General features: G+C 64.8%; 52 protein-coding genes and 1 pseudogene (1 of these 53 cut by a window edge). 25 read left to right on the forward strand and 28 right to left on the reverse strand.

Annotated elements, in window-relative coordinates; genetic code table 11:
• A partial coding sequence (locus D3872_RS00490) for a heavy metal translocating P-type ATPase (RefSeq protein WP_229459088.1) occupies positions 1 to 1734 on the reverse strand: 1734 nt, incomplete at its 3' end.
• 198 nt (positions 1735 to 1932) lie between these two features.
• On the opposite strand from D3872_RS00490, the gene D3872_RS00495 reads away from it, so the two are divergent.
• On the forward strand, positions 1933 to 3315 hold the full coding sequence (locus tag D3872_RS00495; protein ID WP_119808958.1) for a multicopper oxidase family protein: 1383 nt from the start codon (positions 1933 to 1935) through the stop codon (positions 3313 to 3315).
• Between the two features lie 62 nt (positions 3316 to 3377).
• Here D3872_RS00495 and D3872_RS00500 read toward each other — a convergent pair whose 3' ends face one another.
• Positions 3378 to 5045, reverse strand: a complete 1668-nt coding sequence (locus tag D3872_RS00500) for a transposase (RefSeq protein ID WP_119808959.1) — start codon at positions 5043 to 5045, stop codon at positions 3378 to 3380.
• Positions 5046 to 5426: 381 nt separating this feature from the next.
• Here D3872_RS00500 and D3872_RS00505 point away from each other — a divergent pair, with 381 nt between their 5' ends.
• Complete coding sequence (locus tag D3872_RS00505; protein ID WP_119808960.1) at positions 5427 to 5711, forward strand: copper-binding protein; 285 nt, start codon at positions 5427 to 5429, stop codon at positions 5709 to 5711.
• A 15-nt stretch (positions 5712 to 5726) separates the two neighbouring features.
• On the opposite strand, the gene D3872_RS00510 is transcribed toward D3872_RS00505, so the two are convergent.
• A complete protein-coding gene (locus D3872_RS00510; RefSeq protein WP_119808961.1) occupies positions 5727 to 6230 on the reverse strand; it encodes a pyridoxamine 5'-phosphate oxidase family protein in 504 nt (167 codons plus the stop codon).
• Between the two features lie 205 nt (positions 6231 to 6435).
• On the opposite strand from D3872_RS00510, the gene D3872_RS00515 reads away from it, so the two are divergent.
• The 4 genes and pseudogenes from D3872_RS00515 to prsT all read left to right on the forward strand — a co-directional run.
• Positions 6436 to 7407: a DUF444 family protein gene (locus tag D3872_RS00515; RefSeq protein ID WP_119808962.1), complete on the forward strand. Its 972-nt coding sequence runs from the start codon at positions 6436 to 6438 to the stop codon at positions 7405 to 7407.
• A complete protein-coding gene (locus tag D3872_RS00520; RefSeq protein ID WP_229459089.1) occupies positions 7404 to 8609 on the forward strand; it encodes a SpoVR family protein in 1206 nt (401 codons plus the stop codon). Before D3872_RS00515 ends, D3872_RS00520 begins: the two co-directional genes overlap by 4 nt.
• Positions 8610 to 8804: 195 nt before the next feature.
• Entirely contained in the window at positions 8805 to 9650 is an 846-nt protein-coding gene (locus D3872_RS00525) for a tetratricopeptide repeat protein (protein WP_119808963.1), read from the forward strand.
• Between the two features lie 252 nt (positions 9651 to 9902).
• Positions 9903 to 11579, forward strand: a pseudogene (gene prsT, locus D3872_RS00530) (XrtA/PEP-CTERM system TPR-repeat protein PrsT); the annotation flags it as partial.
• A gap of 49 nt (positions 11580 to 11628) precedes the next feature.
• Here the strand turns inward: prsT and D3872_RS00535 are convergent.
• Together D3872_RS00535 and D3872_RS00540 are read right to left on the reverse strand one after the other, a co-directional pair.
• On the reverse strand, positions 11629 to 13272 hold the full coding sequence (locus tag D3872_RS00535) for an FAD-binding oxidoreductase (protein WP_119808965.1): 1644 nt from the start codon (positions 13270 to 13272) through the stop codon (positions 11629 to 11631).
• A gap of 8 nt (positions 13273 to 13280) precedes the next feature.
• Positions 13281 to 14024, reverse strand: coding sequence for an N-acyl amino acid synthase FeeM domain-containing protein (locus D3872_RS00540; protein WP_119808966.1), 744 nt, complete (start codon positions 14022 to 14024; stop codon positions 13281 to 13283).
• A gap of 307 nt (positions 14025 to 14331) precedes the next feature.
• Here D3872_RS00540 and D3872_RS00545 point away from each other — a divergent pair, with 307 nt between their 5' ends.
• The 5 genes from D3872_RS00545 to D3872_RS00565 all read left to right on the forward strand — a co-directional run bounded on the left by D3872_RS00545 (position 14332) and on the right by D3872_RS00565 (position 20017).
• Positions 14332 to 15312: a PEP-CTERM sorting domain-containing protein gene (locus D3872_RS00545; RefSeq protein WP_119808967.1), complete on the forward strand. Its 981-nt coding sequence runs from the start codon at positions 14332 to 14334 to the stop codon at positions 15310 to 15312.
• A 96-nt stretch (positions 15313 to 15408) separates the two neighbouring features.
• On the forward strand, positions 15409 to 16932 hold the full coding sequence (locus D3872_RS00550; protein ID WP_119808968.1) for an XrtA system polysaccharide chain length determinant: 1524 nt from the start codon (positions 15409 to 15411) through the stop codon (positions 16930 to 16932).
• Positions 16933 to 16957: 25 nt separating this feature from the next.
• On the forward strand, positions 16958 to 17731 hold the full coding sequence (locus D3872_RS00555; RefSeq protein WP_119808969.1) for an XrtA-associated tyrosine autokinase: 774 nt from the start codon (positions 16958 to 16960) through the stop codon (positions 17729 to 17731).
• 55 nt (positions 17732 to 17786) lie between these two features.
• Positions 17787 to 18971, forward strand: a complete 1185-nt coding sequence (locus D3872_RS00560) for a TIGR03088 family PEP-CTERM/XrtA system glycosyltransferase (protein ID WP_229459090.1) — start codon at positions 17787 to 17789, stop codon at positions 18969 to 18971.
• Between the two features lie 14 nt (positions 18972 to 18985).
• Positions 18986 to 20017: a glycosyltransferase family 4 protein gene (locus D3872_RS00565; protein ID WP_119808970.1), complete on the forward strand. Its 1032-nt coding sequence runs from the start codon at positions 18986 to 18988 to the stop codon at positions 20015 to 20017.
• Here D3872_RS00565 and D3872_RS00570 read toward each other — a convergent pair.
• A complete protein-coding gene (locus tag D3872_RS00570) occupies positions 19972 to 21096 on the reverse strand; it encodes a glycosyltransferase family 4 protein (protein WP_119808971.1) in 1125 nt (374 codons plus the stop codon). The two genes, D3872_RS00565 and D3872_RS00570, sit on opposite strands and share 46 nt — an antisense overlap.
• A gap of 192 nt (positions 21097 to 21288) precedes the next feature.
• On the opposite strand from D3872_RS00570, the gene D3872_RS00575 reads away from it, so the two are divergent.
• The 3 genes from D3872_RS00575 to D3872_RS00585 all read left to right on the forward strand — a co-directional run bounded on the left by D3872_RS00575 (position 21289) and on the right by D3872_RS00585 (position 23857).
• Positions 21289 to 22185: a polysaccharide deacetylase family protein gene (locus tag D3872_RS00575; RefSeq protein WP_119808972.1), complete on the forward strand. Its 897-nt coding sequence runs from the start codon at positions 21289 to 21291 to the stop codon at positions 22183 to 22185.
• Between the two features lie 104 nt (positions 22186 to 22289).
• Positions 22290 to 23132, forward strand: coding sequence for a hydrolase 2, exosortase A system-associated (locus D3872_RS00580; protein ID WP_119808973.1), 843 nt, complete (start codon positions 22290 to 22292; stop codon positions 23130 to 23132).
• On the forward strand, positions 23129 to 23857 hold the full coding sequence (locus D3872_RS00585; RefSeq protein ID WP_182915627.1) for a hydrolase 1, exosortase A system-associated: 729 nt from the start codon (positions 23129 to 23131) through the stop codon (positions 23855 to 23857). Before D3872_RS00580 ends, D3872_RS00585 begins: the two co-directional genes overlap by 4 nt.
• A gap of 5 nt (positions 23858 to 23862) precedes the next feature.
• Here D3872_RS00585 and prsR read toward each other — a convergent pair whose 3' ends face one another.
• Both prsR and D3872_RS00595 read right to left on the reverse strand, forming a co-directional pair.
• Positions 23863 to 25224 carry a PEP-CTERM-box response regulator transcription factor gene (gene prsR / locus D3872_RS00590; RefSeq protein WP_119808975.1) on the reverse strand — a complete coding sequence of 454 codons (1362 nt, stop codon included), beginning with the start codon at positions 25222 to 25224 and terminating at the stop codon, positions 23863 to 23865.
• 30 nt (positions 25225 to 25254) lie between these two features.
• Complete coding sequence (locus D3872_RS00595; RefSeq protein WP_119808976.1) at positions 25255 to 26646, reverse strand: TIGR03013 family XrtA/PEP-CTERM system glycosyltransferase; 1392 nt, start codon at positions 26644 to 26646, stop codon at positions 25255 to 25257.
• Between the two features lie 180 nt (positions 26647 to 26826).
• On the opposite strand from D3872_RS00595, the gene nadB reads away from it, so the two are divergent.
• The 4 genes from nadB (at position 26827) to D3872_RS00610 (ending at position 30222) form a co-directional block, all read left to right on the forward strand.
• Complete coding sequence (gene nadB / locus D3872_RS00600) at positions 26827 to 28428, forward strand: L-aspartate oxidase (protein WP_119808977.1); 1602 nt, start codon at positions 26827 to 26829, stop codon at positions 28426 to 28428.
• A gap of 28 nt (positions 28429 to 28456) precedes the next feature.
• Positions 28457 to 28612: a hypothetical protein gene (locus tag D3872_RS26190; RefSeq protein ID WP_229459091.1), complete on the forward strand. Its 156-nt coding sequence runs from the start codon at positions 28457 to 28459 to the stop codon at positions 28610 to 28612.
• 284 nt (positions 28613 to 28896) lie between these two features.
• Positions 28897 to 29361: an EamA family transporter gene (locus tag D3872_RS26195; RefSeq protein WP_229459092.1), complete on the forward strand. Its 465-nt coding sequence runs from the start codon at positions 28897 to 28899 to the stop codon at positions 29359 to 29361.
• Positions 29362 to 29373: 12 nt separating this feature from the next.
• Positions 29374 to 30222 (forward strand): NAD-dependent protein deacetylase, encoded by an 849-nt coding sequence (locus D3872_RS00610; protein ID WP_119808978.1) that lies wholly within the window; start codon positions 29374 to 29376, stop codon positions 30220 to 30222.
• A 132-nt stretch (positions 30223 to 30354) separates the two neighbouring features.
• Here D3872_RS00610 and nadC read toward each other — a convergent pair whose 3' ends face one another.
• The 4 genes from nadC to D3872_RS00630 form a co-directional block, all read right to left on the reverse strand.
• Positions 30355 to 31218 carry a carboxylating nicotinate-nucleotide diphosphorylase gene (gene nadC, locus D3872_RS00615; protein ID WP_119808979.1) on the reverse strand — a complete coding sequence of 288 codons (864 nt, stop codon included), beginning with the start codon at positions 31216 to 31218 and terminating at the stop codon, positions 30355 to 30357.
• Positions 31215 to 32348: a quinolinate synthase NadA gene (nadA, locus tag D3872_RS00620; protein ID WP_119808980.1), complete on the reverse strand. Its 1134-nt coding sequence runs from the start codon at positions 32346 to 32348 to the stop codon at positions 31215 to 31217. Before nadA ends, nadC begins: the two co-directional genes overlap by 4 nt.
• A gap of 38 nt (positions 32349 to 32386) precedes the next feature.
• The gene (locus tag D3872_RS00625) at positions 32387 to 33985 is read right to left on the reverse strand and encodes an ABC-F family ATPase (protein WP_119808981.1); all 1599 of its coding nucleotides are present in this window, start codon (positions 33983 to 33985) and stop codon (positions 32387 to 32389) included.
• Positions 33986 to 34079: 94 nt separating this feature from the next.
• On the reverse strand, positions 34080 to 35216 hold the full coding sequence (locus D3872_RS00630) for an ISAs1 family transposase (protein ID WP_119808982.1): 1137 nt from the start codon (positions 35214 to 35216) through the stop codon (positions 34080 to 34082).
• A 187-nt stretch (positions 35217 to 35403) separates the two neighbouring features.
• Between D3872_RS00630 and D3872_RS00635 the strand changes: the two genes are divergently transcribed.
• Positions 35404 to 36759 carry an MBL fold metallo-hydrolase gene (locus D3872_RS00635; RefSeq protein ID WP_119809017.1) on the forward strand — a complete coding sequence of 452 codons (1356 nt, stop codon included), beginning with the start codon at positions 35404 to 35406 and terminating at the stop codon, positions 36757 to 36759.
• Here the strand turns inward: D3872_RS00635 and D3872_RS00640 are convergent.
• The 9 genes from D3872_RS00640 to queE form a co-directional block, all read right to left on the reverse strand.
• On the reverse strand, positions 36746 to 37090 hold the full coding sequence (locus tag D3872_RS00640; protein ID WP_119808983.1) for a zinc ribbon domain-containing protein YjdM: 345 nt from the start codon (positions 37088 to 37090) through the stop codon (positions 36746 to 36748). The genes D3872_RS00635 and D3872_RS00640 overlap by 14 nt on opposite strands.
• Positions 37091 to 37142: 52 nt before the next feature.
• The gene (locus D3872_RS00645) at positions 37143 to 37493 is read right to left on the reverse strand and encodes a YkgJ family cysteine cluster protein (protein WP_229459094.1); all 351 of its coding nucleotides are present in this window, start codon (positions 37491 to 37493) and stop codon (positions 37143 to 37145) included.
• A 52-nt stretch (positions 37494 to 37545) separates the two neighbouring features.
• Positions 37546 to 38730, reverse strand: coding sequence for a DUF418 domain-containing protein (locus D3872_RS00650; RefSeq protein ID WP_119808985.1), 1185 nt, complete (start codon positions 38728 to 38730; stop codon positions 37546 to 37548).
• Positions 38730 to 40007, reverse strand: a complete 1278-nt coding sequence (locus D3872_RS00655; RefSeq protein WP_119808986.1) for an NAD(P)/FAD-dependent oxidoreductase — start codon at positions 40005 to 40007, stop codon at positions 38730 to 38732. Before D3872_RS00655 ends, D3872_RS00650 begins: the two co-directional genes overlap by 1 nt.
• Entirely contained in the window at positions 40000 to 40917 is a 918-nt protein-coding gene (ldcA, locus tag D3872_RS00660) for a muramoyltetrapeptide carboxypeptidase (protein WP_119808987.1), read from the reverse strand. The genes D3872_RS00655 and ldcA overlap by 8 nt, the downstream gene beginning before the upstream one ends.
• Positions 40914 to 41840, reverse strand: coding sequence for an alpha/beta fold hydrolase (locus D3872_RS00665; RefSeq protein WP_119808988.1), 927 nt, complete (start codon positions 41838 to 41840; stop codon positions 40914 to 40916). The genes ldcA and D3872_RS00665 overlap by 4 nt, the downstream gene beginning before the upstream one ends.
• A 110-nt stretch (positions 41841 to 41950) precedes the next feature.
• Positions 41951 to 42427 (reverse strand): tRNA adenosine(34) deaminase TadA, encoded by a 477-nt coding sequence (gene tadA / locus D3872_RS00670; protein ID WP_119808989.1) that lies wholly within the window; start codon positions 42425 to 42427, stop codon positions 41951 to 41953.
• Positions 42420 to 42866 (reverse strand): 6-carboxytetrahydropterin synthase QueD, encoded by a 447-nt coding sequence (gene queD, locus D3872_RS00675; RefSeq protein WP_119808990.1) that lies wholly within the window; start codon positions 42864 to 42866, stop codon positions 42420 to 42422. The genes tadA and queD overlap by 8 nt, the downstream gene beginning before the upstream one ends.
• 8 nt (positions 42867 to 42874) lie before the next feature.
• Entirely contained in the window at positions 42875 to 43510 is a 636-nt protein-coding gene (gene queE, locus D3872_RS00680; RefSeq protein WP_119809018.1) for a 7-carboxy-7-deazaguanine synthase, read from the reverse strand.
• A gap of 210 nt (positions 43511 to 43720) precedes the next feature.
• On the opposite strand from queE, the gene D3872_RS00685 reads away from it, so the two are divergent.
• On the forward strand, positions 43721 to 44701 hold the full coding sequence (locus D3872_RS00685) for a sensor domain-containing diguanylate cyclase (protein ID WP_229459095.1): 981 nt from the start codon (positions 43721 to 43723) through the stop codon (positions 44699 to 44701).
• Between the two features lies 1 nt (position 44702).
• Here the strand turns inward: D3872_RS00685 and D3872_RS00690 are convergent, their stop codons facing one another.
• A complete protein-coding gene (locus D3872_RS00690; RefSeq protein ID WP_119808992.1) occupies positions 44703 to 45266 on the reverse strand; it encodes a DUF4214 domain-containing protein in 564 nt (187 codons plus the stop codon).
• A 146-nt stretch (positions 45267 to 45412) separates the two neighbouring features.
• Between D3872_RS00690 and D3872_RS00695 the strand changes: the two genes are divergently transcribed.
• On the forward strand, positions 45413 to 48250 hold the full coding sequence (locus D3872_RS00695) for a M16 family metallopeptidase (protein WP_119808993.1): 2838 nt from the start codon (positions 45413 to 45415) through the stop codon (positions 48248 to 48250).
• A 59-nt stretch (positions 48251 to 48309) separates the two neighbouring features.
• Here the strand turns inward: D3872_RS00695 and D3872_RS00700 are convergent, their stop codons facing one another.
• From D3872_RS00700 to D3872_RS00710, 3 genes are all read right to left on the reverse strand, one after another.
• The gene (locus tag D3872_RS00700; RefSeq protein ID WP_119808994.1) at positions 48310 to 49230 is read right to left on the reverse strand and encodes a hypothetical protein; all 921 of its coding nucleotides are present in this window, start codon (positions 49228 to 49230) and stop codon (positions 48310 to 48312) included.
• A 539-nt stretch (positions 49231 to 49769) separates the two neighbouring features.
• Positions 49770 to 50030, reverse strand: coding sequence for a hypothetical protein (locus D3872_RS00705; RefSeq protein WP_119808995.1), 261 nt, complete (start codon positions 50028 to 50030; stop codon positions 49770 to 49772).
• Positions 50027 to 50833, reverse strand: coding sequence for a DNA/RNA non-specific endonuclease (locus D3872_RS00710; protein WP_119808996.1), 807 nt, complete (start codon positions 50831 to 50833; stop codon positions 50027 to 50029). The genes D3872_RS00705 and D3872_RS00710 overlap by 4 nt, the downstream gene beginning before the upstream one ends.
• A gap of 164 nt (positions 50834 to 50997) precedes the next feature.
• On the opposite strand from D3872_RS00710, the gene D3872_RS00715 reads away from it, so the two are divergent.
• Together D3872_RS00715 and D3872_RS00720 are read left to right on the forward strand one after the other, a co-directional pair.
• Positions 50998 to 51192 (forward strand): hypothetical protein, encoded by a 195-nt coding sequence (locus D3872_RS00715; protein ID WP_119808997.1) that lies wholly within the window; start codon positions 50998 to 51000, stop codon positions 51190 to 51192.
• 141 nt (positions 51193 to 51333) lie between these two features.
• Complete coding sequence (locus D3872_RS00720; RefSeq protein ID WP_119808998.1) at positions 51334 to 52386, forward strand: DUF5694 domain-containing protein; 1053 nt, start codon at positions 51334 to 51336, stop codon at positions 52384 to 52386.
• Between the two features lie 6 nt (positions 52387 to 52392).
• On the opposite strand, the gene D3872_RS00725 is transcribed toward D3872_RS00720, so the two are convergent.
• The 3 genes from D3872_RS00725 to D3872_RS00730 form a co-directional block, all read right to left on the reverse strand.
• Complete coding sequence (locus D3872_RS00725) at positions 52393 to 52821, reverse strand: VOC family protein (protein ID WP_119808999.1); 429 nt, start codon at positions 52819 to 52821, stop codon at positions 52393 to 52395.
• A 1115-nt stretch (positions 52822 to 53936) separates the two neighbouring features.
• The gene (locus D3872_RS25140; protein ID WP_147373751.1) at positions 53937 to 54347 is read right to left on the reverse strand and encodes a hypothetical protein; all 411 of its coding nucleotides are present in this window, start codon (positions 54345 to 54347) and stop codon (positions 53937 to 53939) included.
• A 92-nt stretch (positions 54348 to 54439) separates the two neighbouring features.
• The gene (locus D3872_RS00730; protein ID WP_119809000.1) at positions 54440 to 54697 is read right to left on the reverse strand and encodes a hypothetical protein; all 258 of its coding nucleotides are present in this window, start codon (positions 54695 to 54697) and stop codon (positions 54440 to 54442) included.
• A gap of 188 nt (positions 54698 to 54885) precedes the next feature.
• Between D3872_RS00730 and D3872_RS00735 the strand changes: the two genes are divergently transcribed.
• Together D3872_RS00735 and D3872_RS00740 are read left to right on the forward strand one after the other, a co-directional pair.
• On the forward strand, positions 54886 to 55752 hold the full coding sequence (locus D3872_RS00735; RefSeq protein ID WP_119809001.1) for a tyrosine-type recombinase/integrase: 867 nt from the start codon (positions 54886 to 54888) through the stop codon (positions 55750 to 55752).
• Between the two features lie 8 nt (positions 55753 to 55760).
• Positions 55761 to 56440, forward strand: partial view of an IS91 family transposase gene (locus tag D3872_RS00740; RefSeq protein ID WP_119809002.1) — the 5' portion only. Its footprint extends 502 nt past the window's final position; only the first 680 of its 1182 coding nucleotides appear in the window; the start codon lies at positions 55761 to 55763; the stop codon falls past the right edge of the window.

Genomic DNA, 56440 nt, shown 5'->3' on the forward strand with positions numbered 1-56440 from the left:
GATGTGGCGCGCGGCACCTTCATTATCGCCGGTCAGCATGACTGTCCTGATGCCCAGGCCGTGGAGGCGCGCGACGGCCTCGCGGCTCTCCGGCTTGACGGCGTCGCCGAAGGCCAGTAGCCCGACCAGCTTCGGTTCCGGCGTAAGTTGCGCGAGCCAGGAAACCGTCTGGCCGGCTGCTTCGTGTTCCTGCGCGGCGCGCGCCAGGTCGCCCGTTCCGACGCCGTGGCGTTCCATCAGCCGCCGGTTGCCCAGCGCATAACCGGCGCCGTCGACGGTGGCCGTCACGCCGTGGCCGGGAACGGCTTTGACATCGGTGGCGGCCAGCGGCACGCGCCCTGCCGCCTCGCCAACTGCGCGCGCCAGCGGATGCTCGCTGCCTTGCTGGATGGCGGCGGCCAGTGCCAGCATCGCATCGTGACTGCCATCCGCCGCGATGTGCGCCGCCAAGCGCGGTTTGCCCACGGTGAGCGTGCCGGTCTTGTCGAAGGCGACGACATCCACGCCGTGCAGCAGCTCGAGCGCCTGTGCATCCTTGATCAGGATGCCGTGGCGCGCCGCCACGCCGGTGCCGGCCATGATGGCGGTGGGCGTCGCGAGTCCCAGCGCGCATGGGCAGGCGATGACCAGCACCGCCACCGCGTTCAGCACGGCCGCACTCCAGTCGCCGTTGTACAGGGACCAGCCGGCGAAGGTGGCCAGCGCGATCGCCAGGATCACCGGCACGAATACCGCGCTGACCCGGTCCACCAGGCGCTGGATCGGCGCCTTGGCGGATTGCGCATCCTCGACCGCGCGGATGATGCGGGCCAGCGTGGATTCGGCGCCCAGCGCAGTGGCGCGCGCGACCACCATGCCGTCGCCGTTGACCGAACCGCCAATCAGCTGGCTGCCGGGCCCTTTGGTGACCGGCATGCTTTCGCCGGTGAGCATCGATTCGTCCGCGTGGCTCGCGCCTTCGATCACCACGCCGTCCATCGGCACACGCTCGCCAGGGCGCACCAGCACCTCGTCGCCCACGCGCAGCGCTTCGACCGGCACTTCGCGTACCTCGCCTCCCGCGCGCATCCGCGCGGTGGCCGGACGCAACGCCTGCAAGGCCCGGATCGCCTCCGTGGTCTGCCGCTTGGCGCGCGTTTCCAGCCACTTGCCAAGCCGGACGAGCGTGATGACCACGGCCGCGGCTTCGAAGTAAAGGTGGCCGCCCTGCCTTGGCTGCGCCAGCCACTGGAACATGCTCAGGCCGTACGCCGCCGAAGTGCCCAGTGCCACCAGCAGGTCCATATTGCCGGTCCTGGCCAACAGCGCCTTCCATGCGCCGCGGTAGAAGCGCGCGCCGATCCAGAACTGCACAGGCGTGGCTAGCGCGAACTGGACCCAGCCGGGGAGCATCAAATAGATGCCCACCAGCTCGGCGAGCATGGGCGCAAGCAGCGGCAGCGTCAGTGCGGCCGATACCGCTATCTCGAGGGGTTCTGTGGACGTGGCGGCGGGTGCCGGTGCGGCGGCGGCAACGGGCACCGCCTTGTAGCCGGCGCGCTCCACCGCCTGTACCAGTTGTGCGGTGTCGAGCGCGTTGTCCGACGTGACGAAGGCGCGCTCCATCGCCAGGTTGACGTTGGCGTCGCGCACGCCCGGCACGGCGCGCAGGGCCTTCTCGACACGGCCTGCACAGGATGCGCAGCTCATGCCTTCGATCGGCAGCGTCAGTTCGTTCGCGTTCGCTGTTGCCATGATGCTCCCCAGAATGTGTAATGCAGCCATCTTGAACCTTCCCATGATTGTAAGGTCAAGCGCGATTTTTCACATAAAGGGGCTTGACCTTCCCATCATGGCAAGGTCCATCGTCCATGCACGCTATACTTATTCACCGCGCCATCGAGGGACAACGCTGGCGCGCCGGCACACTAAACGCAGCAAAAGGAACAGCAGATGGTTTCACGCAGAGATTTCTTCCGCGGCGCGGGTGCCGCCGCCGTCAGCACCGCGATCGTCAGCCGCGTCGGCGCAGCCTCGCTGCCGGAAGCGGTAATCATGGACAAGGCCACCACCCAGGCGCCGCTGGCGCCGCCCAACGGCCGTCCGTACAACCCGGTAGTCACGCTCAATGGCTGGACGCTCCCGTGGCGCATGAAGGACGGCGTCAAGGAGTTCCACCTGGTGGCCGAACCGGTGGTGCGCGAAATCGCGCCCGGCATGAAGGCCAACCTGTGGGGTTACAACGGCCAGTCGCCGGGACCGACCATCGAGGTGGTCGAGGGCGACCGCGTGCGCATCTACGTCACCAACAAGCTGCCCGAGCACACCAGCATCCACTGGCACGGCCAGCGCCTGCCGAACGGCATGGATGGCGTGACCGGCCTGACCCAGCCTGCCATCCCGGTCGGCAAGACCTTCGTGTACGAATTCGAAGCGCGCCGTCCGGGCACCTTCATGTACCACCCGCACGCGGACGAGATGACGCAGATGGCGATGGGGATGATGGGCTTCTGGGTCACGCATCCGAAGGACCCGGCCTTCCAGCGCGTCGACCGCGATTTCTGCTTCCTGCTCAATTCCTACGACATCGAGCCGGGCAGCGCGACGCCGAAGGTCAACACGATGCTGGACTTTAACCTGTGGACCTTCAACAGCCGCGCCTTCCCCGGCATCGACCCGATGGTGGTGGGCCTGAACGACAAGGTCCGCATCCGGATCGGCAACCTGACCATGACCAACCACCCGATCCACATCCACGGCCATGAATTCACCGTGACCGGCACCGACGGCGGATGGACGCCGCCCGCCTCGCGCTGGCCGGAGGTGACGACCGATATCGCGGTGGGCCAGATGCGCGCGATCGAGTTCGTGGCCAACGAGCCGGGCGACTGGGCCTTCCACTGCCACAAGTCGCACCACACGATGAACGCGATGGGGCACGATGTGCCGACCATGATCGGCGTCGATCAGCGCGACATGGTCGGGAAGATCAACAAGCTGGTGCCCGACTACATGATCATGGGCGACAAGGGCATGGCAGACATGGCGGAGATGGAAATGCCGCTGCCGGACAACACGCTACCGATGATGACGGGCACCGGGCAGTTCGGCGCGATGGGCATGGGCGGCATGTTCACCACCGTAAAGGTGCGCAAGGGACTGGCGCGCGGCGACTACAAGGACCCGGGCTGGTACAAGCATCCGGCCGGCACCGTCGCCTACGAATGGAAAGGTGACGCCGCACCGCAGGCCGTGCGGGCACCGGACGCCGCGCCCGCGAAGCCAGGGGAAAAGGTACTGCAGGTCAGGAAGCCTGGCCAGCATCACGGCCACTAAGCCTGTCGGCATGAACGTTTATTTCAAGAATGGAGTCATCATGAAATTTTCTAACATATTCATCAGATTTGCTCCGAGAAACCTCGTCCTTCAGAGGGTGTCGCAAAACGTTTTTCTGCGATCACATCAGGCCCGGGCGATGTTGTGGTTGAGGACGCAAGCCCAAAAAACGCGGCATGCGGCCGAAAAAACGTATGCGCCCCTCTGAGAGCGTATGGAACGGCGTAAAAGTAGAAAAACAGCGCTCTCAGCAGGGCAACCGCTCTGGACAAGTCGTACGCGATGACATGTAAGGCAAATTCGCGCTTGACCGCCTGTAGCCCACGTCGGCGAAAGCGATCCAGGCCCTGCTGACCGCGCAGGCTGCTGAACACTGGTTCGACGATCGCCTTGCGCTGGCTGAAAATGTAGCGCGCCTGGCGATGCTGCATCACGAGACGAAGCGCGTCCCGTTGCTCATCCTCGGGGTAGCGCTTGATGCGCCGCCCCTGCGCGGCCTTCGTACAGTTCGCACGCAGGCGGCAAGCTGTGCAGCTTGATGCCGCATACACGCTCACTGCCCGCGTGCGCGGTGTTTCTCCGCATTTGGAAATGAGGACCAAGGTTTGGCCGGCAGGGCATCGGTAAGTGTCGGTATGCGCGTCGTAGGTGAATGCGCTCTTGTGGTACAGCCCCTCCTCTTTGGTCTTGGCAGGCCACTGGCCCTCCGGACACAACAAGCTGATATCGCGTGTGAGCGTCGCGTCAATCACTTCATCATCGAAGTAGCCGGCGTCGAGCAGCAATTCCCTGACATCTTCTCCAGTCACGCGTGCACTTTGATCGAGCATCGGTGCGATCACCTTCGTCTCGCTCGATGGATCGATTTCGAAGGCTGTGATGATTCTGTCTGGATTTGCCAGTACCGATGGTTTGTACGACGCCGCAAACCCGTGTCCACGTTTCAGGCGCTGTACCATGGCCTCCGGTTCGCTGCCGCTGATACGCAAGGTCTCGACATTCTTGCCATTGCTGCGGCGCGCAGTCTGGCGCTGCTCGAAGAGTTCCTGGCATCGCGCACTGCGTTCCTGTTCCTGCTGCGCCGCCCGATTCTCCGGTGTGCGTTCTACGGCCTGGTGCGCCGCTGTTGCGCGCGCCTTGACGGCCTCTTCCTTGAGCAGATTGTAGTGCGAGCAAGCCGCTTCAATAACGGTGCCGTCACCGGCCAACCGAGCGCTGCCAGAACCCGTCGCTTTCAAAATCGACCCGGTCAGCGATTCAAAGAAATCCCGGGTCAGCGACGCTTCATGCTGGACGATGAAGCGTCCGATGTTGGCATGGTCCGGCGCGATGCCGCCGGTCACCCACATGCATCCGAGATCGAGTCGCGCCAGCCGTTCCAATTCGCGCAGGGAATGCACCCCTTGCATCACGCCGTACAGGATCAGGCCGACCATCAGTTGCGGCGCATAGGGAGCGCGGCCAGTTGCAGCGTAGCGCCGCTCAAACGCTTGCCAGTCTTGTGCTCCGAGCAGACGGGCCACGGTAAATGGAGCATGCTGGCCAGAACGCTTCAGATGTTCTTCCAGACGCATCGTCCCCAGGAAAATGGCGTTGGCATCGCCCGTCACGAAACGCCGACCGCTATGGACCGCCGTTTGCAGAGCCGGCGCATCCGAACCTGCCGGCACGCCGCCAAACAAATCGTACTGCGGATCGTCGGGCGAAGGTAATTTGCGGGTGCTGCTCATTGTCGGTTCCTGGCGTTTCATTCTGAGCAATATTTTATCGCGCAGAGGGCTTTTGCGACACCCTCTTCAGGGCAGGGAGTGAAAGGAGCCGGGCGCGAAGCGCACGCAGCCGTCCACGTGAAATAATGTTTTGAACTTTGGTGTTGGGGCATGGTCAAACTCCCTAAGTGCTTCAGTATGCGATTACGCGCTGGGGCATCAGTCACCTGTACCGTTTTTTCCGATCCGCGGTCGCCTTTAGGCGAGGTCGAGAGATATCCTGCGGATTGAATAAGAAGCTGGGCTACCTTCAGTCCGGCTTCCGTCTGGGGCATCAGACGCCAGCAGTGGGAATCCCCTTCCGTTTACGACGGGGAGGATGTCAACGCAGCAGCACTTTTCATGTCCTTCGGCGCCAGCGTGGCCACCGAGACCGCGCCTACTCCCACCGCCACCGCAGCGGCGGCATTGGTGGCCGGCGAAGTCAAGAAAGTGGACAAGGAAGCGGGCAAGCTCACCGTCAAGCACGGCCCGCTGGCCAGCCTGGACATGCCAGCCATGACGATGGTGTTCCGCGTGAAGGAGCCAGCCATGCTCGACCAGGTCAAGCCGGGCGACAAGATCAACTTCGCCGCCGAGCGCGTCAACGGCCAAATCACCGTCACCCGCCTCGAAGCCGCGAAGTAAGGCGGACACGCCCGTTTACAGATCGATCTTGCCGTGCTCGACCGGGTCGACCTTTGGCGGCTCGCCAGTAAGGGCCGCCCTGGCCACGGCAAACAGCGACACCATCTTGTTCGCAGCCGTATCCCAATACTCCGCGCTGTGCGGCACCACGCGAATCAAGGCCACGTGCGGATCGTCCGGCCCGCTGGGGAGCCATGCCTCGACGAAGGGATTCCACAACTCATGCACCTTGACGGGGTCGACCACGCGCTCGGCGGTTCCGCTGACCGACACATACAGTCCATCCTTCGGTTCGGCGAAGCTGGCGTTGACCTCCGGTTGATGAGCAATGTTTTCCCACAGGTCAGTATTGATCGAGGTGAAGAACCAGAGCTCGCCCGCTGGCCCCATTTCCTGGTTGGTCATCGGGGTGGCGATCAGATGGCCGTACTTGTCGGTGCAGGTGAACATGGCGAAACGAACGGAATCGATTTTGTCCTTAAGTTCCTTCACGTGGTGCATCGAATCAGTTGGGAACATGGGGACTCCTTGGTTTGTCCTGAACAGTAGTTCATTCTGGGCGTGTCTTGTGGCGCCCTCTGTGCGGCGCCGAACGCAAGCCACAACAATACTGGCCCGAAAAGGTTCAGTTGTTCACATTGAGGCCGGTCATCCGGTCCACGTCGCTGCGGCCGATACTTGAAGTCCGGGGCGAGGCGCCTCGCTACTTCAGGGAGGAAATGTGATGCATCCAGGCGAGCAACTGGCCCGCCACAGCGCGCGCAACTGGCTGCGCCATAACGACAAGGTGCGCGATGCCGTGCTGCGGCACCTGCCCGAGCTGATCGCCGGCCCGGACCTGATCACTGGGCTGCAGGAGCGCACCGTGCAGGTGCCGGTGCGCTTGCTCGAACACGCGCGCTTCAGGCTGGCCGAGCCGCGCAGCCGGACCGGCGCCGGCCAAGGCGCAGGCAAGCCGGGTGACGTACTGCAGTGGGCCGCGCGGCATGACTTGGCCGATGGCGACGGCGGCAACGAAGACGGCGGGGTCAGGCTGCTGCTGGAACTCTCCATCGACGAAGTGATGGACTGGGTGTGGGAAGAGCTCAGGCTGCCGGACCTGAAGCTGAAAGCCCGTGCGCGCAAGCCCGGCATCAGCGCCGTCATCCTGTTCGTGCTCGACGTCTCGGCCAGCATGACCGAGCTGGAACGCAAACTGGCCAAATCGTTTTTCTTCTTTGCGCTGCAGGGCATCCGCCGCCAGTACGCGCGGGTGGAAACCCGCTTCGTCGCACACACCACCCACGCTTGGCAATTCAGCGAGGCCGAGTTCTTTCAGGTGTCGGGCATGGGCGGCACCATCGCGTCCAGCGCCTTCAGGCTGGCGCTCGACATCGTGCGCAAGGAGTTCGACCCAGCGCAGGACAATGTCTACATGTTCTATGCATCGGACGGTGAAAACTTTACAGAGGACCGCACCGCGGCCGGCGAGGCGCTGACCGAACTTGGCACGATGCTCAACCACATCGGCTATGTTGAAACCCTGCCCGGCGTAACGCGCTCGCTGGAAACCGAGATGCGGCGCCTGTGCGGCGAGCTGGAGCGGCGTGGCGTGCCGATCGGCAGCAGCGTGCTGACCGGTCCCGACGACGTTTGGCGCGCCTTGCGAAAATTTTTCACGCAGAAAGCGGACGACAGCGCGGAGGCCCCGGCATGACGACGGCAACCCAACACACGCTGGCCGGCTATGGCGCGCAGCTGGAAGCGCTGGCGCTGGAGCTTGGCATGGACTTTTACCCGGTCAACTTCGACCTGGTGCCGTCCAACTTCATGGTCGAGATCGCCGTCCACGGCCTGCCGGTGCGCCTGCGCCACTGGTCTTTCGGCATCCGCTACATCCACCATCTGGTGCGCCAGCACATGGGGCATTCGCACATCGTTGAAGCGATGTTCCCCGGCGACCCATGCCAGGCCTACATGCAGGAGCAGAACTCGCTGGCCGAAAACACCCTGGTGACCGCCCACGCATTGGGGCACGCCGATTTCGCCAAGAACAAGCAGTTGTTCACCCGTTTCATGGACATGGCCGGCAGCCGTATCCTGGAGCGGAGCGCGGCGCGCGCCAACCGGCTCGAGCGCGCACTACAGGCCCACGGGCTGGAACGGGTCGAGGCCGTGCTCGACGCGGCGCTTTCGCTGGAAATCCACATCGACACCAACCAGCCGCTGCATCGGCCGCCCTACCCCGAATTCGCCAGCGAGCCGTCCCAGCGCCCGCCGCCGCCGCCCCGGCCCGAAGCCGACCTGCTGTGGTTCATCGCGCGCTACGCGCCGGAACTGGAGGACTGGGAGCGCGACATCTTCCTCGCGGTGCGCGAAGAAGCCTACTACTTCCACCCCATCCACGCCTGCCAGATCATGAACGAAGGCTGGGCATCGTACTGGCATGCGCGCCTGCTGTGCGAAGCCACCTTCCTGCCGCACGAGCTGTACCTGGCCGCCATCAAGTCGCACCCGGACGTGGTGCGCCCGTTCGCCGGCAGCCAGCAGCTGGTGCTGTCGCTCAATCCCTGCCACCTGGGCTGCTCGCTGTGGGAGTACATCATCGAGAAGCACGGTATGGACAAGGCGCGCCAAATTTGCCGCGAGGAAGACGATTTCGGCTTTATCCGCAACTACCTCGACCAGGAAATCTCCGACCGGCTCGACCTGTTCGTGTACGAGGCGCGGCGCCACGGCGAGACCCGCATCGCCACCCGCGACATCCATGCCATCCGCGAAGCCATCCTGGCGCCGCGCTTCAACTACGGCGCGCCGTCGGTCATGGTGTCGCAGGTAGGCGCCGACGGCAGCCTCGACCTGCGCCACGACTACCTGCACGATGGCGCGGGCTGGACCTGGCACAGGCCGAGCGTGTGATGGAGTACGTGGCACGCGTCTGGCGCCGGCCGGTGTCGCTGCACACAATCGACTTCCGTGGCGTGGTGCGCGTCCTGCGCGGCAAAAGGCCTCCGGCCTGACTGCGAAGCCTTGTTGCGCGTTGCCGTTGACAGTCATCAACAAGTTGCATGGTGGACTCACTACCCTAGTCAGGTCACCTGACCGGAGAGTGCCATGCCCGAACAAAAGCAACCCCTGTGGTCCCGTTCCGTCGCTGCCGCCCTTGCGGTATCGCTCGGCATCACCGGCGTCGGTTGCAGCGGCAATACCGAGGTCGCCCCGCTGATCGCCGAAGCGCGCAAATACCGCGCGCAGGGCGAAATCAAGGCTGCCGTGATCCAGCTCAAGAACGCCATCCAGCGCGACGAAGGCAGCGGCGCCGCGCGCATCCTGCTGGCCGAGGTTTACCTGGACGAAGGCGACGCGGCGTCGGCCGACAAGGACCTGCGGCGTGCCATGGCCGCTGGAGGCGACGCCGCCCAGGTCGCGCCGCTGCTGGGCAAGGCTATGCTGATGCAGGGGCAGTACGACCGGCTGCTGGCGGACATCGTCCCGGTCGGCGCCGCGTCGGTGCGGCCGGCCCTGCTGGCCCTGCGCGGTTCGGCCTTCCTCGGGCTCGGCAAGGTGGAACCGGCGCGCGAACTGCTGAACGACGCGTTGAAACTGGCGCCACACTCGATCGAGGCCCTGATCTGGGCATGGCAAGCTGGAACAACGGATGGTCGAAGGCAATGCGGCCGAAGCGGGCAACTGGATCGTGCGCGCGCTGGCGGCCGGCCAGCGGACACCGAGCTTCTGCGCCTGCGGGCGACGTCGACCGAGCCACGGCAAGGCCGGCGCGGCGATGGCTCGTACATACAGAAAAATACTGCGAACTGCGTCCGGCAACGCGCATGTCTGGTCCGACATGCCAACCTGCACTCGAGGAGGGCAGGCTGCAGGAAGCGCGCACGGCTATCGAGCAGGCGCGCAAGTCCGGCGCCGGGCGCCGCGGTTGTGATCCTTCCCAGGCCATGCTGATTTCCCGCGAAGGCAAACACAGGCGCACTCGCCGCGGCCCAGAACATCCTGCGCGGAAACTACCGGAGCACATGCCCAGCGTGCTGCTGGCGGGGGCGTGCATCGCGCACTGGGTTCGAGCCGCAAGCGCAAACAGCATGCAGACTTCCTCGGAGCCATCCGACGCACCTGTACCGCATCTCGGCTGCTGGCTCGGTCACATCCGCATAACGCCCCGGCGGACGCGCTCGACCTGCTGCGTCCGCTGATACTCGCCATCCGCGCGACGTCGAACTGCTTGCGCTGGCTGGCGAGGCCCACCTGCGCGCCCGGCAGTTCACCCAGGCCGCGGAACTGTTCCAGAACGCGGCGGCGCTGCGTCCCGACGCGGCCGGCCTGCACACCGGCCTTGCCCTCTCCAGCCTCGGCACCGGCGAGAACGGCCGGGCCGTCGCCGAACTGGAGCGCGCTGCCTCGCTCGACAAGGGCACCCAGCGCGCCGGCATCTTGCTGACCATGAGCTACCTGCGCGCGAGGGCGCCCGACAAGGCCATGGCGGCGGTGGTGCAAATGGAGAAGAACGGCAGCAATCCGCTGGTCCAGAACCTCAAGGGCGGTGTCCACCTGGCCAAACAGGACCTGGCCGGCGCGCGGGCCAGCTTCGAGGAGGCCCTCAAGCTCGACCCGCTCTACATGCCCGCCCTCGACAACCTGGCACAACTGGACACGATGGAAAAGCGGCCCGGCGGGGCGCGGCAGCGCTACATGGCCGCACTGGCTCGATCGCCCGGCAATCCCCTTCTGATGGAAGCGCTGGCGCGCCTCGCTGCCGCCGAAGGCAAGACCGGCGAAGCGCGACAATGGCTCGCACGCGCCCTGAACGACAACCCGGACGATCTGCGGGCCGGGCTCCGGCTTGTGGAATTCGACGTTCGCGCGGGCGACAAGCAGAAGGCGCTTGTGCTGGCGCAAAAGATCCAGACCAGCCACCCCGCCAACGTGGACGCGCGCGCCATGCTCGCCCACGTGTCTTACGCCAACGACAACTTCGCCGCGGCCGCCGAGGAATACGCCCGACTCACTGCGATGTCGCCCAACAACGCCGGGCTGCACGCGCGCTACGCCACGGTACAAATGAGCATGGAGGATATGGCGGGCGCTGAAGCATCACTGCGCAAGGCGCTGTCGATCGCGCCGGACATGACCGCCGCCCAGCTCTCGCTGCTGAACGTCCTGATCGCGCAAAAGAAGTTCCCCGCCGCGCTGTCGTACGCCAAAACGGTGCAGGAAAAGCAGCCCGCATCCGCAAGCGGATTCAAGTACGAGGGCGACGTCCACGGCGCGCAGGGCATGCACGCGGCGGCGGTCAAGGCCTACGAGCGTGCGTTTGTGTTGCAACAAAGCAGCGCGCTGGTCACCCAGCTCCACGGCGCGCTGACCCGGGCCGGCAAAGCCGGCGAGGCCAAGGCGCGCATCACCGGCTGGCTTGGCCAGCACCCCGGCGACATCGCCACTCGGATGTACTTTGCCAGCGGACTGCTGCTGGCGAAGGACGTCGAAGCCGGCGCCGAACACCTGCATGCCGTACTCCGTTTCGACCCGGCTAACGTGATGGCGCTCAACGACCTGGCCTGGGCCTCGCAGCAACTGAAGCGCAAGGACGCCCTCTCCTACGCCGAGCGCGCCTACAAGCTGGCGCCGAACAATGCAGCCGTGCTCGACACGCTGGGCTGGATCCTGATGGACAATGGCGAAACCCGGCGCGCGCTGCCGCTGCTGAAAAATGCCAGCGCCCTTGCGCCCGGCTCCAGCGACATCCGCTTCCACTACGGCGCCGCGCTCGCCAAAAGCGGGGACAAGCGCAGCGCCCGCGCTGAGATCGAGCGCGCCATGGCCGGCACGTCCTTCACCCACAAAGCCGAAGCGAAAGCCCTGCTCGCCACCCTCTGATCTGACCCGATTTTCCCTTTCCGGATTGGTTTCGCGATGTCGGAAGCTTTTACAGGGGCGGTGGCTGGTAGCGGCCGGGGGCAATGATACCGTCGGGATCGAGTGCGGCTTTGATCTGGCGGACAGTCGCCCAGAAGACGTCCGAATGTGGATCGAGCTGGGCCATCGACTGGTTGCCGACCCGGTAAGGTACGTATCCCTCGGCCATGCACAGGTCGAACACTTTCTGGTAGCAGCCCAAAGCCCGCGCCACTTCGTCCGGATCGTCCTTATCGTACGCCACCGTGATGACGCCGCCCAAGGCACGCTCGTTGATCATGCTGAAGGTAATGAACAGGTCGAAGCGGAACTCCGCGAACACTGGTTCGACCAGCCGGTACACCGCAAGCAGGTCCGCGCCGCGCATCGGGAGGATCGGCGATACCCACAACAGGCCGCAGTTGTCGGCCGCAGGATTGGCATCGTGCGGGAAGCCGGACGGCAGCCCGCCGCGCCGGCGCCAGTACGCGCCGGCGAGGAAACGCCCGTTCGGCACGCCGCGGTTCATGGCAAAGAGTGCTTCGCCCAAGTCGACCCTGGCCCGCATCCGCTTGCCGGCCCTTGTTCCGCCCAGCAGGCGCGCCGCCAACGCGCCCAGCCGCAGCCTGCCTTCGGTGAGGATGATGGTCCGCGCTGGCGTTGGCTTCATCGCCTGCTTGAGCGCATGGCGCGCCGCCGCGACCTGCCGCTTGCTGCCGTACAGCGCGCCCGATACAGTCCACGCACCCACGCCCGCGCCCTCGCGCATGCGCTGGCGCAGTCCTCCTGGCAGCATCGGCGCGCCACCTGCCTGCTCGCGCGGATACACGGTGCCGCCCGACAGCACGCGCAGGTCATTGCCGATGTGGAGGATGCTGCGCAGGGTGCCGTCCATGCGCAGCGGCCGCAACGCGTCCACCACCGCGCCGATGTCCTCGTGCCGTTCGACCGTGCAGAAGAAGTGTTCGACCGCTTCGGACTTCGGCATCAGCCAGATCGCGATCCGCGTCACGATGCCGAAGTTCGACTGGGTGAACAGCCCGTCGAGGAAAGGCCCCACCCCGTATGGGAACAGGTAGGCGGCCCTGGCATTCGGGTAGTGCCCGAACCCTGTCTCGAGCACGTCGCCGCTGGCCAGCACCACCTGCATCCCGGCGACGTGCTGCAGCCTATTGCCGTAGGGTGAATGGCCGAAGCCGCGTTCGAGGATGTTCCCCATGAAGCTGGTATCCGGCCCCGCCCCTGTGCAGTCGATCCAGAAATCGAGCTTGTGTGCTGCCAAATATTCCGACAGCTGCCGCTGCGTGACCCCCGGTTCGATCACGGCGTAGGCCAGCGTTGGATCGACCGTGATAATCCGGTTCATGCGCGACAGCTCGACGATCACCTGGCCCTCGGTCACCGGGCAGGCGTCGCCGTAGCCCCAGTTCTTGCCTGTGCTGATGGGGTAGACCGGCGTGCGGTGGCGCAGCGCCGCCCGCACAACGCCGGCCACTTCCGCCACGCTGCCCGGCGTGACCACCGCCAGCGCGCGGGTGCTGCGCGAGGCGGTGCTGCGCGCATAGCGCTCCAGCGTGGCGACGTCGTCGCGTATTTGCGCGCCGCCCACGATGGCGCGCAGCTCGTCCAGCAAGTACACGTTCGCCGCCGCTCCATGTTCGAAGGTCGCGCCCATGGCGCCCCCTAGCTGCGCCCGGTGAGCAGCCGAGCGGTGATGCCCGGCTCGTCCCAGGCAGGAAAGAAGTAGGGATAGAACGAGCGTTCCTCGCCGTGCGCCTCCATCAGGCCGCCCCATTTGCGGATCTGCTCGCCCATGTATTCAAGCTCCAGCCGCAGCAGCACCGCGGGTGCACCCACCCGCGTACACGGCCGCTCGCCGCCGAAGTCGCCGAAGCCCAGCATGCGCTTGTAGAACATCACGTGGCGCGGATTGACCTCGATCACATAGTCGCTGAAGCGGTGGATGTTGTGGGCGTAGATGTAGGAGATGTGGATCAGCGCGGCGAACACGCGCTTGGTCACGCCCTTGTCGATCGCCAGCCGCGACGGCTCGCACAGGCGCCGCCCCTGCGCCCGCAGGCCGTCCAGCATGTCGCGGAAGTTTTCATCAGCAGGCAGGCGGGTGTCCCGGTCCAGGCACAGGCTCATCGTACCGACCACCATGCCCCCGGTCTCGGCGTACAGCGTGACCTTGTTGGCTTCGTGTTCCTCGCCCGGCTCGAAGGCATAGCCGCGCCAGCCGTACATCTTGCGGATCAGGAGGCTGGCCGCCTCGCGCCGCCCGGCCGAATTGGCAAGGCGGATGTGGAACACCTGCACGTCGAGCGGATGGTCCAGGCGTGCGTCCATGCCCTGTTCGCCGATGCACAGCTCGCGCAAGCCGGTGGGACATACAAACGAGGCAATGGGGAGCTCGTCGTTCAGCATGATTGTCGTCCTCCAGGAAAGCGTCGGCACCGATTGCCGGCACGAATGAAATTGTTGTGTCTCTCAGACATGCTCATGCATGGGGAAGTTCCCCCGGGCTGGACAGTAGACGCGCCAGCGCAAACCCGGGTCCGCGCGTCGGAAAATTTTCCAGCGCCGATACAGCGCCATGCCGGACGCTATCCGCGGCAACGCAAGCTGCTGATTTGGTGGGGAAAAGTCGGGTGGTACGAAAACTGCAACAAGGGCCTGCGAGGCGGCATCTTGCGCCCGGCACATCCAGTTTCATCCCCAACAGGAGATCGACATGAAGATCGTACGCAAAACCTTGCTGCTGACGGCGATGGCCGCCAGCATCGCCATCGGTGGGATGGGCAGCGCGCGAGCCGATGCGTTCGCACAGTCCATCCTCGTCATCAACAACTTCCGGCTGCTGAACTCGTCCGGCACGCCATTCAACGTGAGCGACTTCGCCATGCTGACAGGGACCAACGATGCCCATGCGACCGGCTCGCTGAACGGCACGTTCGCGAACGGCGCCCAGTCCTTCGGTATTTTGAGCGGCATCAATCCGGACGTCGCCCAGCAGACGGTCGGCTTGCCCAACCCGCCGCTGGCCGAGAACGACTTCTCGCCTTTCCCCGCGCCACCCGGCGTGCCCGGCACCTTCGGTTACGCCGACCAGAACCTGTCCGGCAGCGCGATCACCGTCGGCGACGTCCCCGCCGGCGCGCTGGCCCAGACCCGCGCCGACGCCTCGCTCGCGATGAACGGCATGGCATCGGGAAATTCGGACGTCGGCACCTCGACCACCTTCAGCTTCGTGATGGGCGCCGAAGACACCATGACGATCGCGTTCGAGGCCAATCCCTACACCCAGGCCCATGTATCGGCCGACGGCGCCCCGACCACCAACGCTAATGCGCGCCTGTCGTGGAGCATCAACATCGTCGACATGACGACTGGCCTGAGCGTGTTCTCCTTCGCCCCCGACGAGCTGAACGGCGCCAGCAACGTCAGCCGCACCGACGGTTTCCCGGGTACCACCACCTACGACCCGGGCACCCTGAACTTCAGCGCCACCACCGGCATGCTCAGCGTCGACAGCACCTACCAGATCACGATCCAGCACAACACGCTGGCCAACGCGCTGCAGAACCAGGCAGTGCCGGAGCCGGCCACGCTGGCGATCTTCGGGCTTGGCGTGCTGGGACTGGGCACCATCGGCCGCCGCCGGTTTTCCACCGACCCGAAGCATTTTGATTCGAATCAACGGCTTCCAAGGTAGCCAATTTTCGTTGCCGGTCCGCCATATAATCGAAAAATTCATGGCGGCGCCGGGCACGCGCTCCCCGATACCGCACGACTTACGGAGATCGACAGAATGGAGGACCTCATCAGCCAGCTGCTGTCCCACGTGCGCGGCATCTGGAGGTACCGCTGGCATGCCGTCGCCGTGTCCTGGCTGGTCGCCGTGTTCGGCTGGACCCAGGTCTATACGATGGACGACGAGTACCAGACCAGCGCGCGTGTGTTCGTCGACACCCAGACCATCCTCAAGCCGCTGCTGTCGGGGATGACCAGCGTGCCAAACGTCGAACAGCAGGTCGCCATCATGAGCCGCACGCTGCTTAGCCGCCCCAACGTCGAACGCGTGATCCGCATGGTGGACATGGATATCCGCGCCACTACCGCGCGCGAGCATGAACGGCAGATCGAGAACCTGATGTCGACGATAAGGATCAACGGCACCACCGCCAACGACATCTACACCATCACCTACCGGGACAAGGACGCCAGGACGGTGCGCGACGTAGTCCAGTCCCTGCTGACCATCTTCGTCGAGGGCAGCTTCAAGGGCAAGCGCAGCGACTCGCAGAAGGCTGTGCAGTTCATCGACGAGCAGATCAAGAACTACGAAGACCGGCTGGTCGCGGCCGAGAACATGGTCAAGGAGTTCAAGCTGCGCAACAGCAGCCTGCTGCCGCGCCAGGGCGTCGACTACGGCGCGCAAGTGGCGATCGCCTTCGACCAGCTGAGCGCCGCCCGCCTCGAACTGCTCGAAGCCGAACAGGCGCGCGCCGCGATCCGTGCCGAAATCGTCGGCGACGTGCCGATGATGAGCGTCGAGGCCGTGCGCCCGCTATCGGTCGCCAACCCGGAACTCGACGCCCGCATCGCCGCGGTCGACAAGAATCTCGACGCGCTGCGCATGCAGTACACCGAGCTGCATCCCGACATCGTGGCGGCGCGCCGCCTGTTGTCGCAGCTGGAAGCGCGCAAGGTCGAGGAGGCAAGGTCGCGCGTGCGCGACGGCGACCCTGGCCGCAATTACAGCCCGATGCTTCTGCAGCTGAAGGTGGCGTTGACCGAAGCCGACGCCAAGGTGGCGGCGATGCAGGCGCGGGTACAGGAGTTCACCGCCCGCCACGTCCGCCTGGTCGCACAGAGCAATGCGGTGCCGGAAGTGGAATCGCAGCTGGCGCAGCTTAACCGCGACTACGAGATCAACAAGGACAACTACGAAAAGCTGATCGGGCGGCGCGAGGCGGCCAAGCTGTCGGGCGACCTGTCGTCGACCACCGAGATGATGTCCTTCAAGATCATCGACCCGCCGACGATGCCGTTCGCGCCGATCGGCCCCAACCGCCTGCTGTTCTACAGCGCCGTGATGATCGCGGCGTTGCTGGCGGGACCGGGCATCGCGCTGCTGGTCAGCCAGGCCCGCCCGGTCTTCCTCGGCCCCGGCGAAATGCGCGAGAACACCGGCCTGCATGTGCTGGGCACCGTCTCGATGAACTGGACCGATGCCGAGCGCATCAAGCGGCGCCGCGGCCAGTACCTGTTCTTCGCCGCCCTCGCGCTGCTGGCCGTGGTGTACGCCGCCATGATGGCCGCCGCGCTCTGACCCAAACCCGCCACGGGAGATCGACATGGAAGATCCGCAGACGCATGACAGCGCGGTGCTGGGGGCCGGCCAGGACAGCCGTCGGCGCTATGTCGACATCAACCTGGCGCGCCTGCACCAGATGGGAATCATCACCCAGGACGGCGGACGCACCAGCGCCGCCGAGGACTTCCGCATCATCAAGCGCCCGCTGCTGCGCAACGCCCTGCAGCCGGGCAGCGCTGCCGCCAACCGCAACCTGATCGTGGTGACCAGCGCGCTGCCGGGCGAAGGCAAGACCTACTGCGCGATCAACCTGGCCATGAGCATCGCGATGGAGAAGGACCACACGGTGCTGCTGGTCGACGCCGACGTGGCGCGGCCCTCGGTGCTGAAGGTGCTTGGCCTGCCAGCGGCGCCGGGGCTGATGGACATCCTGCTCACCGAAAAAGTGGGCGTGTCCGACGTCATCCTGCGCACCAATATCGATACCCTCAGCCTGCTGCCGGCGGGCCGCAACAACAAGCACGCCACCGAGCTGCTGGCCAGCCAGGCCATGAGCGCGCTGCTGGTCGAGATCAGCAGCCGCTATCCCGACCGGATCGTCATCTTCGATTCGCCGCCGCTGCTGCTGACCAGCGAGGCCAGCGTGCTGGCGTCCCAAATGGGCCAGGTGGTGATGGTGATCGAGGCCGAGTCGACCACCCAGGCCACGGTCAAGGAGGCGCTGCGCCGGCTCGACCACTGTCCCCATATCAACCTGATCTGCAACAAGGCACGGTCCTTTCCGGCGGGTGACTACTATGGCTACTACGACTGATCCGGCGCGCCATGCAATGACGGTCAACATGAAGTCGACACCTGCGGAGCAGAACATGACAGAGTCTCTTGAACAGCCGCGGCTCGTGGTGCACCTGATCCACCAGCTCGATGCCGGCGGCTTCGAAAATGGCCTCATCAACCTGATCCGGAACATGCCGCCGGAGCGCTACCGCCATGCCATCGTCTGCCTGAAGGATTACTCCGATTTCGAATCGCAGCTGCAGCCGCGCGGCGTCGAGATCATCAGCCTGAACAAGCGCGAGGGCAAGGACTTCGGCCACTACCTGCGCATGTTCAAGGCATTGCGCGCGCTGCAGCCGGACCTGATCCACACCCGCAACCTGTCCGGCCTGGAAGGGCAACTGGTGGCGGCGCTAGCCGGCGTCAAGCTGCGCGTGCACGGCGAGCATGGGCGCGACATGTTCGACCTGTACGGCAAGCGCCTCAAGTACCAGTTGCTGCGGCGCCTGCTTCGGCCACTGATCGGCCACTTCATCGCGGTCAGCGCCGATCTCGAACACTGGCTGATCGACAATGTCGGCGCCGAGCCGCAGCGCGTGTCGCAGATCGCCAATGGCGTCGACAGCATCCAGTTCCATCCGCGTCTCGGTCCGCCCGCGGCGGTCGGGCCGGCCGGCTTCATGCAGGACAACGCCTTCGTCATCGGCAGCGTCGGCCGCATGGTCGACGTCAAGAACCACGCCACCCTGGTCGAAGCTTTCCTGCGCCTGATCGCCTCGCCCCACCCCTCGCACCAGCGCCTGCGCCTGCTGATCGTCGGCGACGGGCCGGCCCGCGCCGAGTGCGTCGACATGCTGACCCGCGCCGGCGCCTCGCACCGCGCCTGGCTGCCGGGCGAGCGCGGCGACATCCCCCAGATGCTGCGCGCGATGGACCTGTTCGTGCTGCCCTCGCTGGCAGAGGGCAGCTCCAACACCATCCTCGAGGCGATGGCGACCGGATTGCCGGTGGTGGCCACTGCAGTCGGCGGCAATACCGAACTGGTAAAGCCCGGCTTTACCGGCATCCTGGTGCCGCCCAAGTCGCCCGAGCTGATGGCAGCCGCCATCGCCGACTACTGCCGTATCCCCGAAATGGGGGGGCGCCACGGCATGCGCGCGCGCAGCCAGGTGATCGCCCACCACAGCTTGCCGGCGATGGCGCGCGGCTACATGGCGGTCTACGATGCGCTAACCAACGCCTCGCCCTGCACTGCCGCCCAGGAGAAGCGCGCCTGAGCGCGCGGCGCAGCATGCGCGTCCTGCATATACTCGACCACTCGCCTCCCCTCCATACCGCCTATTCGCTGCGCGCGGTCTCGCTGCTCCGGCAGCAGCGAGCGCTCGGCTGGCACACAATCCAGCTGACCGGCCCGGCCCAGGGCAAGGTCGAAACCGAGGACCGCAACCGCGACGGCTGGCATTTCTTCCGCACCGATCCCGGAAACGGCCTGATGCCGCCGGCGCTTCTGGCCGGCCGGATGGCGCGCCGGATCTGCCACGCCATCACGCTGGCGCGGCCCGGTATCGTCCACGCGCACCCACCGGTGCTGAACGCCGTCGCCGCCCTGCGAGCGGCGCGCCAGGCGGGCCTGCCGGTGGTGATCGGCATGCCGGGCCGGCTTCATAGCCACGGCGTCAAGGACTGGATGGTGCGTGCGCTTGAGGTGCGCGCGGCGCGCTCCGCTGCCGCGGTGGTGACCGACACCCTGGCCATGCGTAGCTGGCTGATCGCGGGCGGGGTCGAACCGAGACGCATTTCCATCGTGCCGCCCTCGGTCAGCGCGCCCGCGGCGGCGAGCGATTCTCCACGCGCCGGTGTCCGAAGCGCGCCGCTGGTTCATTGTCCCGGCGCGGTGGAAGCATGCACCGTGCTGCGCGCTGCGCTTCCGGCGCTGCGCGCAGCATTTCCGGGCCTGCAGCTCGGGTTCACGGGTGCAAACAACGCGGATGCGGACATGCTTCTTTTTCCCGAACCGGCCTCGCCGTCGCTGGTGGCGCCAATCCGCCTGCTGGAAGCGATGGCCCGCGGCGCCCTGGTGGTGGCGTCCGATACCGCCATGCACCGCGAACTGGTCGAGCATGGCCGCAACGGCATCCTGTTCGAATCCGGGAACGCGGCCGCGCTGGTGGAGGCGGTGCTTGGGATGCTGGCCGAACCGGAATGCATGCGCCAGTTGCGCGGATGCGCCCGCGCGTTTGCGCTGCGCGAGCGCAGCTGGGAGGCCGCCGCCAGGCTCTATGGGCGGTTGTACGAGGAATTGATCGAGAACGGCGGGCGCTGAAGCAGCGCCGTCATTTCGGCGCGGCCTGGCGCAGCGCCGACCACCTCAGCGTAACAGCGCGCGATGTCCTGCGCGATCCGGTCCCACGTGTAGTTGCGCACCAGCGCGCGCACACGCGCTGCTTCGGGCGGCTCGTCGATGAAGCCCATCACCGCGCGTTTCAGGCCGGTGACGTCGTCCGGGGCGACCCGCCGCAGCGCAAACGCGTTGTCGGCCATCCCAAGCTCGCTGTCGGCGCTGGTGACGACTGGCGTGCCGGCCGCCAGCGCCTCGAACACCGTCATCGGCAGCACGCCGGGCTGGGTCGGCAGCGCAAACACCGAGGCGGCGGCGAAGGCGCTTGCCAGCAGCCTGTCGTCGTGGCGCAGCTTGCCGATGCAGGTGACGCCGCGCACCTGCCGCACCTGCGCCAGGTAATCCTGGTCGCGCTCGCGCGCTTCGCCGATCAGCACGAACGGCAGCGCCATTTCCGACAACGCGTGGGCCATGCCCAGCTGGTTCTTCTGCGGGCCGATGCTGCCCACCATCAGCACGAACGGCCCGGTAATGCCGGTGCGGGCGCGGAAGTGGGCGCCGTCTGCGTGGAAGAATTGCGGCGCGATCCCGTTCGGGAACACCCGGATGCGCGAGGGCGACACCAGGAAGGCGTCGCCGATGGCCCGCTTCTCGGCTTCGCCCAGCGCCACGATATGGGTCGCCAGTTGCAGCGCGCGGCGCGTCTGGGCGTAGCTGGTCTCGACGTTCCAGGCGGTGAGGTTGGACAGCAGCCGGTCCGCGACGCGGGCGCGGGTGCCGCTGGAGCGGTTCCAGCCGGGCGAAATGAGCGGCGACAGGATCACTGGCACGCCCAGCTCGGACGCAGCTTCGACAATGCGGTGGTTGCCGTGCACGGCGGCGAACACGTGGACCAGGTCATAGTCGTCCAGGCGCGACCGGCACGGGTCGACCAGTTCCACCGCGATCGGTTCGCCGTCGATGCGTTCGAGCTCGTTGAGCGCGCGGATGGTTTCGCGCATCTGGATCTGGAGGCTGCCTTCGCGCTGAAACAGCATGGGATAGGACAGGATTCCGATACGCATACACACCTCCGCTTGTTCCGCATTTGGCTGCAACGCACAGCGCCATGAGCAGGCTCAACAGATATGCGCCGGCGCTGATCTATATTGTCTGAACCTGATTTGCTCCAGTGTAGCGGCGGTCCCCATGGCATTGTTGACAAGTGTCAACCGATCCCGGTGCCGCGGCAATACGCCCTCCAGCCAGCCGCCAACATGCAAGTACCGCTCACGATCCTCGCCTACCGCCGCGTCGTGCCACGGCCCGACCCGCTGTTCCCGGAACAGATCGATGCGCGCCGCTTCGACGAGCAGCTGCAAGCGCTGACCCGCTGGTTCTGTGTGCTGCCGCTGTCCGACGCGGTGCGCCGCCTGCGCGAACGCACCCTGCCCGCGCGCGCCGCCTGCATCACCTTCGACAACGGCTATGCCGACAATGCCGCGGTGGCGCTGCCGATACTGCAGCGCTACGCCGCACCTGCCACCTTCTTTGTCGCCAGCGGTTTCCTCGATGGCGGCTGCATGTGGAAGGACGCGGTGATCGACGTGGTGCGCAACGCGCCCGGCGACCGCCTCAACCTCACCGCCAGCGGCTTCGCCACCTACGACCTCGGATGCCCGGTGCGGCGCCGCGCGGTGATCGACATGCTGGTCGACAGCCTGTCGCGCCTTCCGCACGTCGATCGGCTGGAGCGCATCCGCACCATGGCGCGAAGCTTCACCCCGGCCATGCTGACCTCCGACGAGGTACTGGCGCTGCACCGGGCCGGCATGGAGATCGGTGCGCAAACGGTCAGCCACCCGGTGCTGACGACAATCTCCAACGCCGACGCGCGCGCTGAAATCGCCAACGGCCGCGCCCGGCTTCAGGAAATCATCCAGGCGCCGGTGCGCATGTTCGCCTACCCGAGCGGGAAGCCGGGCCAGGATTTCGAGCCGCGCCACGTGCACATGCTGCGCAGCCAGGGCTTCGATGCCGCCGTCACCAGCGCGCGCGGTGCGGCGCGCCACGACACCGACCCGATGCTGCTGCCGCGCCTTGCGCCGCCCGATCGCGCCAACGGCTGCTTCCTGCTGCGGGTCGGCGGCAACCTGCTGATGCGGCCACATTGAGGCCGTGCGCCGGCTCAAGGCGAGCGCAAGTTCTGGGGTGTCTAATGAAACCGGAGTGGCAGGCCTGACAAGTCTTTCCGCCCTCCGCACACACAGGAGCCACCATGAACGCCCCGCTGCTGTCCACGCCAAGCGTGGAGGCATTCTTCTTCGATGCCGACCCCGGCACCCGATTCAGCCTGTATCACGCGCCGGCGCCGCGCCGCCCCGAACTGGGCGCGATCCTGTACGTGCACCCGTTCGCCGAGGAGCTCAATCGCAGCCGCCGCATGGCGTCGCTGCAGGCGCGCCAGTTCGCCGCGATGGGATACGCGGTGTTGCAGATCGACCTGTTCGGCTGCGGCGACAGCTGCGGCGACTTCTCGGCTGCGCGCTGGGACATCTGGCGCCGCGACCTTGCCGCGGCGCTCGACTGGCTGCAGCAGCGCAGCGCCGGTCCGGTGCAGCTGTGGGGACTGCGCCTGGGCGGGCTGCTGGCGCTCGACTTCGCGTGCAGCACGCCGGTCGACGGCATCATCCTGTGGCAGCCCTTCCTGCACGGCCGCACCTGCATCAACCAGTTCCTGCGCCAGCGCCTGACCGAGACCGAAGGCGACTCCACTGCGCCGCGCAGCACCGCGGTCCTGCGCGCCAACCTGGCCGCACACGGCAGCATCGAAGTGGCCGGCTATTCACTTGCACGCGAACTCGCCCAGGCGATCGACGCCTGCGACGCCGCAGCCATGCCGGTGCCGCCCTGCCCGATCCACTGGTTTGCCAGCGGCGGCCCGGCGCCGGCGCGGCAGGCGGCCGGCGTCGCGCGGCTGGCGCAGCGCTGGGCCGAACGCGACGCCATCCTGCACTACCACCCACTCGACGGCCCGCCGTTCTGGGGTCCGGCCGCTGGCACCGAATGCCAGGCGCTGCTGGCCGCCACCGCCACCGTGTTCGGCGCGGGGCAGCCATGAACTTCGACCAGCGCGCACTTCGCTTCTGTTGCGCCGGCAGCTGGCTGGTCGGCATCGTCGACGTGCCTGAACGTCCAATCGAGCGCGGCCTGCTGGTGGTCACCGACACCGCGCAGTACCGCGTGGGAGGGCACCGCCAGTTCACGCTGCTCTCGCGCACCCTGGCCGGACGTGGCATTCCGGTCATGCGCTTCGACCACCGCGGCTGCGGCGACAGCGAAGGCGAGCCGCGCGCCTTCAACGCCATCGGGGAAGATATCCGCACCGCCATCGGCGAGTTCTTCATGCAGATGCCCGAGCTGAAGGAAATCGTTATCTGGGGACTGGGCCATGCCGCCGCAGCGGCCGTCCTCTATGCCCACCTCGATCCCTGCGTGCGCGGGCTGGTGCTGCTCAATCCCAATGCGGGTGTTCCGGAACCCGAACCGCGTACCGGCGGCCGCCAGCAGTACATTGGGCGCCTGGGCGAACTGGCGTTCTGGAAGAAGGCGCCAAGGGGTGACGGCGCGGTGCCCGTGGCCGACAGCCTGGCCAGTTTTACCGGACAGGCGCTGGTGGTCACCGGCGGCGGCGACGGCAGCACATCGGATTTCATCCGGCTGGCCGGCAAGCATGTGCTGAAATATCGGCACGTCGAGATCCCTCATGCCGGCCATACCTTCGCCAGCCGCGAGTGGCGCGACGAGGTGGCGCGCCTGACCGCGCACTGGGTCGTCACCTGGTAAGCAGCCTACGTTGCCGGCTGCGGCTTCACGCCGTGGTGGTGCATCAGGTCATACAAGGTCGGGCGGCTGACGCCAAGCAGGTCGGCCGCCTTGACGATATTCCCGTCCGAGCGCGCCAGCGCCATCACCATCACCTTGTACTCGGCCGCGTCGCGCACTTGGCGCAGGTTGACCGGCGCCGCGGCGTGCGCGACGCCTGGCAGGCCCAGGTCGTCCGCGCCGATGTGAGGGCCGTCGGACATGATCACCGCGCGCTTGATGCAGTTTTCCAGTTCGCGCACGTTGCCGGGCCACTCGTACGCCTCGATCGCCGCCAGCGCTTCGGGCGCGAACACCATCAGCGGCCGGTTCTCGCTGCGGCAGTAGCGGTTGCGGAAGTGGTGGGCGAGGAGCGCGCGGTCGCCGGACCGCGAGCGCAGCGGTGGAATCGCCAGCACGATCTCGCGCAGCCGGTACATCAGGTCCTCGCGGAAGCGGCCGTCGCGCACCATCGCGGCCAGGTCCTGGTGGGTGGCGCACACCACCCGCACGTCGACCGCGATCTCGCTGCGCCCGCCGATGCGCTCGATCACGCGCTCCTGCAGGAAGCGCAGCAGCTTGGCCTGCAGCGGCAGCGCCATGTCGCCGATCTCGTCGAGGAAGAAAGTGCCGCCGTCGGCCATTTCGATCTTGCCCAGCGTCTGCTGGCCGGCGCCGGTAAAGGCGCCTTTCTCGTGGCCGAACAACTCGCTTTCGAGCAGGTCGGCCGGAATGGCGGCGCAGTTGATCGCCACGAAGCGCCGCTCATGGCGCGCGCTCATCTGGTGCAGCGCGCGCGCCACCAGTTCCTTGCCGCTGCCGGATTCACCCAGCAGCATCACGGTGGCAGACGTCGGCGCCACTTTCTCGACGCCGCGGCACAACGCCAGCATGGCCGGGTCGCGTGAGACGATGCCCGCCAGCGGCGACTCGGCGGCGATCTGCAGCATGCGCCGGTTCTCCTGCTGCATCTCATGCAGCTTGCAGGCGCGCGCGATCACCAGCCCCAGGGTGGCGGCGTCGAACGGCTTCTGCTGGAAATCGTAGGCGCCCATCGCGACGGCCTTCAGCGCATTGGCGCGCTGCTGGTTCCCGGACAGGATGATGACTTTGGTGTCCGGCGCCAGTGCATGGATCTGCTGCAGGGTAGCCAGTCCTTCGGAAGCGCCGTCGGGATTGGGCGGCAGGCCGAGGTCGAGCGTCACCACCGGCGGCATGTGGCGCCGCACCTGCACCAGCGCGCTGTCGCGGTCGCCCGCCACCACCACGTCGTACCCGTCCAGGCACCAGCGCAGCTGCTTCTGCATGCCCGCATCGTCTTCCACCACCAACAGCCTTGTTTTTCCCATCGGTTCCTCGCTGGTCTGGCGCCCGGGTTCCTACCTGCTGCCCTTGCCGAACAGGACAACCTGTACGGTATCGATCAGAATCAGCAGGTCCAGGAACAGGCTGTTGTTCTTCACGTAGTACAGGTCGTACTGCAGTTTTTCGATGGCGTCTTCGACCGACGCGCCGTACTGGTAGCGCACCTGGGCAAGGCCCGTGATTCCCGGCTTGATGCCGTGCCGGACGCCGTAGTACGGGATGCTGCGTTCCAGCTGGCGCACGAAGTACGCCCGTTCCGGGCGCGGGCCGACGAAGCTCATCTCGCCGCGGAACACGTTGACCATCTGCGGCAGCTCGTCGATGCGCAGCAAGCGGATGATGCGGCCCACCCGGGTGATGCGCGGATCGTCCCTGGATGCCCAGCGCGGCGCGCCTGCGCTCTCGGCGTCGGTGCGCATGCTGCGGAACTTGAGCACGCTGAAGATGCGGCCGTCGCGGCCGACCCGCTCCTGGCGGTAGAACACCGGGCCGCCGTCCTCCAGCAGGATGGCGGCGCAGGCGGCCAGCATCAGCGGCAGCGTCAGGAGGGTGATCAGGCTGCTGGCGGCCAGGTCGAAGGCGCGCTTGGTAGCGGCGCGGATGAGGCTCTGGTCGAAGCCGCCGCCGAAAATCAGGTAGCTCGGCTGCAGCGAATCCATCCGGATCTGGCAGGCCTCGCGCTCGAAGAAGGTGGCGGCGTCGATCACCCGCACTCCGCCGAGCGCGCATTCGAGCAGCTGGTTGACCGGGAACGCCCGGCTGCGCCGGTTCGTGACGGTGACCACGATCTCGCTGGCTTCATACTTCCGCGCCATCTCCAGCAGCGACTCGCCCATCGGCAGCAGGCAGGCGTCCGGCACGCAGTTCTCTTCATCCTGCAGCGGCACGCAACCGATCACGTGGAACTGGTGAAAACCGAATTTGCTGGCCGCGAGGTCGATGCATTCGCGCGCGAGCTGGCCGCCGCCGATAAACAGCAGGCGCGCTTCCAGCAACGCCGACTCGGCCGACTTGAACACCACCAGTCGCGTGAGCAGCACGCCGGTGGCGCCGAGCGCGAAGATCAGGATGCTGATGCCGCGCCCGAAGTACATCTCTGGCCGCACCGCGATCAGCGCCGACAGCAGCGCGAAGCCCAGCCCGAACGAGGGCATGATGCGGATCAGGGTGGTGCGTATGCCCTCGCGCGAGGAATGCTGGTACATGCCGAGGGCGCTCATGCTGAAGATGATCACCAGCGCGAACGTCAGCGAGGACAGGTAGAGGTTATCGGCGCGGAAGTGGCCGGCGCCGTCGTTGAACCACAGCGCCGAGGCGATGCTGGCTGACGCCAGCAACATCAGCAGCTCCAGAAGCAGCAGGATGAACGCCATCTTGGAAACGTAGTGATTGAAGATCCGGATCACAGCTTCTCCCGCCAAACAGTCGGCGCCCCGGTGCGCACGCGCAAAGGGGCAAATAGATGATGGAGGAATATTGCATTTAGTGCATTGACCATGGACAAGCGAGCCCTGCCGAGGGTGGGACACGGCAAGACGTGGACAAATGCTCTATAGTGATGCTTCTGTACACAGCAAAACACTGTCATGAAATTTGATGTCGCTATCGTCGGCAGCGGCCTGGCCGGTCTGTCGGTCGCCCTGCACCTGGCCGAAACCCGCAAAGTCGCAATCATCTCCAAGCGCGCCCTGCTCGACGGGGCCAGCAACTGGGCGCAAGGCGGCATTGCCGCCGTGCTCGACTCTGGCGACAGCTACCAGAAGCACATGGAAGACACCCTGGTCGCCGGCGCCGGCCTGTGCGACGAGGCGGCTACCCGCTTCATCGTCGAACACGGACGCGAAGCGATCGAATGGCTGATTGCCCAGGGCGTGCCGTTCACGCGCGACCCGACCGCCGAACTCGGGTTCCACCTGACCCGCGAAGGCGGCCATAGCGAACGGCGCATCATCCACGCCGCCGACGCCACCGGCCACGCGGTGCAGGTCACGCTGGAACAGAAGGTGCGCGCGCACCCGAACATCAGCCTGTTCGAGCAGCACGTCGCGATCGACGTCATCACCTCCGACAAGCTGGCCGCGTCCGGCGTCCACCCCGGCCAGCCGCGCTGCTACGGGCTGTACGTGCAGGATGAGAAAACCGGTCGCGTGCTGACCTTCGAAGCCGCGCACACCGTGCTGGCCACCGGCGGCGCCGGCAAGGTTTACCTGTACACCACCAATCCCGACACCGCCACCGGCGACGGCATCGCGATGGCGTGGCGCGCCGGCTGCCGCGTGTCGAACATGGAGTTCATCCAGTTCCACCCGACCTGCCTGTACCATCCGTTCGCCAAGTCCTTCCTGATTACCGAAGCGATCCGCGGCGAAGGCGGCCGCCTGCTGTTGCCGCCCGAAGCCGGCCCTGCGGCCGGAACCCGCTTCATGCCGATGCACGATTCGCGCGGCGAACTGGCCCCGCGCGACGTGGTCGCACGCGCGATCGACTTCGAGATGAAGAAGCGCGGGCTGGACTACGTCAACCTCGACATCAGCCACCAGCCGGCCGAATTCCTGATGGAGCACTTCCCGACCATCTACGCGCGCTGCCTCGAACTGGGCATCGACATCACCAAGGAACCGATTCCGGTCGTCCCTGCGGTGCACTTCACCTGCGGCGGCATCGTTACCGACCTGGCCGGCCGCACCGACATCTCCGGCCTGTACGCCGTCGGCGAAACCGCCTGCACCGGCCTGCACGGCGCCAACCGCCTGGCCAGCAACTCGCTGCTCGAATGCCTGGTGGTCGGGCGCTCCTGCGCCATCGAGATCGCCGCCATGGCGCCGGGCGAAACGCTGACGCTTCCGGCCTGGGACGAAAGCCGCGTCACCAACGCCGACGAGGAAGTGGTCATCGCCCACAACTGGGACGAGCTGCGGCGCTTCATGTGGAACTACGTGGGCATCGTGCGCACCACAAAACGCCTGGAGCGCGCCCAGCACCGCATCGCGCTGCTGAAGGAAGAAATCGACGAGTACTACCGCAACTTCCGCATCACGCCCGACCTGCTCGAGCTGCGCAACCTGGTCGACGTGGCGGCCCTGATCGTCAACAGTGCCCTGACCCGCCACGAGAGCCGCGGCCTGCACTTCAACCGCGATGGGGCGATATCCCGACACGCTGGGCCCAGGCGCTGCCCGAGCGTCTGACGCCGCGCGCCGCGACCGCGCAAGGCGCATGAACCACAAGCTGACGCCGTGCGACGGGCGGTACTCCCTGACCATGCGCGCCGATGCTGTGGCTGGTAATCGCATCGTCGGCCGGCTGCTTGCGCGACGCAGGTCACCCGCCGATGACGCTGAACCTGCTGCGCTGGTCGATCGCGGCTGCTGATCTGCTGCCACTGCCCGCCGCGTGGTTCCGCCGAAGGCAGCGGGCTGGGCACAACTGGGCGCGCCTCAGCATGCTCGGCCTGCCTCGGCATCGGCCTGTACAACTCCCTCCAGTACTGGCGCTGCAAAGCTCGACGCGATCAACGTGAGCTGGTGCGTCCGGATGCCGGTATGGATGCTGGCTGGTCGGCACGCGATCCCTTCCGCGGGTGAAGGCGCGCGACGGCAGACTGCCGGCGCCCTGCTGTCGATCGCCGGCGTGCTTGATCGTCCTCAGTCGGGCGCATGGGACAGCTGCTGCGATGCCGCCTGGTCGCGGGCGACCTGTACATGATCCTCGCCACCATCGCCTGGGCGTTCTATAGCTGGCTGCTGATGCAACCGAAGGATCCGCCCGCGCTGCGCGGCGACTGGGCCGCCTTCCTGCTGGCGCAAGTGATCTACGGCGTGCTGTGGTCGGGGGCCTTCGCCGGCGCCGAGCTGGCGGGTGGCGCTAAGGCCATCGCGTGGAGCTGGCCGGTGGCCGCCGGCATGCTGTTTGTCGCGGTCGGCCCGGCCATCATCGCGTTCCGCTGCTGGGGCGCCGGCGTGCAGGCGGCCGGGCCGGGCATCGCCTCGTTCTTCGTCAACCTGACGCCGCTGTTCGCGGCCATGCTGTCCGCGGCGATCCTGGGCGAGACACCCCACCTGTACCACGCGGTAGCGTTCGCGCTGATCGTGGGCGGCATCGTTATCTCCGCACGGCGCTAGCGGGATGCTGCCATGGCCGGCGACCTGACAGATCACGATTCGCTGGAGCGGATGGCGGCTTTCCTGCAGCGGCACCAGCGCGTTCTGGTGCTGACCGGGGCCGGCATCAGCACCGGCTCCGGCATTCCGGGCTACCGCGACGAGAAAGGCGTGCGGCGCGGAACGCCGCCAACGCAGGGGCCGGAATTCCGCAAGTCGCAAGCCGCCCGCAAACGCTACTGGGCACGCAGCATGGTTGGTTATCCGCTCCTGTCTCGCGCGCAGCCGAATGACGCGCACCTGGCCGTCGCGGACCTCACCCGCGCAGGAGTGGTGGGCGCGCTGATTACCCAGAATGTCGACGGCCTGCACCAGCGCGCGGGCAGCATCGATGTGCTTGAGCTGCACGGGAATATCCATGGCGTGGTCTGCCTCGATTGCCATGCGCGGTTCAGCCGGGCTTTTGTGCAGTCGGTGCTGGAAGAAGTCAATCCCGCCCTGCTCGGCGCCAGCGCGCGGCCTTTGCCTGATGGCGACGCGCAGCTGTCGCTGGAAATGCTGGAAGGATTCCGTGAACCGGCCTGCGTTCACTGCGGCGGCACGCTGAAGCCGGATGTAGTGTTCTTTGGGGATGGAGTCCCGGCCGAGTGCACGACGCGGGCGGTGAGGATGATGGACGATGCGGACGCACTGATGGTGGTCGGCTCGTCGCTGATGGTGTTTTCGGGGTTCCGGTTTTGCCGGATGGCGGCGCAGGCGGGAAAGCCAATTGCGGCCGTCAATCTTGGGAAGACGCGTGCCGACGATATGCTGTCAGTGAAGGTGGAGGATGCGGCGGAGCGATTTTTGCCGCGGCTCCGCGAACTTCTCGGTGTTGGGTGATGGTGAAGGCGGATGCGGCCTCGGCGGCAGCCAGCTTATCCGCCCTACGTGTCATGATGCAATCAAACTTAGACTTGTAGGGCGGATAAGCGTGGCTGCCGCCGAGGCCGCATCCGCCGAACTACACCACAATCAGAGAATGCGCAGCGAGTAATCCGTCGCCTTGACATCCTTGGTAAGGCTGCCGATCGAGATACGGTCGACGCCCGTCTCCGCGATCGCGCGCACGCTGTCCAGGTTGACGCCACCCGACGCCTCCAGCAGCGCGCGTCCGGCATTCACCTTCACCGCGTCGCGCATCATCTGCAGGTCGAAGTTATCCAGCAGGACCGACTCGGCGCCCGCCGCCAGCGCTTCCTCGAGCTGCGCCAAGCTCTCGACCTCGATCTGGATTGAGACGCCAGCCTGCAGCGCCTGCGCCGCAGCCATCGCCGCGTTCACCCCGCCCGCTGCCGCGATGTGGTTTTCCTTGATCAGGATGCCGTCATACAGCGCCATGCGCTGGTTCTTGCCGCCGCCGACGCGCACCGCGTACTTCTGCGCCTGGCGCAGGCCCGGCAGCGTCTTGCGCGTGTCGAGGATCGCGGCGTTGGTGCCGCCGATGATGTCGACATACTTGCGGGTTTCGGTCGCCACGCCCGACATCAATTGAAGGAAGTTCAGCGCGCTGCGTTCCGCCGTCAGCAAGGCGCGCGGCGGCCCCTCGATGAAGCAGACCACGCTGTTCGCGGCCATCAAGTTGCCCTCGGCGTACTGCCAGTCGATGTCGATGCCCGCATCAAGCGCGTGCATCACGCCTTCGAACCACGGCGCGCCACACAGCACGGCGTTTTCGCGCACCAGCACGCGGGCACGCACGCGGCCGTCGCCCGGCACCAGCTTGCCGGTCAGGTCGCCGGTGCCGACGTCTTCCAGCAGCGCGGAAAGGAGGTTCTGTTCGAATGCGGCTTGCAGTTTTTCGTCGAACTGGTCGAACGGATTGCGCAAATTGCTCATGCAGGTCCAATTCCCGAGAAAAGTTTGTTTTCGCTTGCCAGGTCGCCGGTCGGCAGCGCCTTGGCTTTTTTCGCGGCCGCGAAATCGAGCATGCGGTCGATCGCGCGCACGGCCTTCTTGCCGATCTCAGGATCGACGAAGACTTCGTTCTTGCCGGTTTCGAGCACTTCGGCCAGGTTGCGCAGGCCGTTCATCGCCATCCACGGGCAGTGCGCGCAGCTCTTGCAGGTTGCGCTGTTGCCGGCGGTTGGCGCCTCGATGAAGGTCTTGCCCGGCGCCGCCATGCGCATCTTGTGGAAGATGCCGTTGTCGGTTGCGACGATGAATTCGGTCGCGTCCAGCGTTTGCGCAGCGTTGATCAGCTGGGTGGTCGAGCCGACCACGTCGGCCATCGCCACTACGCTCGCCGGCGATTCGGGGTGCACCAGGATCTTGGCGTGCGGGTATTCGTTCTTCAGCAGGTCAAGCTCGATGCCCTTGAACTCGTCGTGCACGATGCACGAACCCTGCCACAGCAGCATGTCCGCGCCGGTCTTTTTCTGGATGTAGGAACCGAGGTGGCGGTCCGGCGCCCACAGGATCTTCTTGCCCTGCGCGTGCAGGTGCGCCACGATGTCCAGGCCGATCGAGGACGTCACCATCCAGTCGGCGCGCGCCTTGACGGCGGCGCTGGTGTTCGCATACACGACCACGGTGCGGTCCGGATGGGCGTCGCAGAAGGCGGCGAATTCGTCGGCCGGGCAGCCCAGGTCGAGCGAACAGGTCGCGTCCAGGTCCGGCATCAGGATGGTCTTGTCCGGGCTGAGGATCTTCGCGGTCTCGCCCATGAAGCGCACGCCCGCCACCACCAGCGTCTTGGCCGGGTGGTCGCGGCCGAAGCGCGCCATTTCGAGCGAGTCCGACACGCAGCCGCCGGTTTCTTCGGCCAGGTCCTGCAGGTCGGCGTCCACATAATAGTGTGCCACCAGCACCGCCTCGCGCTCCTTCAGCAGCTTGCGGATGCGGTCCTTGAGCGCGGCCTTTTCGTCGGCCGACGGCTGCTCGGGCGTGCGCGCCCAGGCATGGGCCGTGCAGCTCAAGCCGGCCTGGGGATGGTCGTACTCGACGGTCTTGATAGGAAGGATATTCATGGGGTGCTACCTCGTTTTCAATTGACCCGGCCGTGTGCTTAGTTGATGCCCTGGCTGGTCAGGTAATCCTCATAGTTACCGCGGAAGTCGATGACTTCGCCGTCCTTGATCTCGAGGACGCGGTTTGCCAGCGACGACACGAACTCACGGTCGTGCGACACGAAGATGAGGGTGCCGGCGTATTTATCCAGTGCGATGTTGAGCGACTCGATCGATTCCATGTCCATGTGGTTGGTCGGTTCGTCCAGCAGCATGACGTTGTGACGGCCCAGCATCAGCTTACCGTACATCATGCGGCCCTTCTCGCCGCCCGACAGCACCTTGACCGACTTCTTCACCTCGTCGCCGCCGAACAGCAGGCGGCCGAGGATCGAGCGCACGGCCTGGTCGTCGTCGCCTTCCTTGGTCCAGCGGCCCATCCAGTCGGTCAGGGTCGCGCCGTCCATGAACTCCTCGGTCGGATCCTGCGGCATGTAGCCGACGTTCGCGTTCTCGGCCCACTTGACGCGGCCGGTGTCGGTCGTCATGCCGCACATTTCGCCGCAGATGGAGCGCAGCAGCGTGGTTTTACCGGCGCCGTTGGCGCCGATGATCGCAATGCGCTCGCCCGCTTCAACCATGATGCTGAAATTCTTGAACAGCTGGCGGTCGTACTTCTTCGAAATGCCCTCGACTTCCACCGCCAGGCGGTGCAGCTTCTTCTCGCCGTCGAAGCGCACGAACGGATAGGCGCGCGACGATGGCTTGATATCCTCGACCTTGATCTTGTCGATCTGCTTGGCGCGCGACGTCGCCTGGCGTGCCTTGGACTTGTTGGCCGAGAAGCGGCGCACGAAGTCTTGCAGTTCCGCGACCTTTTCCTTGGCCTTGGCGTTGTTCGCCAGCTGCTGGTTGCGCGCTTGCGTCGACGCCAGCATGTACTCGTCGTAGTTGCCTGGATAGATCTTCAGCGTGCCGTAGTCCATGTCGGCCACGTGGGTGCAGACCTGGTTCAGGAAGTGGCGGTCGTGCGAAATGATGATCATGGTCGAATCGCGCTGGTTAAGCACGTCCTCGAGCCAGCGAATCGTATCGATGTCCAGGTTGTTGGTCGGTTCGTCGAGCAGCAGGATGTCCGGATTCGAGAACAGCGCCTGCGCCAGCAGCACGCGCAGCTTCCAGCCCGGCGCCACATTGCTCATCGGGCCCTGGTGCTGGTCGATCGAGACGCCCGCACCCAGCAGCAGTTCGCCGGCGCGCGCTTCGGCCGAGTAACCGTCGTATTCAGCCACTTTGGCTTCCAGTTCGGCCGCGTGCATGTAGTCGTCGTCGGTCGCTTCCGGGTTCGCGTAGATCGCGTCGCGCTCGGTGATCGCGTTCCACAGTTCGGTGTGGCCCATCATGACCACGTCCAGCACGCGCATTTCTTCGTACGCGAACTGGTCCTGGCGCAGTTTGCCCAGGCGCTCGTTCGTGTCGAGCATGACGTTGCCGGCCGAAGGTTCGAGGTCGCCGCCCAGGATTTTCATGAAGGTCGACTTGCCGCAGCCGTTCGCGCCGATCAGGCCATAGCGGTTGCCATCGCCGAACTTGACGGAGATGTTTTCGAACAGCGGCTTGGCGCCGAATTGCATTGTGATGTTAGCTGTAGATAGCACTGGTAAAGCCCTTGCATGCGGTGATTTGATTAACCGCGTATTTTACCATTTGCGGGGTTTTTCGGCGCAAACGGCAGGGCGATTGCATGAAGGATCAGATTGCCAAGCCCAATACTTTAGCGAGATAGTCGGTGTTCCAGCCTGCCTTTAAGCGTTTTCCGGCGATCCCGAGCTTCGTGGTCTTCTCGTTTTTCAGTAGGTTGAGAGCAATTCGACGCAGGATGGCGAAATTTTGCGCAGCTTCGCCTACGCGGATACGGCAATCGTCCTCGCGAAATGCGACGTCCAGAACCCAGTGCATGCAGTTTTCGATGCCCCAGTGTGCCCGTACGGTCTGAGCGAGATGCGCCGCTTTGGCCGGCAGGCTGCTGATGTAGTATCGGCGTTCGACGCTGGTTTTGCCGCTACTGTTTCTGCCAATAATTTCACGCGTCGATTCGATCATGATTAGGCTTTGCAGGCCGGACCAGTGCTGGTTTTGCTGACCGAGCCAGGCGACGTCGTTGGTTACCAAGCAGCGCCGGGTTTCGATCCGTCCGTGATCTTTTTCCGTCTGGCTGTCATCCCAGAACGGGCGATCCAACTTGCCGCTATCTGCGGCATCGAACCACAGCTTGACGGCTTCGGACAGACCGGGCTGGTTGTCCTTCACGCCCAGCACATAGTCGGCGCCGCTTGCGACGATATTGGCCGCGATGTCGTGCTGGCATCCCATCGCGTCAATCGTGATTATGGCGCCTTTGATGTCCAGCGTCGCCAACAGTTCCGGTATCGCCGTGATCTCGTTACTCTTGTCGGCTGTCCGGACCTGTCCCAGCGTCAAACCGCTTGCGCTGCTCCATGCCGACACTAGGTGAATGGCACTCTGCTTGCCATCATGCGAGCCACGTACGCACTTGCCATCGATGGCAATGTGCTGTCCCTTCAGCGAGGGACACATTGAACTCATCCAGCGCACGAAGCATGCCTCGAACTGCGTTGCGTCGAGCAGCGAAAAGACCCGTCCGAAGGTGTCGTGCGAGGCGATGCCATTGGCAAATGGAAGGTGCTGGCGCAACCAGTCGAGCTTCATCTCGCTCCATTCGACAACATTGGTCCAGCTCTCTGCCCCACTGATGACGGCGCAGATCGCGGCCAACAGTAATTCGTCGAGTTGATATGCGCATTGCCGCGCACGCGGATCGCGCAATTCATCGAATGCTTCCACCAACGACATCGGTCCGTTTGCCATTTTCTCGCTCAAATATCGAGAGTAAACGCCATTCTGAGCGAGTTTACAAGCAATACTTGCAACCTTTGCTCATGACAACGAGATCGCCTTCATGCAATTGCCCTGGCGCAAACGGTCCTTGCTCCAGTTTGGCAGGCTGCCGCATGGGATAATGACGGCCGCCTTCCCGCAAATTTCCATCCTGACAATGCCGCTTACAATCTCCAGGATCCTCCACGCCGGCTACGTTTTCGAGTGCCAGGACACGCTGATCGCCTTCGACACCATCTTCGAAAACCCGTTCAGCAGCAATTGTCATGCTTTTCCCGATGTCCGCTTCGACCACGGCCAGATTCGCCAGCTGAGGTTCGACGCCGTCTTCATCTCGCACTTCCACGACGACCACTGCTCGCTCGACAGCCTGGACCTGCTGGACCGCGCCACGCCGCTCTACATCTATTGCATCTTCGACGAGCTGTTCGACATGGTCAGGGAGCTGGGTTTCACCGAGGCCCATAAGCTGGAGACCAATGTGCCCGTTTCGGTCGGCCCGTTCGAGGTCATTCCTCGCGAAGCCATCGATAGCGACGTCGATTCGCTGTACCAGATAAAGGCGGCCGGCCTGAACGTGCTGAATGTCGTGGATTCGTGGATTTCCCCGGTCGCGCTGCGCGAGCTTGCCGAGGAAGGGCCGTGGGACATGGTGCTGTGGCCTTTCCAGACCATGCGCGAGATCGAAGTGATCGCGCCGACGCGGGCAGATGCGGCACCGCCCGGCCTGCCGGCGGAATGGCTGGACCAGCTTCGCTTGCTGGACCCGCGCTTCGTCGTCCCAAGCTCCTGCCAGTTCATCCAGGAGCCGTGGTCGTGGTTCAGCAAGCGGTTCTTCCCGATCAGCTACACGCTGTTCCAGCAGGAGGTCGAGGCTGCCTTGCCAGCAGCACGCGTGGTACGGATGAACCCATCCACCGCCGTTACGCTCACCAGCACTGGACTTGACGCAGCCCCTGCCCTGCCATGGGTGACTCCGGTTGGCGACCAGGATGTCGACTACGAATACGACAGCACCGCCGTCCCGCCGCGGACGTTTGAAGTCTCGCGCAACTTCACCGCGCTGACCGCGCCGCATGCGCGGAAGGTCACGGACTACTGCGAACAGGGCCTGCTCGAGAAGTATCGTGATATGGAGCTGCCCGAGGACAGCTACTTCCAGCATGCGCGCGTGTGGCGCCTGTCGGTGTTCGACCATGCGGGCCATGGCGTGGAATACCACTATCGCGTCGAAGGTGACAGCATCGCAAAAGCCGGGAACGGTGACGGTCCACTCGCATGGACCACCGAAATCCCGGCGGCGAAACTGTACGCCGCGCTGGAACAGGGCGAATCGCTCACCTCGATGTACATGCGCATCAACGACGGGCTGTTCGACGCCGCCATTGAAGAGGAAATCGCGGACGCCGAGATTATCGACGACCCGTTGATCCGCTGCCTGTTCAACGACGTCTTCGGCGCCTACCAGGCGGCGCAGCTGCGCCGCCTGAAGGAACGGGTTACACCTTCCTGACGAATTCCGTCTTCAGGCCCATCTGGCCAAAGCCCTCGATCTTGCAGTCGATGTCATGGTCACCGTCGACCAGGCGGATGTTCTTGACCTTGGTTCCCATCTTGACGGTGCCGCCACCGCCCTTCAGTTTCAGGTCCTTGATGACGGTGACGGTGTCGCCGTCCTGCAGGATGTTGCCAGAGGCGTCGCGCCAGACGCGCGCGCCCTCTTCCTGCGCCTCGCCGGCGGCCTGCGCGCTCCACTCATGGCCGCACTCGGGGCAGATGTACTGGCCCGCGTCTTCGTACGTGAATTCCGAACTGCACTTCGGGCAAGGGGGCAATGCGCTCATATCGTGTCCTGTCATGGAGGCTGGCGCCTCGTGTAAAGGCAGGAGTATACAGCTAAAGCGAGGCGCGCAGCGCCGGCAGCCCGTGACGCGCCCGCGCGCGGAGGCACTTGTCGTCGCCCGGCTGGACCTCGCGGCATGGCGACGGGCGCTGATCGTACAGGCCGCATTGGACACGGCCTCCGATCTCGCCGGCCAGCGCGCCGCAGCGCGGCGCCTTGCTGTTTGTACCGGCCATGCACATGTAGAAAGGCGACACCTGCTCGGTCGCGCGATCCGGAATGGCGCGGTCTTCGGCTTCTGACCAGTAGAACGAGACACGGAAGCTGGCGCAGCACGCGCCGCAGCGCATGCATTCGTCATTGTCGTTGATTTCGGCGGTCGCGATCATGAATCGGGAAGGCATTCAATGTAGACGAAAATTCTAGCGCAGCCTTACCCGGGTGAAAAGCCCTTCTTCAACGCCTGTAGGTAAAGCGCCGCCACAAGGCTTCGAACGGGCCTTGCTGGTGGCCGGACAGCCACCATCGGCTGAGCAGCACCTGTACCAGCATGATGGCCATGCATAGCGCCAGCAGCTCGATGCGCCCCAAGAGCGCGCCGAGCCCAAGTCCATACGCCGGCAACATCAATCCCAAGGCAAGCGACTGCACCAGGTAGTTGGTCAACGCCATGCGGCCGACCGGCGCCAGCCAGCGCGCGACGGAGTCCATGGCGCGCTCGCCCGCCAGCATGAACGCCGCGATATACGCCGCGCCCAGCGCCGGGCCGGAAAGCTCAAGCAGATACAGCGCAGCATGCGACGTAGGCCTTGGCGTCCCGGCGCCGACCGCCATGTCGACCGCCGAGTAGCCCCACCACAGGTTGAGCGGCAGGGCCACCAGCAGCCCCGCCGCCAGCACGCAAAGCCATAGCCTCCGATGCCTGTGCGGCCGCGTGATCCACCCCAGCCGTACCGCAAAGACCCCGAGCAGGAACAGCAGCATCAGGCGTGGGATGAACAGCCAGAACCCGCTGAGATTAGTGCCGAAGTCCTTGAGCCGCTCACGCGCGACCTCGCCCCAGCCGCCGTTGACATAGATGTCGGCGGCGCGAAGGACTTCCACCAGCGCGTCGGCCGCAAAGTCGGACGAGGTGGCGATGAAGACGGTCAGCAGCGCCATCAACAGCAGCAACCCGCCATTGAGCAGCACCGCCGCATCGAACGACTCGCGCACCTTCGACAGCGGCTGCAGCCCTTTGCGGAACACCCAGAAGCCTGTGAGCGCGTAGGCGGTCAGTATGTCGCCGAACCACAGCAGCGACCCATGCAGCAGCCCGACGACGAGAAGCCATCCCAGCCGGCGCCGGTAGATGCGCATGGCTTCCAGCGCGCCTACGGACTTCGTCAGCGAGCGTATCTGCAGCGCAAAGCCCGCGCCGAACAGGAAGGAAAAGATCGGATAAAACTTCTGCTCCGCGAACGCGGCGGCGAAGAAGACCGCGAAGCGGTCGGCCTGGCTGTCGTCCCCACCCATCGGGCCATAGCGCAGCACCGCATAGCCGTAGACGAAACCCCATACATTGATTAACAGGATGCCGAACACGGCGAAACCGCGCAGCGCGTCGATACGTTCCGACCGCCGGGAGGAAGGCGCGGCCACTATTGGCGCATCCAGTCGCGCAATTCGTAGTACCAGTACGTGAGCTGTGCGGCGGCCAGGCCCGCGCGGCCGCCGACGTGCGGCAGTCCCCACGCGCCGAACTGGTCCAGTCCCTTGCCCTCGCCGCACATCGCCGCGGCCAGCAGTTCCCCGGCCAGCGTGGTCGGCGCGACGCCGTGTCCGCCGAAGCCCATGCCGTACCACAGGCCTTCCGGCAGGCGTCCGACCTGCGGCATGCGGTGGCGCCCATAGCTCATCATGCCGCTCCAGGCGTAATCGACGCGCGTCCCTTCCAGTTGCGGGTACACCTTCAGCATGTCCTCGTAGAGCAGGCGCGCCACCTCGGACGGGCTGCGCTCCCGTACCGCGATCCGTCCGCCCCACAGCAAGCGCGTGTCGGGCAGGGGCCGATAGTAGTCGAATGCGAAGCGAGTGTCGTAGACCGCCGCGCCGGTGCGTACCGAGTCCTGCAGCCCGCTGCCCAACGGCTCGGTCGCCATCACGTAGGTCGCGATCGGCAGGGCGGCTCCGGCCAGGCGTGGGTACAGGCGTTCGATGTAGCCGCCGCAGCAGATCACGACTTCCTTCGCGCGAACTTCACCGCCGGCGGTCTTCACGCGCCAGCCCGCGCCGTCGGCCTCGATGTGGGTGACGCGGCTACCTTCGTGCACCGCCACGCCTTGTTCGGTGAGCACGCGCGCCAGTCCCTGCGCATACTTCAGCGGGTGGAAATGGAAGGCGGCAGGCTCGAACAGGCCGCCGAAGTAGCGCTTGCTGAGCAGCCGGTCCGACAAATCGGCGCGGCTGATGCGCTGCCACTCCACGCCCAGGCGCTCCTCCATGAAGCGCTGCTGCGCGTCGAGGATACGGTCGTCGTCGAACCAGTTGGCGAGAATGACGCCTTCCTCGCGGGCGTCGCAGTCGATGCCGTAGCGCCTGATGCGGCTGCGGATCTGCTCCACCGCCGCCAGCGTCAGGCGGTACAGCGCCCTGCCCGCCTCATCGCCGGCGCTGTCCAGCAGCGCGCGCTCGCCCAGCGAGAAGCCGCCGAACACGAAGCCGCCACTGCGCCCGGACGCGCCGTGCCCGATGGTATCGCCTTCCAGCAGGATGATGCCGGCCTGGCCGCGCTCGGCCAGCGACAGCGCGGTGCCGAGGCCCGCGAAGCCTCCGCCGATGACGCAGACCGCCGCGTCATGCGAGCCGGACAAGGTGGGATAAGTGCCGCCGTCGGCCGTCGCCTGGTAGAAGCTGTGCGACGGCAGGATTTCAGACATGCGCGATGGTGGGGTAGCCGCTCATCGTCAGCGTAAAGCCATCCGCATCCGATACCAGCCTGGCATGCGCGCCGAACGGGATCGTGGCGCGGGTGCGGCCATGGCCGAACGGAAGGCCGGTCAGCACCGGCACCGGCAGCACGCTGCGCAGGTAGTCGACCATCACGCCGAAGTTGTAGCCGTTATCGGCGGGCGTGATGCCGTAGGAGGAAAAATCGCCCAGCACCACTGCCTTCTGGCGCTCGATCACACCAGCATGCATAAGCTGCAGCAGCATGCGCTCCACGCGGTACGGATGCTCGTTGACGTCCTCGAAAAACAGGATGCCGCCGTCGACCTGTGGGAAGTATTCCGTACCGAGAACGGACAGCACCATCGCGAGGTTGCCGCCCCAAAGCGTGCCGCTGGCCTCGACGCAGGGATTACCTTGCTCCTTGACCGCGATGCGGTGGGCCGGCCCTTCCAGGCAGCGCCAGAAATCGCCCAGCGTGAATTCGTCCGGCTCCTTCGCGCCAAAGTCACCGAAGAACATCGGGCCCGCATAGCTCATGGCGCCGGTCTTTGCCATCAACGCCATCTGGAAGGCGGTGAAGTCGGAGAAGCCGACAAATATCTTGCCACTTTGCGCCATCAGGTCGAAGTCGATCCGCGGCAACAGGCGCGACAAGCCGTACTGGCCGCGCAGCGCGATGACGACGTCGATATCGGGATTGCAGGCGGCGGCCTGCAGCTGCGCCAGGCGCGCCTCGTCGGTGCCGCCGAAGCGCTGGAACACCTTTCCGGTATCGAAGTAATTGTGGACGGCGTGGCCGCGTGCTTCGAGCCGCCTGATGCCGCGTTCGATCGCGGCGTCGTCGAGGGTGTATCCGCTCGGCGCGACGATGCCGATGCCTGGTTTGTATTTGCTCACTGTTTTTCGAATAGCCGTGGTGTGGAGTCCGCTGCCATCTTACCGTGCGCATGGGCGTCGATCAAGGCTAGCAGCCGCTCCACCAACTGGCCGGGCAGGTCATGCCCCATGCCCTCGATGATCTCGAGGCGCGCGTCCGGGATCAGGCGCGCGGTGTCGATGCCGCAGGCGACCGGCACCAGTGGATCGGCGGCGCCATGGATGACAAGCGCCGGCACGCGGATCGAGCGCAGCTGCGCGCTGCGGTCGCCCGCCGCGGTCACCGCCACCATCTGGCGCGCCACGCCGCGGCCGTTGACGTTGCGCCGGATCGCACGGGCGATGCCGTCGCGCAGCTGCTTGTCGGGCGTCGGGTAGGCCGGGCTGCCGATCACGCGGTAGATCTGTGCGGTGTGGTCGATGATGCTTTCCATGTCGCGCGCGTTGCGGGGCCGGCGCATCAGCAGCGCACGCGCCTCGCGCGTCGGCCCCGGCAAGCCACGCCGGCCGCTGGTGGACATGATGGAAGTGAGGCTGAGGATGCGGTCGGGGAACCTGGCCGCCATGATCTGGGCGATCATCCCGCCCATCGACACCCCCACCACGTGCGCCTTGGCGATGCCCAGCGCGCGCAGCACGCCGCGCGCGTCTTCGGCCATGTCCTCGAGGGTGTAGGCGGTCTTGATCGGCCAGTGCATCGCCGACTTGAGCCAGGTGAGCCAGAGGTTGGGCGTGCCCGCGTGGTCGAACTTGGTCGAAAGCCCGCAGTCGCGGTTGTCGAAGCGGATGACGTAGAAGCCCAGCTCGACCAGCCCTTCGACGAAGTCGTCCGGCCAGGTGGTCAGTTGCATGCCCAGGCCCATCACCAGCAAGACGGGGACGTCTTTCGGGTCCCCTGCGGTTTCGTAGGCCAGGCGTATGCCGTTGGACTTCAGGGTTGGCATGGTATCGGGGCGGAACTTGATTGATCCTTGTTCAGCATACCATTTTTGTGCGCCCCCGGGGAGCGCACGGCGCTGGCGCAACGTATGAGCTGCACCAAGGACAGCGGAGCTTACCCTGGCGTGAGGGTACGCCGGGCGGCGCTGCGGCGTTCGGCGAAGAATCCCTTGAGCATTGCGCCGGCCTCTTCGGCCATGACGCCGCCGACCACCTCGGTGTGGTGGTTCAGCTGTTCCTGCGCGAACAGGTCGACCACGGAGCCGGCGGCGCCGGTTTTCGGGTCCTGCGCGGCGTACACGACGCGCGCCAGCCGGGCGTGCATCATCGCGCCCGAGCACATGATGCAAGGCTCCAGCGTGACGTACAGCTCGCAGCCGGGCAGCCGGTAATTGCCCAGCTTTTCGGCCGCGGCGCGCAGCGCGACGATTTCGGCGTGCGCGGTCGGGTCATGGCTGCCGATCGGCTGGTTGTAGCCGACCGCGATCACCTCGCCATCCTTGACCACGACGGCGCCAACCGGCACCTCGCCCAGCGCCCATGCCTGGCGGGCCTGTTCCAGCGCCAGCGCCATGAAATCCTGGTCAGGCATCGGTAATTTCTGCCCAGCAGTTCGGGGTTTCGTGCAGCACCAGCTTGTGCAGGTGCAGGCCGGTGCCATAGCGGTCCTTGTAGGCAGCCTTCAGGATGCCGAACGCCACCTGCGCCAGGTTCTCGACGGTAGGGATGCGGTCGATGACGACGGTCTTGTGGCCCGGCAGGCCGGCCAGGAAGTCGCGCACTTTGTCGTCCTTGTCGTAGACGATGAAGGCGTGGTCCCAGACGTCGACCAGGTGCTCCTTGGCAAGTGCCTTGATGTCCGAAAAGTCCATGATCATGCCGTTGTCGGAGTTGCCTTCGACTTCGATCACCGCGCCGGTCAGCGTGATTTCAAGGGTGTAGCGGTGGCCGTGCAGGTTGCGGCACTGGCTCTTGTGGTCGGGAATCCGGTGTCCGGCATCGAATTCGAGCTTGCGGGTAATGGTCAGCATGGAAAGCTTTAAGGTATCTGGAGAAGTTTATGGGTTTGCAGGCTCAGCTTCCATTTCGGGTTGCGCTTGCAGGTTTCGATCGCGAGGCGGGTATTGAACTCGGCCAGCGGGCCGTCCATCGGCTGCACGAAGAAGTTCTCGAAGTCGAGATGCTCGTAGGCGGCCAGCTCCTGATTCGCCTGGGGTATCACAACCTTGATTTCATTGCCTTTCTCGACGACCAGCTTCGAACCCATCTTCGGGCTGACGCAGATCCAGTCGACGCCCGGCGGCACCGGCAAGGTTCCGTTGGTTTCGATGGCGATGGTGAAGCCCACCGCATGCATCGCGTCGATCAGGGCGGCGTCGAGCTGCAGCAGCGGCTCGCCGCCGGTAAACACGACGTACTTGCTGGCCGCATGGCTGGCCGGCCACAGGCTGTCGATGCGCGCAGCCAGCTCGGCCGCGGTCGGAAACTTGCCGCCCAGCTCGCCGTCGGTGCCGACGAAATCGGTATCGCAGAAGGTGCAGACCGCCGTGGCGCGGTCGGCTTCGCGCCCGGTCCACAGGTTGCAGCCCGAAAAACGGCAGAACACCGCCGGACGCCCCGCATGGGCGCCCTCGCCCTGCAAGGTGTAGAAAATCTCTTTAATGCTGTAAGTCACGGTGATGGCCTTGATCGTCAACCTTTCATTATACCGCGCCGCCGGCAGCGAGGGTAAACCCATCGGGCCTTGCCCCCGACCGATTTCCATCCGTCATTAACTTGCTAAACATCAATAAACCCGCTCACCTGCGGTAGCAGAATCAAGCCTTGTCGGCAGTAAATTACTTGCCGTATGGCAGCCAGTTTTGAACAACAGGAATGGCGCACGATGAGCACAACAACAATATTAGGCGCAGACGGCGGACCGCAAGAGCGGATTTTCGCCAACAAGCTGATGGAGATGCTGGCCGTCCCGGCCTTCGTGCTCGACACCTCCTGCCGGGTGATGATCTGGAACCGGGCCTGCGAACGCCTGACCGGCGTGCCGGCCGACGAGGTGCTCGGCACCAGCGAGCACTGGCGCAGCTTCTACCAGGACCAGCGCCCTACCCTGGCCGACCTGCTCATCCAGAACCGCAAGGACGAGGCGCCCGCCCTCTACAACGTGACTGAAACCGACACGCACTGCGGCGCCCAGCTGTGCGCGGAAAGCTGGTGCGACATGCCGCGCGCCGGCCGGCGCTACCTGGCGGCGGACGCCAGCCCGGTGTACGACGACCAGCAGCGCCTGATCGCGGTGGTCGAAACCCTGCGCGACATGACCGACGAGAAGCTGGCCCAGATCGCACTGGAACAGCTGGCCACGCGCGACGGCCTGACCGGCCTGGCCAACCGCCGCTGCTTCGACGACACCCTGCAGGCCGAATGGTCGCGCGCGATGCGCCAGAAGCAGCCGCTGTCGCTGCTGATGGTCGACGTCGACAACTTCAAGGCCTACAACGACGCCAACGGCCACCTGGGTGGGGACGAATGCCTGAAACGGGTCGCGCAGGCGGTGGCCAGCGAAATGCGCGCCAACGACCTGGTGGCGCGCTACGGCGGCGAGGAATTCGCGGTGATCCTGCCCAACCAGTCGCTCAAGGGCGCGGCCATCGTGGCCGAGCGGATCCGCAGCCGGGTGGAACAACTGAGCCTGCCCAGCCGCTTCGCCCGCGACGGCCGCGTTACCGTCAGCATCGGCGCCGCGACCGCGATCGCCGCCAGCGGCACCGACGCCAGCCAGCTGGTGGCCACCGCCGATGCCGCGCTCTACCGCGCCAAGCACATGGGCCGCAACCGCATCAGCCTGCCCACCGCCGAACCCGCCTGATTCACGCCAGCCAACCCAACGGCAGGTAGGCGATCCCGTAGCTGAGCACGCCGGCCAGCGCGGCCTGGTTCTCCGCCGATTCCGAAAATGCGGCCAGCGTTTCGTTGCGGCTGGTCACTCCCCGCCCCAGCAAGTCCACGTGGAACGCCTCGCCGGCCGCATCCGGCTCGCGGCCAAGGATATTCTGGTAAAGGAGCGCCACGAAGGCTCCATTGTCGAGCTGGCCGTAGGTGGTGACGAATTCGTCGCTCCGGATGAAGTGCTCCGCCAATGACTGCAGGCTGAGGCCGTCGTCAACGGAGTGGATCCAGAAGCCGATCCCGGTCGGGTCGGGCGCGCGGTCGAACGCGGCCTTGTACAGCCGGTACACCTGCCCGGCAACGCCGTCGATGTCAAGCGCCATCGCGCGATCGTCGGCGAAACGCAGGCGCTCGACGCCCGCGAGCACATCACGACCGCTTCCCTCGGCCACCCAGCCACCCGCCGCACCATTGATGGTGTACTGTGCCGACACGCCGGACAGCACCAGTGCATCGATCATGTTGATGCCACTCGACAGACCCATGCGCCACCTCGCGTCCGCTATATGTACAGAGGAAGAATCCTAGCATGCAGAACAGTCCAGGAAACTCGACAGTACGCAGTTTTTTCTGTTCATTCTCAACTGCTTGCACTATCCTTCCGGCGTTGCAATTTACTCAAGGAGCTAAAGTGTCAAGACTGATTCCGCTGACCCTTCTTGCGCTGGGCATTCCGGCGCTGGCCGGCGCGGCGCCGAAGAGCGCCGCGGCCAAGGGCGACGTGCTGCCGTTCACCGCCACCGAAAAAACCCTGCCGAACGGCCTGAAGGTCATCGTCGTGCCGACCGGTTTCCCCAACCTGGTATCGGTGCAGATCCCGGTGCAGACAGGTTCGCGCAATGAAATCGAGCCGGGCAAGTCGGGCTTCGCCCACTTCTTCGAACACATGATGTTCCGTGGCACCAAGGCCTATCCGCCCGAAAAATACCAGGAAGTCATCACCCGCTCGGGCGCGCGCCAGAATGCCTACACCAGCGACGACCTGACCAACTACTACACCACCTTCGCCAAGGAAGACCTCGAGACCATCCTGAAGGTCGAGGCCGACCGCTTCCAGAACCTGTCGTACGAGGAAGGCCCGTTCAAAACCGAATCGCGCGCCGTGCTGGGCGAATACAACAAGAACAGCGCCAACCCGCTGTCCAAGCTGATCGAAGTGCAGCGCGACGCCGCGTTCAACACCCACACTTACAAGCACACCACGATGGGCTTCCTGCAGGACATCGAGGACATGCCCAACCAGTACGCCTACTCGAAGGTATTCTTCGACCGCTGGTACCGTCCGGAGCGCACCACCGTGATCATCGCCGGCGACGTCGAGCCGAAGCAGGCGATCGCGCTGGTCGAGAAATACTGGGCCAACTGGCAGCGCGGCAGCTACAAGTCGGAAGTGCCGGCCGAGCCTGCACCGCGCGGCGCCATCTACAAGCACGTGCCGTGGGCGAGCCCGACGCTGCCGTTCGTCACCGTCGCCTTCCACGCCCCGGCCTTCTCGGAGAAGAACAAGGAGCAGGCCGCCCTGTCGACGCTGCTGTCGCTGTCGTTCGGCCGTACCTCGCCGCTGTACAAGCGCCTGGTGCAGGACGAGCAGAAGGTCGACCAGCTGTTCGACTACGCGCCCAACCGCGTCGACCCGAACCTGGCGACCATCGCGGCACGCGTCAAGAAGCCTGAAGACGCTGTGTACGTACGCGATGCCATCATGCAGACCGTGGCCCAGTTGCGCTCGACCCCGGTGACCGAAAAAGAGCTGGCGGACGCCAAGTCGTCCCAGAAATACGGCCTGATCCGTTCGCTCGACAACACCGAGCAGATCGCCGGCACCCTGGCTTCCTACGTCCACTTCAACCGCTCCTACGGCACGCTGAACAACTATTACCGCATGGTCGATTCGCTGACCCCGGCCGACCTGCAGGTCGTGGCCCGCAGATACCTGGTCGACGACGGCATGGTGGTCACCACGCTGTCGCACCAGGCGCTGCCGGCCGCGATCGCGACGCTGCCGAAGCTGGCCGAGTTCGACCCGAAGGCTGCCGACGCGAAGTTCGACGTGCTGGTGCAAAAGTCGAAGCTGCCGCAGATCCGCTTCAAGCTGCTGTTCAGCGCGGGTTCCGCGCATGACCCGAAAGGCAAGGAAGGCCTGGCCGCGCTGACCGCCGCGATGATGGTGTCGGCCGGCTCGACCGAGCGCAAGATCGACGAGGTGACCAAGGCCCTGTTCCCACTGGCGGGCAGCTTCTCCGAGCAGACCGACAAGGAAATGACCACCTTCACCGGCTCGATCCACAAGGACAACTGGAATGAATATGCCGACGTGGCGCTGCCGCTGCTGCTGTCGCCAGGCTTCCGCGAAGAAGACTTCCGCCGCCTGAAAGACGCGCAGAAGAACGCGCTGACGCTCGACCTGAAGGACAACAACGAAGAGGAGTTCGCCAAGGAACGCCTGCAAACCAATGTCTTCGCCGGCACGCCTTACGGCCATCCGGTGCTGGGCACGCAGGCAGGACTCGAGTCGATCACCCTCGACGACATAAAGGCCTTCTACAAGCAGGCCTACACCCAAGGCGCGCTGAGCGTCGGCATCTCGGGCGACGTCTCGGACGAGCAAACGGCATCGCTGAAGAAGGCGCTGGCGAAGCTGCCGGCCGGCCCTGGCCTGGCGTACGGCCCGGCCCCGAAGGGCCGCATGCCGAACGGGCTGGAAGTGGAGATCATCGAGAAGAACACGCGCGCCACCGCGCTGTCGTTCGGGCTGCCGATCGAAGTGACCCGTTCGCATCCGGACTTCCCGGCGCTGTGGGTGGCGAAGGCCTTCCTCGGCGAGCACCGCGCGTCGAGCTCCTACCTGTACCAGCGCATCCGCGAACTGCGCGGCATGAACTACGGCGACTATGCCTACATCGAGGCTTTCCCGCGCGGTATGTTCCAGTTCTTCCCGAACCCGAACCTGGGCCGAAAGGCGCAGCTGTTCGAAGTATGGATCCGTCCGGTCGCGCCCGAGAACGCGCACTTCGCGCTGCGCATCGCGCTGACCGAACTGGACAAGCTGATCGCCAACGGCATGACACGCGAGCAGGTCGAAACCACGCGCGACTACCTGATGAAGAACGTGTTCGTGATGACCGCGACCCAGGACCAGCAGCTCGGTTACACGCTCGATTCGAAGTGGTACGGCACGCCCGAGTTCACGCAGATGATGCGCGACGGCCTGTCGAAGCTGACCGTTGACGATGTCAACGCGGCGATCCGCAAGCACCTGTCGGCCAAGAACATGTCGGTGGTGTTCGTGACCAAGGATGCGGCCGGGCTGAAGGAAAAGCTGGCCAGCGATGCCTTCTCGCCGATCAAATACGACGCGCCGAAACCCCAGGCGGTGCTGGACGAAGACCAGGCGATCGGCAACACCAAGCTCGGCATCGCGGCCGACAAGGTGTCGGTGACCCCGGCGACGGCGGCGTTCGCGAAGTAAGCGAAGCGCGCTTGTTAGAACGGCGTACCTGCGAAAGCGGGTACGCCGTTTTTTTCAGGTCAATGATGACCGGTCAGCCGATCCCACCCATGCCGCACGGCGGACTTGATCGACTCCCAGGCGGCACCGGGATTCAGCCGTCCCCAATCACTGCTCAGGTCGACCTCGACATCTTCCCACGGCCGGCCGCGATACAGCTCGCTGCGCCGCATTGCCTTGCCGTACTCGTAAGCTGGAGCATATTCGTCATACTCCTTGCCCTCGCCTGCGTAGTTTCTGGTCCAGTGAGTGCGGTAGGACTTGTCGTCTTCCGCGTCCTCCTGGAACGCCGGTACATCGGCCGGGTCGACCATCTTGTCGATGGCGCGCCGCTGCGCATGTTCAGCGCCGGTGCCGGCGGTATCGTCGTCATGCGGATAGATGCGCGAGCTGCGCGACGCCTCGGGCGATCCAAAATCCCCACCCGACTGCGAACCGGGCCGCGCGGACTGCATCGAACCGGCGCCGCCCTGCATCGAACCCAGATCCTGCTGCGACTGGCGCGACAAGGAAGGCGACTCCTGCCGTGCCCCCAGGCCCATTGCCCCCGCGCTCATGCCGGCGGCCGTGGCGCCGGTTTCCCATCCGCTTGCGTGCTCGTCGATGTCGAGCGGGCCATAACGCTCGACCAGGTCGGCCGCGCGCTCCACTTCCGCTTCGCTCGTGGCTGTAACGCTCAGCACGAAATGGCCGCGCTCAAGCGCCTCGGAATACACGTGGAGGCGGTCGCTGCGGTCGCTGCCGAACAGGTCGCTGAAGAAAGCCTTGATGCTGGAAGCGATCGAGTCATCGTCCACGCCCGCAGCGGAAGCGCCGCCGGCCCCCGTGCCGCCTTCGGACATGCGCACGCCGGAACGGCTGAAGCCGCCGGCGATCAGGTCGTCCATGGCCTTCTGGGCGTCGCCCCGGTTATCGAATACGGCGACTAGTGTGTGTAGCATGATAAGACTCCTTCACTCTATTGATGTCACTCCCGCGTCCAACATCGGCGACGCTCAGCCGCCTGTTGCGGGTAATGGGCATCTCTTCCTGACTGGCCGGCCCTTGTGAGGCCGCCAGGACTTCCTGTCGGATCGGGACAAACTGCATGCCGCCTTCGAGGTCCTGGGACCAGGCGGTTATCTTGAGGGCGCGCGGCGCGCGTGCATTCACCGCCGGGCTGCGAAGTGAACCCGACGCGATGATCGTGGTGGGTGACGGACTTGCGGACCGTTGCGCCGCGTCCTGTACTGACGATGCGTACGCCAACTTGCGGATACTGCCGGTTCACGGACAAGGCCACGGCAAAGCTGCGGGCCGGGCCTCCGTTGATGGTGGCCATCGAAACTCACTCCTTGCCCAACTATGGTTCGAGAGTACCGCAAAAGCGAAGCGAACCTGCGCACCATTGACGATGCCCAGTTGAACGAAACCGTGTCAATACAAAGCTGGACAGTCTCTCGCGACACTCAACAGGCGTGCGGGGCGCCGATTGCCGCGTTCAGTCGAAGGGGTTGTCGACCGACTTCACGTCCGGCGGCGGCAGTACGTCGGGCAGGTCCGCCGCCTCGAGCCTGGCGACAATGGCGCCCAACAGCGCATGCAGCTCGCGCGCGTGCGCCAGTCCATGGCGGTCGGCGGTCAGGTCGATGTCGCCGCTCAGCGTGATGCGGTCGAGCCTGTTCTCGACCATCAGGCCGCCGACGCGCAGTACGTCGGCTTCATTGGCATAAGGGACAAATCCGGTTTTTTTCGCGCTCATGACATCTCCGCTTCGCCGCGCCGCTCGCGCCGCGCCTTCCTCTGGCGCACGTTGGGCAGTTGCAACATGGTTTGCTTGTCGCGCGCGGTCAGCGAAGGCATCAGGTTGATGCCGATGGTCTGCTCCAGTTGCGCGATGCTCATCGTCGTGTACTGCGTGGCGGCCGCGTTCTCGATGAACCACGCGGCGCCCGCCTGCCGGCGCGGATTCCACACCACCTTGTACAAATGGCTGGGCACCAGTACGTTGCCCACCTTGCGCAAGCTGCGGCCGAGGAAGGCCGGACCAGTCACCACGTACAGTGCGCCCTCCTTCGCCGCCATCTTGCGCACCACCGCCTCGATCCCGGCCCACACGTGGCGGTTGTTCTCGGCATCCTGCGGCACCATGTTCGCCAGCGAAAAGCTCTCGCGCTGGCTGCGCCGGTCCGGCATGTTGCCGTTCGGGGCCAGGTGGCCGCGGTCGAAGCCGCTGCGCGCGTAGTCGGACAACTCGGCGCGCTGGCCGCGCGGCAGGCGCGGCTCGGCATGGAAGGAATCGACACGCGACTGGTCGGACGCTGCCTCCACATTATTGGCACGGAGATACTCGGCCGACCACAAGGCCGTGCGGGTCAAGCCCGAGTGCATGACGCCAAACACGCCGTAGCATAACTCGCGCGTCGCCACCGCCAGCTTCGGATTCTGGATTTCGGGCAGGCGGCCGCCGACGTAGTGTACGGGACAGGCGCCGGCCAGCGCATTTCCGGCAAACAGCAGTGCCGCGGCAAGCAGCGCGGCAGGTTGCAACAACTTTTGAAACATTGCGTCCTGATTCACAAAATCGATATCAGGCGCATTCTACTTCGGCATTCCGTGATGAAACATTGCTTGTTGTAACAATTATTCACGCCGCCACTGTGCGCACGATAGACAAACGCGTTGCCAAATGGAATGTAATGGAATGTAATGGAATGTAATGGAATGTAATGGAATGTACCGACGTCGAAGGCGCTCCGGCGGCCACTAGCGACGTGGAAGGACGGCCGGCAACCGCCAGCGAGTCCGGCCCAGGCACACCCGCGGATGGCGGGCACGGCGCACAAGCGCCGGACAGCCTGCCACCGGTGGGGCACACCGGCAACACGTCGCCAGACGGCAGCGACGATATTCCCGGACTGTAAGGCATCACTCGTCCGCGATCCGCATCCGCGTTTTCGACATCCTGGCCTGCGAAAAGAGCATTCTGTCCGCACTCTTCTTGTGCCAGTTTCCTGTTTTCCCTACATTGTTGAGCTACTCAACAGCGAACCTGGGAAGACGACATGGGAAAATGGACAAACTGGAGCTGGGTACTCATCGCGGCCCTTCCGTTCGCCGCGCAGGCGCAGCCGGATCTGACTTCACTCGACCGCGACATGGTTGGCCCCCGCTCGCAGGTGCTGGTGCTGGGCACCGTGCACCTGAGCGGCATGCCGCCTGGCTTCAATCCCGCAGCGCTGGACGGCGTGCTCGATCGGCTGGCGGCGTTCAGGCCCGACATCATCACCATTGAGGATGAGTCCGGCGAGGAGTGCGACCTCGCCGCGCGCCATCCTGCGAAGTACGGCCCGGACTACTGTGCCCCGACTGATGCGGCGATGAAGGCCACAGGGCTGGACGTGCCCGCCGCCCTCACCGAAGTGGACAAGACGCTCAAGGCCTGGCCTGCGCAACCGACGCCGGCACAGCGGCGCCGACTGGCCGCGTCGTTCCTGGCCGCAAATGACCACGCCTCGGCCTATGTGCAGTGGTTGCAGCTGCCTGTGGCCGAGCGTCGCGCCGGCGACAGCTTGAACGATGCGCTGGTGGAGACGCTGGTACGAATCGCGAAACGCAACGACGAGAGCTACCAGCTGGCCGCGCGTTTGGCCGCACGGCTGGGCCTGCCGCGGGTCCACGCCACCGACAACCATACCGGCGACCGCATCGATGTGCCGGACATCAAGGCGTTCGTGAAGTCGATCGAGGGGGCCTGGGCCGCGGGCGGTGCGGCGTTGAAGGAGCGCGAAAAGCATTCGAAGACCTTGTCGCAAGCCGCCGACCTGCTGCCGCTGTACCGCTACCTCAACACCCCGGAAGGCCTGCAGATATATGCGGAGGCAAATGTCAGCGCGGCCATGCGCGCGAAGTCAGCGGAAGGCTACCCGCAGATCTGGGCCGCGGGCTGGGAAATCCGCAACCTGCGCATGGTCGCCAACATCCGCGAAACCTTCCGCGAACGGCGCGGTGCACGCGTACTTTCCATTGTCGGCGTCTCGCACAAGCCGTGGTTTGACGACTGGCTCGGCCAACTGCAGGGTGTCGACGTCGTCGACGTGGCAGGCGTGTTGAAGTGACGCCGATCAGAACGTGATGTGTACCGATGGCGCGCTGCGTTTGGCTTCCCCATGGTAAACGGCTTCGATATTGTTTCCGTCGGGGTCCAGGACGAAAGCGGCATAGTAGCCCGGATGGTAAGGACGCTCGCCGGGTGCGCCATTGTCCGATCCGCCCTTCTCCAGGGCACATTTGTAGAACGCGTCCACCATTTCACGGTTCTGCGCCTGGAATGCCAGGTGATTGCGTCCGGTGAGCATGCCCAAGGCCGCGTCGCTGTCTGGCGTCGACACAACCAGCTCATCCGCCCAGAAAAATCCTTCGCCGACGCCACCCATGGGAATCTTCAGTACATCGAAGATGGCTTCGTAGAACGTCTTGGAAGCGGAAAGATCGCGCACGACGAGTTGGATGTGATCGATCAGGCGGCCTCGGTGGATCTCGTTTACTTCCATGGTGTCCTCACTTGAAAACAATCATGCTGGTTGGTGGGTTTCGTGCAGCGCCAGGCAATCGGAAACGGACACGATCCAGCTTGTCAGCGGCTGACGGAAGCCGTCTCGACGACCGCAACACATGGCGAAATCGAAGTGTAAAGGCAAATTATTCAAGAGGCAATCGAGCTCGAGGCCGTCCGCATCCGCCCCATTACTGCCAGTCACGTCTCTCCAAAGTGGCCGTTCAACGTTGGACATGAGGGGAGGGTTGGGCCGCATTTCATTTCCTGTTCGATTCACTTGGCAGCGGAAGCGGGGCCTCAGCTTCCTTAGAGAACTTCAATGGCCCCGTGGTTGGGTCGAAAATTCCGAAGGTTTTGACCTTGCCTCTTTCGAATTCGAAGAATGCCCTGTACTTCTCAAACGACAGCAGGCGATTCAGTCCATCAAGTGACGTGGAGACATTGCTTGGTTGCCCGAGCTTCTTGGATGATCTGCTCGTACCTGAACCTATTGAGAAAGCCGAGAAGGTATGGGGTCACAATCTGCGTTCATTTGACAATAAGGTAATGTGGTCTGACTTTCCCCCGCGAAACTGCACCAGCAACCACAGCGTCCTCCGGCTGCGCTAAACCACGAGTGCCGCGTCGAACCCACCGACTTCGTGCTGTGCTTTGCGACTCGGTTCACCCTTTAGGAACCGGAACATCGGGCTGGTGGTTGAACTTAGTTTCAATCCTTCGAAGTTCTCCTGCGCAGTGGGCCTTTCTTTCGTAAAGCACTTTGTAGATCCAAGATCCCAAGTGCCAAGACTGCTAGGGTTGCGTAACTGGCAATGCTCAGACGCCACTTGACAATAACCGCTTCCAGTTCCCATCGTCTTTGGTTGCCGCATAAAGGGCAACAATGCTTATGAGCACTGCGGATAGAAAAGCCATCTCCAACTGACATAGGTAAGTGTGCTCCTTAGTTTAGCTATAATGAACAAAAGGCAGGCTTTGGTCAAATCCAGCCCATTGCGGGAGCGGCCCGAGCTAGATTTTTGACCCTACATGAAGCTGTCCGGGTAAAGCTTGAGTCAATAAACGTAACGCACCAGGTTATACTTGCAGACTCTTTAGAAAGAAAAATCTTCACTGGTTTCCATTTGTCGCCAACCCAGTTCCAGCCTTTGAGCCATCGGGCCACGAATAAAATATTCCATTTACGAATGGCTTGCCATCTAACATCCGACACACCTTTGGATCAGGTATGTAAACGAGAGCGGTAGTGGGGCAAAGTTCATGGCCTGGTGGATCTCTGCAGCTTACCTTTTTTATGCCCCATAGGGTGTGTTTCATGTTGCCGGAGTCCGTAAAGCTCACTTTGAAAACAGTGTCGCTGGAAAACGTGCCACTAGTTTTATCGACCCAAACAAGTCCTGAGCACGCGAGATATGAATCTCCGTCGGCATCGATGATCTTTGGCCCGGGTTGTACACTGTCGCAAGCTGAAAGACATAGCGCCATCGCGATGACAGTGGATGCACGCAGATTCTTGTTCATTTTTTATCCTGACCTGGTTGCAGTTGTTCATATTGCGATGCCAAAACGCCGCTGTTCAGGGGCGCTGTGCGACCTATCCCCGGGAGGTCGTTTCAACGCAAAGTTATTATTGAACCGATTGGCACAGCATCTTTGTGGATGTCTTGTAGCAACAGGGCAGATTTTTCTATGATCGTTGTCACTCGCATAAGCAACCGTTCACTGAATGCAACTGCATCGAAGGCGGCGCCATCTGGTCTTGTGATTTTCACCTGAATTGGTCTGCGCCCGTTCAGCTCGATAATCTCATCGAACGCGGCTACCGTTCCTCTTTCGAAGCCCTCAACGACACGGTACGAACGGCGCTCCATGTTACCCCTCTGATGTTTAGCTTTAATGCAAACGTCCGTTCCTGGCCGATGGACTAAACCGCTCGCGCGGTAGTTGGGCTTCGGCGCTGCCGGCGGGTCGTCGTCGACAGGGGTTTCTGATGCAATTCTAAACTGTTTCCTATGTTGGTTAATGAGGCAATCGGCCTCATTCCAACAGGAGCAGCATCATGACTCAAGCCATCACCCCGCTGCGCCAACGCATGATCGACGACATGCGGATGCGCAAGCTCGCACCCAAGACCCAATCGGCCTACCTGCTGCACGTGCGGCGGCTGGCCGCCTTCCTGGGCCGCCCGCCCGACACCGCCACGAGCGAGGATCTGCGCTTGTTCCAATTGCACCTGGTCGAACAAGGCTTCACGTCGAACGCCCTGAACGTGACGATCACCGGATTGAAGTTCTTTTTCGAAGTCACCGTCCACCATCCCGAACTGATGGCCAGGATGCATCCCGTACCGGTTCCCCGCAAACTTCCCCAAGTGCTCAGTCGGGACGAAGCCGCGCGCCTGATCGCCTCGGCGTGCAGTCCCAAGTACCGGGCGGCATTGTCGGTCGCCTACGGCGCCGGCCTGCGCGCAAGCGAAGTGGTCGGGCTCAAGGTGACCGATGTCGACAGCGGGCGCATGGTCTTGCGCGTGGAACAAGGCAAGGGGCACAAGGACCGGTACGCCATGCTGTCGCCGGCGCTGCTCGACTGCCTGCGTGCCTGGTGGAGGACGGCACGTGCCGAAGGCAAGATCCTGCACGGCGGCTGGTTGTTCCCCGGACAGAATCCCGTCGACCCGCTCGGCGTACGGCAGCTGAACCGCGCCATCCACGCCGCCGCCGACCTGGCGCGCATCGACAAGCGCGTGTCCATGCACATCTTGCGCCACAGCTTCGCCACCCATCTGCTGGAGCAGAAGGTCGACATCCGGGTGATCCAGACCCTGCTCGGCCACAAGCGGCTCGACACGACCGCGCTGTACGCCCAGGTCGCCACCGATCTATTGCGCGAAGTAATCAGCCCGCTCGACACCTTGCAGCCGGCATAGGGGGCGCCATGGAGCACCCCGACCTGGAGGTCGCGGACATCTTCCGCGCCCACGGTCCGGCCTGGCGACAAGCCCAACGCGGACACCTGAGCCTGGGCCAGCTCAAGGTCATGTCGGCCATCGAGCAGTGTCGCAGCGCGGCGCTGGGCGGGCACGCGCTGCGCTGCGACACCTGCGAACACGTCGACATCGCCTACAACTCCTGCCGCAATCGCCACTGCCCGAAGTGCCAGGCCGGCGCCGCGCGCCGCTGGCTTGAAGCGCGCCGCAACGAATTGCTGCCGGTCGAGTACTATCATGTCGTCTTCACCCTGCCGGCGACGGTCGCCGCGCTCGCCTGGCACAACAAAAGCGTACTCTACCGACTGCTGTTCGAGCTCGCGGCGCAGACGCTGTGTACCATCGCCGCAGATCCCAAGCACCTGGGCGCGCGCATCGGCGCCACACTGGTGCTGCACACGTGGGGTTCGGCGCTGACCCACCATCCCCATGTGCACGGCATCGTCCCCGGCGGCGGCCTGTCGCAGGACGGCGAGCGCTGGGTCGCCTGCAGGCGGGGATTCTTCCTGCCGGTGCGCGTGCTCTCGCGCTTGTTCCGGCGGCGCTTCCTCGAAGCGCTGGGCGCGGCCCATCGCGCCGGCCAGTTACGTTTCCTCGGCGAGCATGCGGCACTGACGGAACCGACCGC

The sequence above is a fragment of the Massilia cavernae genome (assembly GCF_003590855.1).
Taxonomy (GTDB): Bacteria; Pseudomonadota; Gammaproteobacteria; order Burkholderiales; family Burkholderiaceae_D; genus Telluria_A; species Telluria_A cavernae.

Excerpts from the sequence above, each read along its gene's own strand:
- D3872_RS26190 (WP_229459091.1), top strand. The coding sequence starts at position 28,457 with ATGAACCACAAGCTGACGCCGTGCGACGGGCGGTACTCCCTGACCATG.
- D3872_RS00520 (WP_229459089.1), top strand. The coding sequence starts at position 7,404 with ATGACGACGGCAACCCAACACACGCTGGCCGGCTATGGCGCGCAGCTG.
- D3872_RS00645 (WP_229459094.1), bottom strand. The coding sequence starts at position 37,493 with ATGCCTTCCCGATTCATGATCGCGACCGCCGAAATCAACGACAATGAC.
- D3872_RS00500 (WP_119808959.1), bottom strand. The coding sequence starts at position 5,045 with ATGAGCAGCACCCGCAAATTACCTTCGCCCGACGATCCGCAGTACGAT.
- nadC (WP_119808979.1), bottom strand. The coding sequence starts at position 31,218 with ATGAGCAATTTGCGCAATCCGTTCGACCAGTTCGACGAAAAACTGCAA.
- D3872_RS00635 (WP_119809017.1), top strand. The coding sequence starts at position 35,404 with ATGCCGCTTACAATCTCCAGGATCCTCCACGCCGGCTACGTTTTCGAG.
- D3872_RS25140 (WP_147373751.1), bottom strand. The coding sequence starts at position 54,347 with ATGAACAAGAATCTGCGTGCATCCACTGTCATCGCGATGGCGCTATGT.
- nadB (WP_119808977.1), top strand. The coding sequence starts at position 26,827 with ATGAAATTTGATGTCGCTATCGTCGGCAGCGGCCTGGCCGGTCTGTCG.
- D3872_RS00655 (WP_119808986.1), bottom strand. The coding sequence starts at position 40,007 with ATGTCTGAAATCCTGCCGTCGCACAGCTTCTACCAGGCGACGGCCGAC.
- D3872_RS00580 (WP_119808973.1), top strand. The coding sequence starts at position 22,290 with ATGAACGCCCCGCTGCTGTCCACGCCAAGCGTGGAGGCATTCTTCTTC.
- D3872_RS00560 (WP_229459090.1), top strand. The coding sequence starts at position 17,787 with ATGACAGAGTCTCTTGAACAGCCGCGGCTCGTGGTGCACCTGATCCAC.
- D3872_RS00575 (WP_119808972.1), top strand. The coding sequence starts at position 21,289 with ATGCAAGTACCGCTCACGATCCTCGCCTACCGCCGCGTCGTGCCACGG.
- D3872_RS00495 (WP_119808958.1), top strand. The coding sequence starts at position 1,933 with ATGGTTTCACGCAGAGATTTCTTCCGCGGCGCGGGTGCCGCCGCCGTC.
- D3872_RS00700 (WP_119808994.1), bottom strand. The coding sequence starts at position 49,230 with ATGCTACACACACTAGTCGCCGTATTCGATAACCGGGGCGACGCCCAG.
- D3872_RS00525 (WP_119808963.1), top strand. The coding sequence starts at position 8,805 with ATGCCCGAACAAAAGCAACCCCTGTGGTCCCGTTCCGTCGCTGCCGCC.
- D3872_RS00550 (WP_119808968.1), top strand. The coding sequence starts at position 15,409 with ATGGAGGACCTCATCAGCCAGCTGCTGTCCCACGTGCGCGGCATCTGG.
- D3872_RS00585 (WP_182915627.1), top strand. The coding sequence starts at position 23,129 with ATGAACTTCGACCAGCGCGCACTTCGCTTCTGTTGCGCCGGCAGCTGG.
- D3872_RS00730 (WP_119809000.1), bottom strand. The coding sequence starts at position 54,697 with ATGGAGCGCCGTTCGTACCGTGTCGTTGAGGGCTTCGAAAGAGGAACG.
- D3872_RS00715 (WP_119808997.1), top strand. The coding sequence starts at position 50,998 with ATGGAATGTACCGACGTCGAAGGCGCTCCGGCGGCCACTAGCGACGTG.
- D3872_RS26195 (WP_229459092.1), top strand. The coding sequence starts at position 28,897 with ATGGGACAGCTGCTGCGATGCCGCCTGGTCGCGGGCGACCTGTACATG.
- D3872_RS00515 (WP_119808962.1), top strand. The coding sequence starts at position 6,436 with ATGCATCCAGGCGAGCAACTGGCCCGCCACAGCGCGCGCAACTGGCTG.
- nadA (WP_119808980.1), bottom strand. The coding sequence starts at position 32,348 with ATGAATATCCTTCCTATCAAGACCGTCGAGTACGACCATCCCCAGGCC.
- D3872_RS00725 (WP_119808999.1), bottom strand. The coding sequence starts at position 52,821 with ATGGAAGTAAACGAGATCCACCGAGGCCGCCTGATCGATCACATCCAA.
- D3872_RS00705 (WP_119808995.1), bottom strand. The coding sequence starts at position 50,030 with ATGAGCGCGAAAAAAACCGGATTTGTCCCTTATGCCAATGAAGCCGAC.
- D3872_RS00710 (WP_119808996.1), bottom strand. The coding sequence starts at position 50,833 with ATGTTTCAAAAGTTGTTGCAACCTGCCGCGCTGCTTGCCGCGGCACTG.
- D3872_RS00690 (WP_119808992.1), bottom strand. The coding sequence starts at position 45,266 with ATGGGTCTGTCGAGTGGCATCAACATGATCGATGCACTGGTGCTGTCC.
- D3872_RS00555 (WP_119808969.1), top strand. The coding sequence starts at position 16,958 with ATGGAAGATCCGCAGACGCATGACAGCGCGGTGCTGGGGGCCGGCCAG.
- D3872_RS00545 (WP_119808967.1), top strand. The coding sequence starts at position 14,332 with ATGAAGATCGTACGCAAAACCTTGCTGCTGACGGCGATGGCCGCCAGC.
- D3872_RS00535 (WP_119808965.1), bottom strand. The coding sequence starts at position 13,272 with ATGGGCGCGACCTTCGAACATGGAGCGGCGGCGAACGTGTACTTGCTG.
- D3872_RS00640 (WP_119808983.1), bottom strand. The coding sequence starts at position 37,090 with ATGAGCGCATTGCCCCCTTGCCCGAAGTGCAGTTCGGAATTCACGTAC.
- D3872_RS00735 (WP_119809001.1), top strand. The coding sequence starts at position 54,886 with ATGACTCAAGCCATCACCCCGCTGCGCCAACGCATGATCGACGACATG.
- D3872_RS00610 (WP_119808978.1), top strand. The coding sequence starts at position 29,374 with ATGGCCGGCGACCTGACAGATCACGATTCGCTGGAGCGGATGGCGGCT.
- tadA (WP_119808989.1), bottom strand. The coding sequence starts at position 42,427 with ATGCCTGACCAGGATTTCATGGCGCTGGCGCTGGAACAGGCCCGCCAG.
- D3872_RS00630 (WP_119808982.1), bottom strand. The coding sequence starts at position 35,216 with ATGGCAAACGGACCGATGTCGTTGGTGGAAGCATTCGATGAATTGCGC.
- D3872_RS00720 (WP_119808998.1), top strand. The coding sequence starts at position 51,334 with ATGGGAAAATGGACAAACTGGAGCTGGGTACTCATCGCGGCCCTTCCG.
- D3872_RS00665 (WP_119808988.1), bottom strand. The coding sequence starts at position 41,840 with ATGCCAACCCTGAAGTCCAACGGCATACGCCTGGCCTACGAAACCGCA.
- D3872_RS00685 (WP_229459095.1), top strand. The coding sequence starts at position 43,721 with ATGAGCACAACAACAATATTAGGCGCAGACGGCGGACCGCAAGAGCGG.
- prsR (WP_119808975.1), bottom strand. The coding sequence starts at position 25,224 with ATGGGAAAAACAAGGCTGTTGGTGGTGGAAGACGATGCGGGCATGCAG.
- D3872_RS00505 (WP_119808960.1), top strand. The coding sequence starts at position 5,427 with ATGTCCTTCGGCGCCAGCGTGGCCACCGAGACCGCGCCTACTCCCACC.
- queD (WP_119808990.1), bottom strand. The coding sequence starts at position 42,866 with ATGCTGACCATTACCCGCAAGCTCGAATTCGATGCCGGACACCGGATT.
- D3872_RS00510 (WP_119808961.1), bottom strand. The coding sequence starts at position 6,230 with ATGTTCCCAACTGATTCGATGCACCACGTGAAGGAACTTAAGGACAAA.
- D3872_RS00540 (WP_119808966.1), bottom strand. The coding sequence starts at position 14,024 with ATGCTGAACGACGAGCTCCCCATTGCCTCGTTTGTATGTCCCACCGGC.
- D3872_RS00565 (WP_119808970.1), top strand. The coding sequence starts at position 18,986 with ATGCGCGTCCTGCATATACTCGACCACTCGCCTCCCCTCCATACCGCC.
- D3872_RS00570 (WP_119808971.1), bottom strand. The coding sequence starts at position 21,096 with ATGCGTATCGGAATCCTGTCCTATCCCATGCTGTTTCAGCGCGAAGGC.